This window comes from Nocardia sp. NBC_00565, assembly GCF_036345915.1.
Lineage (GTDB): Bacteria > Actinomycetota > Actinomycetes > Mycobacteriales > Mycobacteriaceae > Nocardia.
Genome location: NZ_CP107785.1, coordinates 1770359 through 1826526 on the forward strand (window position 1 = coordinate 1770359; position 56168 = coordinate 1826526).

Consider the following 56168-nt stretch of genomic DNA (forward strand, 5'->3'; position numbering starts at 1 on the left):
ACGGGACGCTCAGTTGTGCTGCCGCGCTTGACCGGTGCCGGCGTCGGCGAGCTGTGGACCCGGTTGTCGTATCGAAACCTGGTCTGAGCGTGCACTATTCGCCTGGCCGTGCCGCGGGGTCACGGCTGGGGCGAGTCCTTATACCTCGTTCTTCATTTGTGCGGTGATGATCTTCTGGTAGCCGGAGCCGAAGATTCGTGGCAGCAAATCGATGACGCGGGCGTCGGCGCCGATGAGGATCTTGGCCTTGTCTTTTCGGATGCCGCGCAGGATGGTCTTGGCGGCGGATTCGGGCGTGGTCTTCGCGAGCCTGTCGAAATTGGCGGCCAGGGCGTCGCGGTCGCGGTCGCCGCCCGCGCGGGCCTTCCAGGCGATATCGGTTTTGATCATGCCGGGATGAACGCTGCTGACGCCGACGGGATGGCCCGCGATCCGCATCTCCTGGCGCAGCGCGTCGGTGAAGCCGCGAATACCGAATTTGGTTGCGTTGTAGGCACTCTGGCTGGGGCAGGCGGCGAGCCCGAACATGCTGGAGACATTGGCGATATGCCCGGCACCGGAGGCGATGACCTGCGGCAGAAAGGCTTTCGTGCCATACATGACGCCCCAGAAGTTGATGCCGACGATCCATTCGAAATCGTCCCAGCTCAGCTCCTCGACCGTGGCGGTCAGCGAGACACCCGCGTTGTTGACCACGAGATTGGCCGGGCCGAAGTCGGATCGGACCTCGTCGGCGTGCGCGTAGACGGCCGCGCGATCGGTGACATCGAGCCGGTAGGCGCGAGCCTTGGCCCCCTCCTGCTCGCACAGCGCGGCGGTTTCGCTGACATTGGCCAGGTTTCGCCCGGACAACGCCAATCTCGCGCCGTGGCACGCCAACTCCAGCGCCAGGGCCCGGCCGATGCCGGCGCCCGCGCCGGTGATGACGACGACCTTGTCCTCAAAGTTCTTCACAGCAGGTGTCCTTGCTTATTTGGTGGTGTAGCCGCCGTCGGCGACGAATTCGGAGCCGGTGCAGAAACTGGCCTCGTCGGAGATGAGGAACAGCACGAGCCCGGCCAGCTCGCCCGGTGCGGCGGCGCGGGGGAGCGGCTGGTCGTGCACCATCGAGTGGGAGCGGTCGGAGTCGGCGGTCATCTCGGTGGCGACGACGCCGGGATGTACCGAGTTGACCCGGATTCCGTCGGCGCCGAACTCCTGGGCGGCGGCCTTGGTCATCCCGCGCACCGCCCATTTGGACGCGACGTAGCCGAGGATATTGCTGAAGGCGATGATGCCGCCGATCGAGGAGATATTGACGATCGAGCCGCCGCCCGCCCGGCGCATCGACGGCACAACGGTTTTCATGCCGAGGAACACCCCGACCTGGTTCACATCGATCACCCGTCGGTAGTCCGCTTCGGCGAGCTGCTCGATCGGGTCGACGTGCACGATGCCCGCGTTGTTGACCAGTCCGGAGACCGGACCGAAAATCCGCTCGGCCTCGGCGACCACTGTCTCCCACGATGATTCGTCGGTGACGTCGTGGGGGAGGAACACCGCATCGTCGCCGAGTTCGGCGGCAACCGCCTTGCCCTCGTCGATGAGCACATCCGCCACGACCACCGCCGCGCCCTCGGCGACCAGGCGACGGGCGAACGCCGCGCCCATTCCGCGCGCACCGCCGGATACGATCACGGTTTTGCCCTTGACTCTGTCCACGTCGTACTCCTCAGGAATGCTCGAGATCGGCGATGTGCTGGGCGGCGAGATAGCCGAAAACCATGGCTGGGCCGATGGTCGCGCCCGCACCGGCGTAGCTGTTGCCCATGACGGCGGCCGAATTATTGCCCGCCGCATACAATCCCGCGATCGGCGCACCGTCGGAGCGCAGCACGCGCGAGTGCTCGTCGGTCACCAGGCCGCCCTTGGTGCCCAGATCGCCCGGCACCATCTCGACCGCGTAGAAGGGACCCTGATCGATCGGGGCCAGGCAGGGATTCGGCGTGACGGTCGGGTCGCCGTAGTAGCGGTCGTAGGCCGATTCGCCGCGGTGAAAGTCCTCGTCGCGACCGGATTGCGCGAAACCGTTGAACCGGTTCACCGTCGCGGTGAGCGCGTCGGCCGGAACACCGATCTTCGTGGCGAGTTCGGCCAGCGAATCGGCCTTCTTGATGATGCCCGCGTCGAAATACTTCTGCGGGATGGCCTGTTTCGGGAAGGTGCCCAGGAACAGGTACCGGTCACGGAAGCGCTGATCCATGATGAAATGCGCGGGCACATGGCCGATGCCCTGCGCGTGCCGCTCGTACATGGTGTGCACCACATCGACGTAACTGGCCGATTCGTTGGTGAACCGCTCGCCCGCGTCGTTGACCATGATCGCGCCCGGCTGGGAGCGCTCGGCCAGGCAGAAGAACGGCGGTCCGTCGGGATTGCGCACCGAGGGGCCCCACCACGCGTCGTCCATCAGATCCAGCGCGGCGCCGAGCTTTTCACCGGCACGAATGCCGTCGCCGACGTTCTCGGTCGCGCCGACGGTCCAGTCGGTGCTGACCGGCCCGGTGAAGTATTGCTCGCGCATCGCCAGGTTGTGCTCGAAACCGCCGGCGGCGAGCACCACACCACGACGCGCGCTGATGGTGATCGGCGCACCATCGCGTTCGGCGCGCACCCCGACAACTACGCCGTCGGCGGTAATGAGTTCGGTGAGCGGCGTATTCAGCCACACCGGCACCCCAGCGTTGCGCAGTGCCAGCCACAGCCGAGCCACCAGGGCCTTACCCAGGCTCAGTGGGATTCGACCACGGATCCGGTTCAGCACGGCTTTCGCGCCGACTTTCATCGCCGTGCGCTTACCCTTCCAAGTGCGCGCGATCATATTCAGATCGTGGAAGTCGCTGACGGTGAACGCGATTCCCTTCGGCCCGGACATGGTGGGCCGGTTGATGAGCTCCAGGTCCTTGCCCAGCAGGCGGCCGTCGATGATGGCGGGTTCGATACTGCGGCCCTGTGCGAGCCCGCCCGGCAGTTCGGGGTGATAGTCGGAATAGCCACGGTCGTAGACGAATTGGAGATGGTTGGTGCGCGCGCCGAGGTAGGTCATCATGCGCGGGCCGTTGTCCAGGAACGCGTCCTGCTTTTCCTGCGGGACACGTTCGCCGACAACGGATTTCAGATAGACCCGGGCCAGGTCCGGACTGTCGGGCACGCCCTCGCGCACCAGCACCGGATTATTCGGAATCCATACGCCGCCGCCGGAGCGCGCGGTGGAGCCGCCGAAACTGCCGCTCTTTTCGATGAGCACCACCGACAGCCCGCGGTAGGCGGCGGTGAGCGCCGCGGTCATACCGGCGGCGCCCGAGCCGACGACCACGACGTCGTAGCTGTACTCCTGGGACATCTGGCTCTCTCTTCTCTCTAGTAGTGCTTCTTCGACGCTATGGGCGCGACGGTGGCACGAGCGGGGGCAGTCTCATCCACCGAGACACGTACCTGACCTCAACGAGAGCATCGGAAATATTTCTACTAGGCATAGTGAAATCGGGGATGGCAGCCGGCGGAGCCGGCGGGGTGGGAACAACACAGTGGAGGCAGTGCATGAAGTTCTCGATGATCTTCGAGGCGCAGATGACCAACCCGTCGGCCGATCACGAACGGCAGGTGTTGCGCGACTGTGTCGAGCAGGCGGTGCTGGCCGAGGAGATGGGTTTCGACACCGTCTGGGCGGTCGAGCATCACGGCTTGAAGTGGTACGCGCATATGAGCGCCCCGGAGATCTTCCTGACCTGGGTGGCCGCGCGCACCGAGCGGATCCGCATCGGCCACGGCGTGGTCTGCATGCCGTTCAACTTCAACCATCCGGTGCGCGCGGCCGAACGCGCGGCCATGCTCGACGTGCTCTCCAACGGCCGGGTGAACCTCGGCGCCGGCCGCGGCGCGACCCCGCAGGAAACCTCCATGTGCGGCGTCGACCCCGCGCGCACCTACCAGGAGGTCGAGGAGTCGCTGCGGATCATCGGCAAGGCCTGGCAGGATCCGGAGGGCGAATTCGAGTGGCACGGTGAGCTACTCGATATCGATCCGCATCCGATGCTGCCGCGCCCGGTGCAGCTACCGCACCCACCGCTGTTCATGGCGTGCACCAAGAAGGACACCCTCAAACTTGCTGCCGACTATGGAATCGGCGCGCTGGTACTGGGTTTCGCGGGCGTCGAGGAGATCGCCGAACTGCGCCGCACCTACGACGCGGCCATTGCCGAGCGCACCGGGGAAAAGTTCGTCTCCACCGTGGTCAACGACCACTTCGCGGCGCTGTGCCCGACGATCGTGCTCGACGACCGGGATAAGGCCCAGCAGATCGGCGCACGCGGACAGCGCTTCTTCGCCCAGTCCATCAAGCACTGGTACGGTGCCGGCCCGGTCCCGGACGAGGCCGTCGATCCGACCGTCGACGAGGTAGCCAAGATTCGCGCGGCCGCCGACGAGCATGTCGCCTACCTGCACGAGGCGAAGATCCCGGTACAGGCCGGAGCCACTTCGGTTTTCCATGCCGAGCACGCCTACGGCAGTCCGGAGGACGCCATCGCCTACGTCGAGCGGCTGCAGGCGGCGGGCGCCGACGAGATTCTGTGCCTGATCCAGATGGGCACGGTCCCACAGGAGGCGTGCCTGGAGACCATTCGGCACTGGGGCGAGAAGGTCATCCCGCATTTCCGCAACAGCTAGGCACAAGTGAATCAGCAAGGAGCAGAACATGATTGATCTGACCGGCAAGGTCGCGCTGATCACCGGTGCCGCCCGGGGCCAGGGTGCCGAGGAAGCTCGGCTGTTCGCCGCGGCGGGCGCGAGCGTGGTGCTCACCGATGTGCTCGAAACCGAGGGCAAGGCTGTCGCCGAATCCATCGGTGCCGCCGCGCGTTTCGTACGTCATGATGTGAGCAGCGCCGACGACTGGACCGCCGCGGTGCAGACTGCGGTGAGCGAATTCGGCAAGCTCGATGTCCTGGTGAACAACGCGGCGATCTACACCGCGAAAGCGCTCACCGATACCACCGTTGAAGAGCTGGAACGCATTCTGCGGATCAATCTGGTCGGCTCGTTCATCGGCATGCGTTCGGTTGTTGCCCCGATGGTGGCGGCAGGCGGCGGCTCGATCGTCAACATCTCGTCACAGGCCGGATTGCAAGGGCTGATGGGGCATTCGGCTTATGGTGCCTCGAAGTGGGCATTGCGAGGGCTGACCAAGACGGCGGCGCTGGAGTTCGGTCCCGCTGGGATCCGGGTCAATTCGGTGCATCCCGGTCCCATCGCCACCCCGATGATCGGCCATCTCGGACTCACCACCGGACCGGGCAGCTTCCCCGCGCTGCCGCTGGGGCGGGTCGGCCTGCCGTCCGAGGTGGCGGATCTGGTGGCCTTCCTGGCCTCCGACGCGTCGGCGTTCATCACCGGTGCGGAGTTGGCCATCGACGGCGGATTGTCCGCGGGACAGTTCGTTCCGCCGGGCTCGCTGCCGCCGGTCGGCGCCGCGGGCGAGGCATGAGGTACCGGCGATGCCGTTGAAACCCGAGGCCCGGGTGATCGTCGATCTGGCCGCCGCGTCGTTCCCCGCGCTGGGCACCGAGGTGCTCGATGCCGCCCAGGCGCGCCGCATTCTCGCCGCGCGCCCGGCGGCTCCCGTCGACCCGATTCCGGTCGAACGGGTCGAGGAGCGGTGGGTGCCGGGGCCGCCCGGAGCGCCGCAGGTGCGGGTGCGCGTCTATCGGCCCGCGGGCACCGAGCTGCCGGTAGTGGTGTTCTGTCACGGTGGCGGATTCGTGATCTGCGGTCTGGACAGTCACGATCAGCTGTGTCGAGCCATGAGCAACGGCGTCGGCGCGATCGTGGTGTCGGTGGACTATCGGCAGGCACCCGAACATCGGTTCCCGGCCGCGGCCGAGGATGCCTATGCGGTGTTGGAATGGGTCGCCGCCCAGGCGAGGACGTTCGGTGGGGATCCGGAACGGATTGCGGTGGCCGGGGACAGCTCCGGCGGGAATCTGGCCGCGGTGACGGCGCTGATGGCCCGAGATCGCAACGGGCCCGCCATTGTTCACCAACTGCTGGTCTATCCGATGCTGGATCCAGCGCGCGACACCGAGTCCTATCGGGACAATGCCAACGGATACTTCGTCACCGACGATCATTTGCGTTGGTACTGGGAGCAATACCTCGGATCCGACGGTGACGCGGCCAACCCGTACGCGGTACCGTCGCGCGCCACCGATCTGTCCGGGCTGCCGCCCGCGTATGTCATTACCGCCGAGTTCGATCCGCTGCGGGACGAGGGCGAGGAGTACGGCGCTCGGCTCCGTGCGGCGGGTGTGCAGACCGTGGTGGTCCGCTACGACGGCGAATTCCACGGATTCTTCAGCATGGCCGACCACCTGCCCGACGCGAAAGAAGCCACCGCTCAGGCCTTTTCCGCTCTTCGCCGCGCACTGGAGTTCCGATGAGTATCGAGCGACTCGGCGCAATCTTCCCCGCTGACAACCTGACTGCCGCGATCGATCTGCTCACCGCGGTATTGGGCACCACCGCGACCTTTGTCGACGGCGACCGCTGGGCGCAGTTCGACATCGGCCCCACCCGAGTCATGCTCGCTGGTGCCGACGAGCGCGACATGCCGTCCCTCGCGGTGAAAGTCGGCGACTTGGACGAGACCCTTGCCCGACTGCGTGCCGCCGGTTTTCCGGCCGCCGAACCGGTGACCGGACCACATGAACGGCGCACTTCGGTCCGACCGTCGCCTGAATCGCCCTGGGCGATAGTCCTGTACGAGCCGGTGCATCGGCCAACTGGATAGCCGTTCCCTGTGGCTCAGGTAACTCCGCCACCCACCTTCCATACGCTACCGTATGGGTGAGTTCCATACGGGACCGAATGGAGGTTGGGTCATGGTTCGAAACGTCCATCAGCGGGAGTACCCCGTACCCGTGGCGCAGGTCGGCGCGCTGGTCGCCCGGGTCGCCGAGCCGGACAGTCCGGTGTGGCCGCCCGGCTGGCCCCCGATGGTGCTGGACCGCCCGCTCGGTGTCGGTGCCGTCGGTGGGCACGGCCCCATCCGGTATCGGTGCACCGAGTGGGTGCCGGGTCGCCGCGCGCAGTTCACCCTCGCACCCGGATCACCCATCGAGGGCACGCACACCTTCGAGGTGTTGGACGGTCCTCGGCCGGACAGCAGCATCCTGCGACACGAGATAGCGGGCCGTCTGCGCGGTGTGGGCCGCATCCTGTGGCCCCTCGCCATCCGGTGGCTGCACGACGCCGTGCTCGAGGAACTCTTCGACCGAACCGCCGTCTCGCTGGGACATCCTCCGGTCACCCCGGCCCGTCGGTCCGCGTGGGTCACCTTGCTGCGCAAGCTCAGGTCGCGCCGCTCGAACGGCGCGCTCGTCGATTCGGCGGCGTAGTGCGGAGTCCGGTGAGCAGCAGGGCCAGCAGTCGGTCGGCCTGACCGGTCGGGTCCGGTGTGTCCTGGGCGGCCCAGGCGATGCCGCCGATCATGCGCAGCACATCGGTCGCGTCGGCGGTCGCGATGACGGTCCCGGCTTCCTGGGCGCGGTGCAGTAACGCGGTGCCGATCGCGAAAGTCTCGGCATGCCAAGCGGATACCAATTCGGCACCGCCGTCGATGGCGGAAGTCAGTATCGCCGCGGAGAGTCCGCGAAAGGTGAGTGCGTGGCCGATCGCCGCGCGGAGCCAGGTGGTGAGCGCCCGATAACTGTCCGGCTCATCCATCAGGTCGCGGCCGAGCTCGGTGAGTTCGGCGACGCGCTCACCGAGAACCGCTTCGATGAGGTCGAGGCGGGTGGGGAAGTGCCGGTAGAGGGTGCCGCTGGCGACACCGGCACGTCGGGCGATCTCGTCGAGGGAGGCGTCGACACCATATTCGGCGAAGGCGATTTGGGCCTGGTCGAGCAGACGCTCGTAGTTGCGCCGGGCATCGGCGCGCATCGGCCGCGTTGTGCCCGTGGATCTTTCGCGCGTCAGCGGGGTCTCCTCTTGCTAACCGGGGACGTAGTCCGTTACCGTTTCCGGATAACCGGACTATGCCTCATGTTATCCGAAGAATGGGGCGGCAGGAGGTCGTCCCATGGCGCTGTCGGTACAGGACCGAATCGAGATCGGCGATCTGATCGCGCTGCACGGTCACCTCATGGACGCGGGCGAACTGGACCGGATGGATGAGCTGTTCACCGCCGGAATCACCTACGACCTCAACGATTTCGGGCGGGGTGAGCTACGCGGGATCCTGGCGCTACGGGAGGCGGCGGTCGCACTCGGCGGCGGCAACCCGGTCGGGCATCACATCACCAATGTCGTCATCACCGAGACCGACGGCGCGGTCCGAGTGCGGTCGAAGGGTATTGGCATCCATGCCGACGGGACCAGCCGCAGCGTCGAATACGACGATTTGCTCGTGCGCGAGGCGGCAGGCTGGCGCATTTCCTACCGTAAGGTGATCCTGCATCAGACGCCGCTGGGTGGTCGAGTGACCAGGTCCGTCTAGTTCAAAACAGACTGCTGGTCGTTCTTTTGCTGGCTACATGCTTGTTAGCCGCATAGAAACGGTCGCGCGTTGCTATCGTCGCGCCATGTCGGACACACGGGACGCTCATCTCGAAGCCGAGCCTCCCGCCGACCATCAGGTGGCCGGGGCGGGCGATGCTGCGCCGTCCGGGCCGGATCCCGAGCACCGGGCCTTGCCCGACAAGATCGAGGTCGACGACGAGGAACGACCCGCGCGGGTGCTGCGCGGATGGCCCGAGCGGATCGTGACGACCGCCGCGTTCGCCGTCGCGATGCTGGTGCTGTGGCAGGTCTTTCGGCCGCTGGCGCAGGGCAGCCAGTACTACCTGGTGATCTTCCTGGCCGGGACGCTGCCGCTGGTGTTTCTGGCCTATCGGTCCGGTGTGCGGTGGCTCGATCGCGGCGAGGGGCCCGGTCCGCTCGATTGGTTGCTGGCCGCGGTCAGCCTGGTGGTGTGCCTGTATCCGGTGCTGCCGATGGTGATCGGGTCCGGCGGGGGCGGCTACAACGCGTTCCTGGACCGGCAGGGATTGCTCGATCCGGTCGATATCGCCATGGGCACGGTGCTGCTGATATTGGTGCTGGAGGCCAGTCGGCGCACCACCGGGTGGGTGTTGCCCGCGGTCTGCCTGGTGTTCCTCGCGTACGGCTATTACGGCGGACGACTGCCACAGCACTGGACCATCGCGCACGCCGGGCTCGACTTCGACCAGATCGTCGACGCGCTGTACAACTCGGGCAGCGGGTTCTACGGCACGCCGCTGGATGTCGCGGCCACCTACATCGTGCTGTTCACCCTCTACGGTGCGGTGCTCGAATTCTCCGGCGCGGCACAGTTCTTCGTCGATCTGTCGGTGGCGGCGTTCCGGCGCTCGCGCGGCGCGGCCGGACGCACCACGGTCGCCTCGGGATTCCTGCTCGGCACCGTCTCCGGCTCGGGCACCGCGACCGCGGTGACGGTCGGCGCGGTGACCTGGCCGATTCTGCGCCGCGCCGGGTATCCGCCGGAGCAGGCGGCGGGCGTACTCGCGGCGGCCGGTGTCGGCGCGATTCTCTCGCCGCCGACGCTGGGCGTCGCCGCGTTCATCGTCGCCGAGTACCTCGACGTCTCCTATGTGACGGTGCTGGGCTGGGCGATGATCCCGACCCTGCTGTACTACTTGGGAATTCTGCTCGCGGTGGAGATCGATGCGCGCCGGCTCGGCATCAGAGCGGTCGAGATCAGCGCCACCTCGGTATGGCGGCTGCTGCTGCGATTCGGTTATCACTTCCTGTCTTTGATCGTGATCGTGGTGCTGCTGCTGATCGGTGTGAGTGCCGCGCGCGCCGTCGTATACGCCACCGCACTGGCTTTCGTGCTCGCGTTCCTGGACTCGCGCGTGCGGGCCAGGGCACGCTCACCGCGCCGGATCTTCCACATGCTCGGCAGCGGTGTGCGTTCGGCGCTGCCGGTCGTCGCGGTGTGCACGTCGGCGGGGGTGATCACCGCGATCGCCACCAAAACCGGACTCGGCGCGCAACTGGCTTCGCTACTGGTGAGTGCGGGAAAGGCGTTATCGGACAACCACACTGTGGTGCTGGCCTGCACCGTGGTGCTCGCCGCGATCGCACTCGCGCTACTCGGGCTCGCGGTGCCGGTGACCGCGTCGTTCATCATCGGCTGGGCGATCATCGGTCCGGCCCTGCTCGCGCTGGACGTGTCCGCGCCCGCCTCGGCGATGTTCGTCTTCTACTATTCGGTGCTCTCCGAGGTGACGCCGCCGACCGCGCTGGCGGCCGTCGGCGCGGCGGCGATCACCGGAGCGCGTGCGGTGCCGACGATGTGGCAGGCGTTGAAGTACGCGCTGCCCGCCTTCCTGGTGCCGATTGTGTTCGTGCTCAGCGGCCCTGGCGAATATCTCCTCGGGCACGGGCCGGTGCTCGGCGTGCTGTGGACGACGATCGTGGCCGGCCTCGGCGTGGCGGCGCTGGCCGCGGCGACCGGCGGCTGGATTCTCGGCATCGGCCCGGCCGGTGTCCCGGCGCGACTGCTCGCCGCGGTGGCCGGTCTGGCCCTGCTGTACCTGGAGCCCGGCGCGCTCGTCGTCGGTCTGGCCGCGCTGACCGCGGCCGTCGGGGTCACTCTGCTCGCCCGAAGGAGGACGACTTGAGAAGAGTTGCAATAGGATTCGCTGTCGCCGTGGTTTCGGCCGGATTGCTGGCCGGCTGTGGGGGACGACGCGACACGCCGCAGACCGATGCGGGCGGCGCGGTCACCTGCCAGGTCGAGAACGAGACCAGGGTCGGCATCGCGACGGGCAATGCGACCGGTGTGTACTTCGCGCTCGGCAACGCCTATGCCGAACAGATTTCGCAGGCCACCGGCGGCAAGGTGAAGGCGACCGCGGCCGAAACCGGTGCGTCGGTGCAGAACATCCAGCAGGTGGTCGCGGGAACATATCAGGTCGCGTTCGCGCTCGCCGACACCGCCGCGGACGCCGTTATGGGCAACGCCGGCTTCGACGGCAAGAAGCAACCGGTGCAAGCGCTTGCCCGGCTCTACCCGAACTACACCCAGGTGATCGTGCGCACCGGCGCCGAGATCGGGTCCCTCTCCGACCTGCGTGGCAAGCGGGTCTCCACGGGATCGCCGAAGTCCGGCACCGAGGTGATCGCCCAACGCGTGCTGCAGGCGGCCGGACTGAATCCGGACACCGACATCTCGGCCCAGCGCCTGGACCTCACCAAAACGGTGGACGGTATGAAGGACGGCTCCATCGACGCCATGTTCTTCTCCGGCGGTCTGCCTACTCCCGGTGTCACCGACCTGTTCACCTCCGAGAAGGGCAAGGTGCGCTTCCTCGATATCGCCGATCTGACCGGCAGCATGCACGCGGTCAACCCGGTCTACGAGGAGGGCACCATCCCCGCCACGGCCTACGGCCTGGCCGAGGACGTGAAGACCATCGTGGTCCCGAACTTGCTGCTGGTCCGCGACGACCTCGACGCCAACCTGGCCTGCGTGCTCACCAAGACGCTCTTCGACCGCAAACCCCAACTGGAACAGGCCAATTCGTCCGCGAAAGGGATCAACCGCGATACCGCCACCATTACCGCACCGGTGCCGTTGCACCGCGGCGCGGCACATGCGTTGACGAAGTAGGAACTGGACGTCTACGGCGTCAGCGCACATGTGAGCGCGTGGGCGGTGTCGATCGTGGCGGTGCTGAAGTCGTCGCGCTCGGATTTGGTGGTCGATATGCGCAGCGGGCCGAGTTGGACCTCGTAGGCGGCCTGGCCGGCGGTGTCGAAGACCGGGGCGGCGAGGTAGCTCAGGGGGAGTTCGGCGTCGGAGTCCAATTCGGCCCTGGTGAACGGGCGGGAGGTGAGGAAGGCCAGGCGACGCAGGGCGCGGGTGCGCAGGTGAGGTTGTCCGAGTTCGGTGCGCATGGCGCCGAGTAGGTCGGCGAGGAGTTCGACGGTGCCCGCGTCGTCGGTGCGGGGCCGGAAGAGTGCGACGCCGCGATCGCGAACGAGAGTGAGCAGGGCGCTCGCGACGCGGCGGTCCGCATCGGGGGCGGTGGCGAGCCAGGCGTTCTGTTCGGCGGCCGAGCGCCAGGGCATGACGCTCGCGCCCGCCGGAAATTGCAGGGGAAAGCGGTGGCCGACGGGGAGGCCGGGGACGACGCGCTCGGGTCCGTGGCGGACATCCAGGACGGTCAGATGGTCGGGTTCGATGCGGCTCAGGGTGGTGCCGTAGCCGGTGCGGACGGTGAGTTCGGTGAGGATGTCGCCGAGGGTGGGCGGGAGTGCGGGGCCGTGCAGTCCCATGAGCGTGGGGCCGAGGCCGTAGCCGCGGCTCGGATCGCGCCGCACCCAGCCCGCCGAATCCAGTTCGGCCAGAATCGCGGTCGCGGTCGCGCGGGCGATATCGAGGCGGTCTGCGATGGCCGCGACGCTCATCGGCTCCGGCGTGGCGGCGAGCGCAGACACGATATCGATGACGCGGCGGGTCGGCGGGGACGGGGACCGGTCGGACATGGACAACCTCTTGTGCGGTTTGCTGGAATGGCTCTACGATGACGAATATTACTACATATGGCGTCGAATATTCGACAGTTGCGGAGCGCGCATGATCCTGGACAGATTCCGAATCGACGGACAGGTCGCTATCGTCACCGGCGCGGGCCGCGGCCTCGGCGCGGCGATCGCGGTGGCTTTCGCGGAGGCGGGCGCGGATGTCGTCATCGCATCCCGCACCAAGAGTCAGTTGGACGAGGTCGCCGAGAAGGTGGCGGCGGTGGGCCGCCAGGCGCATGTGGTACCCGCGGATCTCAGCGATCTCGAGACGAGCGCCGGGCTGGCCGCCGCGGCCGTCGAACGCTTCGGGCGGCTCGATATCGTGGTCAACAATGTCGGTGGCGCGCTGCCGTGTCCGTTGCTCGATACGACGCCGGACGCGCTGGCGCAGGCATTCAACTTCAATGTGACCAATGCGCACGCGCTGGTGCGCGCCGCCGTGCCGAAGATTCTCGAAACCGCCGGTGGTGGTTCGATTCTCAATATCACCTCGACCATGGGCCGCCTGCCCGGCCGCGCCTTCGCCGCCTACGGAACGGCGAAAGCCGCACTGGCGCACTACACGCGGCTGGCGGCGATGGATTTGAATCCGCGCATCCGGGTGAACGCCATCGCACCCGGCTCGATCCTGACCTCGGCGCTGGAGATCGTGGCGAGCAACGATACGATGCGCGCCGAGCTGGAGTCGAAGACACCGCTGCACCGCATCGGTGAGCCCGAGGATATCGCCGCCGCCGCACTGTATTTGGTGTCGCCGGCCGGAAAGTACGTAACGGGCAAGGTGCTCGAACCCGACGGCGGGCTGATCGCGCCGAACCTCGACCTCCCGCTGCCGGATCTGTCATGACCTATCGCGTAGTCCAATGGGGCACAGGCAATGTCGGCGCGCATGCGCTGGCGGGGGTGATCGCCAATCCGGATCTGGAACTGGTCGGGGTGTGGGTGTCGGGGTCGAAGAAGGACGGGCTCGACGCGGGAATCATTGCCGGACTGGATCATTCGGTCGGCGTGACCGCGACGACGGATACCGAGGCGATCCTCGCCGCGAAACCCGATTGCGTCGTGTACTGCTCGATGACCGACAACCGCCTGCTCGAGGCGGTCGAAGATCTGCGCAAGTTGCTCAGCGCCGGGATCAATGTGGTGGCGTGTGCGCCGGTGTTCTTCCAGTATCCCTACGGTGTGCTGCCGGATGAGCTGCTGAAGCCGATTCAAGAGGCCGCGGCGCAGGGCAATTCGTCGCTGTGGGTCAACGGCATCGATCCCGGTTTCGCCAATGATCTACTGCCGCTTGCCCTCGCGGGCACCTGTCTGCGCATCGATCAACTGCGGTGTCTGGAGATCGTCGATTACGCCAGCTACGACAACCGTGAGGTCATGTTCGACATCATGGGCTTCGGCAAACCGCTCGACGAGACCCCGATGCTGTTGCAGCCCGGCGTGTTGTCGCTGGCCTGGGGCGGCACCGTGCGCCAGTTGGCGGCGGGTATCGGCGTGACCCTCGACGCCGTCACCCAGACCTACGAACGCATTCCCGCGCCCGAGTCGTTCGATATCGCCACCGGGCATATCGCCGAAGGGACCGCGGCCGCACTGCGTTTCGAGGTGCGCGGCATGGTCGGGGATCAGGTGGTGACCGTGCTCGAGCACGTTACGCGGCTGCGCCCCGACCTGTGCCCGGACTGGCCGCAACCCGCGCACCGCGAAGGCTCCTACCGCGTCGAGATCACCGGCGAACCCAGCTACGCCATGGACCTGGTCACCTCGAGCCGCAACGGCGACCACAACCACGCGACGCTACTGGCCACCGCCATGCGCATCGTCAACGCGGTCCCCGCCGTCGTCCGAGCCCCAGCGGGAATCCGCACCGCACTGGACCTCCCACTGATCACCGCCCCCGCAACCCGCCCACCTCGGACGTCGTAAACGTCCCAACGGTGTCCGACGCTGCGCGCTCCATATCACCCTTCGCGCCCGGTGTCGGATTTCGTACCCGTTGTCGGCATCGAGGGACAAGCCCGATACAGGGTGCGGCAGTCGATCCCCGCAGTGCGTGTGCCGATGCTGTGCACTCACTGTGGGGGCTTCGCCATCTTGGTAGCACCCACAACGGGTGCGGAGTCAGCCAGCGAGTGCCCCTGTCAGCGGTCGGCGAGGACGGTCAGGGCGCGGTCGACGTCGGTGGTGCTGTTGTAGAGGTGGAACGCGAAGCGGAGGCCGCCGCCGCGCGCGGAGGCGATGACACCCGCCTCTGCCAGGCGGGGGGCGGCGTCGCCCGCGCCGGGGACTACGACGATGGCCGAATCATTCGGTAGCGGCTGGAAGCCCAACTCCGTCAATCCCGTTCGGAATTGGGCGGCGAGTTCGCGGTTGTGCGCGCCGATCTTGTCGACGGTCAATTCCTCGATCAGCGATAGACCCGCCACCGCGGCGATGACGCCGAGCCAGTCCGGCGTGGTGTCGAAGCGGCGGGCGGTGGTGGGCAGTGCGATCGGTTCGTACAACTCGGCCCACCGGTCGGCGGCGGCGTACCAGCCGGGGCCGAGCGGGCGCAGCTCGGCGGCGGCTTCGGGTGCGGCGGCGAAGAATGTGACGCTGCGCGCGCCGATCAGCCACTTGAAGGTGCTGCACACCCAGTAGTCCGCATCGGTGAAACGCAGCGGCAGCCAGCTGGCGGCCTGGGTGGCATCGACGAGGAGCCTGGCATCGTTGGCCAGGGTGGCCGCCCGCAACACCGGCAGATCGGTGATCCGCCCATCCTTGGATTGCACGACGCTCACCGCCACCAGCGCGGTCTCCGGCCGCACCTCCTCGGCCAGTCGTTCCAGTGGCACGAACCGCACCGCGAGATCGCCTCGGTACACGAACGGCATGGACACCGAGGAGAATTCCCCCTCGGCGAGCAGCACCTCGGCACCCGGCCGCAGCGCGGCGGCCACTGGCGCGATCATGGTCGAAGCGGTGGCGCCGAGCGCGATATCGTCGGCCGACGCACCCTCGAGCAGTCGGGCGTATCCGGCGCGCAACTCGGGCACCAGATGATCGTGCGCCATCGGCCCGCCGCGCCCCGACGCCCACTCCGCGTGCTGGGCTCGCAGCGCCGCCAGTGCCCGCGCGGACGGCAGCCCGTAGGACGCGGTATTGAGATAGGTCGTCTCGGTCGTGAACTCATCGGGCGCAAGCGAAGACATACTCCAACACTCCGCCGGCAACCGCCCCGCGTCGAGTACCACCCGGAAAATAGTGGCCCCAGATCCGGCGTTCAGTCCGAATGTCGTCGTTCGATGGTCGCTTTCATCACCTGTGCACCGCGCTCGACCCGCGGCCGCACCTGTTCGGCGGCGTCGTGGGGCAATACATCGGTGACCCAAACCAGCGTGCTGCGACCGTCTTCGGCATCGAGCACCTGGAAGGTGGCATGGTGGTGTGTGAGCGGCAATTGGAAGCCCTCGACAGCCGAGTAGGCCAGCCTGCGCGCATCGTCATCGATGGTGACGATGAGTTCGCGAATCACATTGCCGCCGGGCATGGTCAGGAATCTGGTGTCGCCATCGATACGGGTGTCGACGACATAGTCGGGCAGCAGACGTTCGTGCACGGCGCCGATATCGCGCAGGGCGGCCCACACGTGCTCCGGACCGACCTCGATCAGAATCTCATGCTGGATGGTGGCCATAACGGATCCACCGTATCGGGCGCCTATTTCGGGGTCTCGGCTGCCCACATGTTGGACAGCAGTTGGTAGCTGGGGGTGTCGGCGAGGGATTGCATGGATTCATAGATGCGCTGGTAGCTCGTCGCGGTGATGCGCCAGCGGCCGTCGACGTCGAGGCGATAGCTGTCGGTGTAGTAACCCGCGCCGCGGATCAGGACGCCGTATTCGGTGGCGATCACGGTGTCCTCGAAAGCCCAAGAGCCCGTTGCGGTCGCGCCGTCCACGGCGATCTCGGGATGGTTGGCGATATGGGTGGTGACGACGGCGGGGCCGAGGTTCTCGCGCATGAACGCGGTAACGGCGTCACGGCCGTCGAGGGTCAGCGGTTCGCCCATGGCGTGGGTGCCGTAGCGACCGGCGACGTCGACGGCGAGCGTATCCGCGAAGTCGTCCCACTGTTTGAGATCCAATGTCCGGAAGTAGCGGTATTTGAGCTGGCGGACGGCTTCGACGGCGGCGAGATCCATCCGTTCAGCTTGGCACTCGCGCAGTGGCAAAACAAGAACTTGTTCTAGCTGTCGGATGGGGTGGTCGGCTGTGCGGCGGTCGCCTGTGCGGCGAGGCCGTCCAGGACAGCGATGTGGGCCGGTGGCACCTCGATATTCATGCATACCGCGCCCGGTCCGGCGGGAGTGAATGTGAAGGTGAAGAAGGCGCAGCAGCTCGATTCGCGGGCCGCGAGATTTTGCGCGGTTGCCGTGGCCGCGGCGTCGAGCTCAAGTCGCAGCAGGGTCGGCGCCGGGCGCTCGATCTTGCACAGTGCCGTGGCGAACAGAAGTGCGAACTCGCCGACTCGCAACGGCTGTTGCTCGGTGGGCAGTGTGCACGCTTCCGGTGCCGCCCATATCAAATTCTCGCCGAGCATTCGGACCACCTCCACGAGGCTGTTGATATATGCCGCAAGGCTAGCGCGGAATTCACAATGGGACCAGATTGCCCGCGGAATGCGGGTGTTCGCGCGTGCACATCGGGTATCCGAATGGTGGACGCAGTAGCCGGAGCGCACGACTGCGCCCCACCGCATCACAAGCTCATCCTGACCAGGAGTCCGCAATGACTGAAGGTCGCACCCGAGGCCACCACCACGACCCGTCCATCGATCAAAAGCTGGCACTGCGCACCGCCGCGCGCCGATTGGAACGCGAATTCGACGACGTCCCCGATGAAACCGTCGACCAGTGCCTACATTCCGCCTACGACCACGTCGCGGGCCACGCCACCATCGACAACTTCCTCCCCTTGCTGGCCGAGCGCTACACCCGCGAATGGCTGCACGCGATGACCGAGGAGGAGCCGACTAACCGCAGCGCCCGGCTGCCCGCCGTAGTACCTGTTCGGCGTCGCCGCTGATCCGCCCCACGAGGTCGGCGGCCGACTCCAGGCCGTCGATGAGGCCGACGGCCTCACCGGCCCAGGTCGGCACGTAGTCGACATCGCCGCGCCCGGTCGCGTCGAGATATCGTTGCCGCGCAACCGAATCGGCCGCGAGTTCGGATTCGCGTCCGTGCCATTCATCGAGGAAACCGTTGCGCAGTGTGCGGGCGGTGTACTCGGCGGGCCATGCGGAATCGCGCGCGATATCGATGATCCGGTTGCGTTCGGTGTCACCGGCATCGGCGTCGACGATGGCCTTGGCCTGCGCGGCGGATATCAGAGCTTCGTGCGTGGCCTCGAAACGCGTCCCGATCAGCGCCCCGGCCGCACCGAGTACCAGTGCGGCGGCGAGCCCGCGACCATCGGCTATTCCACCCGCGGCCAGCACCGGCACCGGCCCGGCCAGGTCCACGACGGCGGGTACGAAGGGCAGCGTGCCGCGCGTGCCGCCGTGTCCGCCCGCCTCGCCGCCCTGTGCGACCAGAACGTGCGCGCCGGCGTCGAGGGCGCGGGCCGCCTCGTCGGTGGTGGTCACCTGCACGAGCAGGCGAATATCCGCCGCCAGCACGGCGTCCGCGTACGGCGTGGGATCGCCGAAGGACAGCATGATCGCCGCCGGGCGGCGCTCGATGATCCGCAGTACCGCATCGAGATCGGTCGCCCAGCTCAATAATCCGATGCCCCATGGCTTTTCGGTGCGATCCGCGAGTAACCCGCATTCGCGATCGAGCAGGTCCGGATCTCCGCCACCGGCGCCGATCAGGCCGAGTCCGCCGCCCTCGGATACCGCGGCGGCCAACTCACCACCCGCCACCCCGCCCATCGGCGCGAGCATGACGGGGTGCTCGATGCCGAACATCTCCGTGAGATCAGTACGCAATGCCATGACCAGCCCCTTCGCCGCATTCGACTGCCGTCCTCGACGATAGTCGCGCGGGTCACGGCAGCCGATCAGAGATCCGGACGGACCAGGATCTGCAGGTGATCGTCCGGGCGGCACAGTGCTGCGACGGCCTCGTGACTTCGCTCGGCCCGACCTGGACGGTGATGAACGCGCCGGCATCGATGGTGCCGTCGGGGATGCGGTGCAGGGAGTTCACGCCGGTGCCCAGGCGGATGCGCCGAGTCCGCTGGGGGGCGAGGAAGAATCAGCTTCGATCCCAGTCGTGGCCCCAGTAGCTGTCGGCCGTCATTTCCTCTGCGGTGTAGGTGTTTTCGTCGATGAGCACGCCCTCGGTGCCGAATTCGAGATCCCAGCCGCCGGGTGTGCGGACATAGAAGGAGATCATCTTGTCGTTGGTGTGTCTGCCGAGCGTCGAGGACACGTGATATCCGGCCTTGTGCACCCGATCGAGGGCCCGGCCGACATCGTCGAGGCGGTCCACCTCGACCATGATGTGCACCAGCCCGGGGCCCTCGTTGCCGCCGGAGGGGATCAGCGCGAGGCTGTGATGACGCTGGTTGACGCCGAGGAAGCGGATACGCACCGGGCCGTATTCGGGTGGGGCAGGCAGTCGGAACGCACCGCGCGGCAGGAAGCCGAGGACGTCGGTGTAGAAGTGGAACACGCCGTCGAGATCGGGAACCGGCAGCACCGCGTGGCCGAGCCCGAGGCCATCGGTGACGAAGCGATTGCCGAATTTGCCGACGACCGGGCTGTGGTCCAGGACGGGGCCGTGGAAGATCTCGACGGTGGTGCCGGACGGGTCGACGAAGCTGATGGCCGCCTCGACGCCGCGCTTGTCCGCCTCGGCGACCGTGAGCGCGGTGACGGCGATTCCAGCCTGCTCCACCGCTTCGAGGGCCTCGGCGAGTGCACGGTGATCGCGGACCTCCCAGCCGATGGCGCGCACCGTGTCGGTATCGCCCGGCACCAGGACCAGCCGCGCGACGTGCTCGTCCATGCGCAGATAGATGGCGTCCGGATTCGGACCGCTGCCCTCGGCGAAGCCGATCACGTCGAAGGCGAAGGTGCGCCAGGCATCCGGGTCGCTGACCGCGATCTCGACGTAGCCGAGCGAGCTGATGATTGCCATGTTCTCCTCATTCATAGGTGACCCGGACCGTGTCGGTGACCGGCACCGCCTGACAGGCCAGCACATAGCCGTCGGCCAGGTCTTCGCGTTCCAGTACTTCGTTGCGCAGCAGCTTCACTTCGCCGTCGACCACCCGGCAGACGCAGGCACTGCAGGCCCCCTCGCGGCAGGAGTACGGTGCCGCGACACCGCGCGCGAGCAGCACATCGAGTAGTACGCTGCTGCGCGGCCAGGCGAATTCGTGGGTGGCACCGTCGAGTTCGACCTCGACGCCGGCAGTGTCGCCAGTGTCCTCGACCTCGATGTCGGCGAAGGGATCACCGGCGAGCGACACGAACTTTTCGACGTGCACGCGGCCTCGGTCCATGTCGAGGGCGGCGGCCGCGTCGACGACCGCGTCCATGAAAGGTGTTGGGCCGCACATGAAAAGCTCGCGATCGGACCAGTTGGCGAGCAGCCCCGTGAGCGTCGGCAGCGACGGCAGACCCTGGACCGATTCGAGCCAGTGCACCACCACCAGTCGGTCCGGGTACGCGGTGGCGAGTTCGGTCAGTTCATCCGCGAAGATCACCGACTGCTCGTCCCGGTTGGCGTAGATCAGCGTGCAGCTCCCGCTGCCTTGCGCCAGTGCGGATTTCAGGATCGATATGACCGGGGTGATCCCGCTGCCCGCGGCGAGCAGCAGCAGATCGGTATCCAAGGAGCTGGGTGTAAAGATACCCGCGGGCGGCAAACTCTCGATGGTTGTGCCAGGACCGGCGTTGTCGCACAACCAGTTCGAGCCGTACCCGCCCGCGGTGCGTTTGACGGTCACCTTCAGTGGGCTGTCTTCGTGTGGCGCGCTCGACAGCGAATACGAGCGCGCGACCGATCCGGTGCGGTCGCTGGGTATCCGCAACGTCAGGAACTGCCCGGGCCGATAGGGCAGTGGCTGCCCGGATTCGGCCACCAGCTCGAGCGAGACGGCATCCGATGTTTCGGTGATGGCGCGGACCACGCGCAGTGCGATGGCGTTCACAGCAGATCCCGATCTCGCGTGCTGAGGCCGATAACGCCTGCGGTGACCGCCTTCTCGATGCTGTCGCGTAAGGCGGAACAACCCGGTACGGGACCGTTTCGACCGAGTTCCGCGCACCGGGCCCGCGCCGTCGCGGACCACTGCACGCTGGTGTGCGCGGCGCTGAATTTGACTACCGATACCCGGTTTTCACAGGACTGGCAGGTGACGGCGTCCATCGGCAGTCCGCTCAAGCGTCCGCGCGTTGGGCGGCCAAGTTCTCGGCGACTTCGGCCTCCCACGCGGTGACCGCGCGAGTGGTGTCGACCTCGAACTCGAAGCGGTCGGTCATCTTCGATTCCACCTCGGCGACATCGGTGTAGAACTGCTCGTACCAGCGCCGCAGCTGATAGACCGGTCCGTCCTCCTCACACAGCAGCGGATTGTCGATGCGGGTCTTGCGCAGCCAGATCGCCACGTCCTGCTCGAAGCCCTTGCCGAGGCTTTCGGCGAAACGCACCGCCATGGCCTCGGATTCCTCGGGCGTGCGATCGGCGGCCTTCTTGACGATCGCGCCGTATTGGAGCACGAATTTCGTGGGTGACACCGGGTAGTGACAGTTGATCAGCACTGCCTCCACACGCAGGTCGCCGGTGGTGCTGACCAGCTCGTCGATCATGTACGACGGACCGAAATAGTGTGCTTCCGACTGCAATTCGTTCTTGCCGCCGGTCGCGTACGCGGTCTCGCCCATGATGTCCTGACGCCCGATCGAGGTCATGTACTGACTGGCGATATGGCCCTCGAAGACATTCTTGAAATAGGTGGGGAAGGCATAGTGCACATAGAAGAAGTGCGCCATGTCGACGACATTGTCGATCACCTCCCGGCAGTTCGCGCCGTCGATGACGACCTGCTTCCAGGTCCAGTCGCTCCACTCATCGCTGAACGCGCCCTCGATGCGCGGGATGGTGATGTCCTCGGTCGGCGGATTGCCCTCCGGGTCGTGCCACACGAACAGCTGCCTGTTCTGCTCGAGGGTGAGCCATGCCTTGGTGCGGGCCAGTGGCGGCACACGCCGCGCGTATGGGATCGACGCACAACGGCCATTGCCCCGCCAGCGCCAGTCGTGGAACGGGCAGGCGATGGTGTCGCCCTTGATGGTGCCGTCGCCGAGGTTGCCGCCCATATGCCGGCAGTAGGCGTCGAGCACATTGAGGGTGCCGTCGGAGCTCGCGAACACCACCAACTCGGTGCCGAACGCGGTGACGGTATGCGGCTTGCCGTCGCGGAAGGTGTCGGCCAGGCCGAGGCAGTGCCAGCCACGTGCGTAGCGGGCGGGCGGGGTGCCGGTGTCGATCACGCGCACCTCGTCGTCGGTGTTCGCCGTGCTCATGATGTCGGATCCTCCACGTTCGTTGTCGCTGTCATATCGATGGTTCGACGCGGCATCAGTCGCCGAAAAGACCTGGTCCCACTGATCGGGAGGCCGGTCAGACGGTGGTGAGGCGCTCGAATCCGGACCGATAGAACAGCAGTGGATCGGCGTCGCGGCCCTCGCCCAGTGCGGTGACGCGGCCGATGACGATGGTGTGATCGCCGCCGTCCAGTTCGCCGCCGAGTTCGCAATCGATCCACGCGATCGACCCGTCCAGCAGCGGTGAACCGTTGGGGGACAGGCGCCAATCCAACCCGTCGAACTTGTCCGGACCGCTGCGGCCGAGCTGTTTGCACACCGCCTCCTGATCGGCGGCGAGCACGTTGACGCAGAACTTGCCGGCCGCCCGGATCCGGGGCCAAGTGGTGGAGGTCCGGGCCGGGAACAGGGTCACTGCGGGTGGCTCGAGGGACAGTGCGGAGAAGGACTGGCAGGCGAATCCGACGGGTTCGTCGCCGTCCAGGGCGGTGATCGCGGTGACTCCGGTGGCGAATCGGCCGAGGACGGCCTTGAAGTCGAGCACGACGGCCATGGCGCTCCTAGTTTCGATTAGAAATATTCCGTTTCGCCATGAAGGTAAGCGACGCGCTCGGTGGGCTGTCAATCACGGATTCCGGCTACCGAGAAGATCCGTAGCGATCTCCGTAGTTTCCGGGATTCCGGGTTGCCTGCGTGACGGCACTGTGATTGGGGACACAAGCTGGTATGTCGGAAACGGACATGCCTAATCGAAATACTTCTAAGCTGGACGAGCTACACAATGGAGGTGAGCCATGACGGTCGAGGTGCTGACCCACTCGGAACCCGAAGAGCTGTTGTCGGGTTCGGGTCGTACGACCGCCCGGCCCGCGCAGCCGCCGGTTTCCATGATCGAGCGGATGACGCTGATTCTAGATGCTTTCGACGGTTCGACGCCGACCCTGACGCTGCTCGGGCTGGCGGAACGGACCGGGCTACCCCGGTCCACCGTGCACCGCATCCTGGACCAGATGATCCGGCTGCGCTGGTTGGCCCACGCTCCCGGCGGCTACCGCCTCGGTATGCGTCCGCTGGAACTCGGCGGACTCGCCGCCGACCACAACGAGATTCGCGATGTGGTGAGTCCGCTGCTACACGATCTCTGTCAGCGGACCGGCATGGTCGGCCATCTCGGCGTACTCGACGGGCGCGAGGTGCTGTACCTGGACAAGGCCGGTGGCCGGTTCACCGCGAGCATCCCGACCCGCCTCGGCGGCCGGATGCCCGCGCACAGTACGGCTCTGGGCAAGGCGCTGCTGGCGTCGCTGGAGCCGAGCATCATCGAGACATCCTTCCGTGACCGGCTGCCGCAGCTGACGCCGCGCACCATTTGCGACCGGGCGGAACTGCACCGCGAGTTGACTCGGATCCGGCACCGGCAGGGGGTGGCCGTGGACAATGAGGAGTCGGTAACCGGCATCGCCTGTGTGGCCGTACCCATCCGCGGCCGCGGTGCCGCCGTCGGCGCACTGTCGCTGTCCGGCCAGATCGGCGGTGACCGAACAGCTTTGGACACCGCCCGCCTGGCGCGAGTGCTCGTCGAGGTCGCCCACGAGGCCGCCCGCGCACTCTTCCCCCGCCACACCCGCTGGCGGTAGCCCGCGCCCACCGCAGCGCTCCCAGGGATCACACAAAGGTATTGGTCGCCGCGCACAAGGTCTACGCCTAACCTTGTGCGCGGCGACCAATGGGTGTGCGCCAACCGTTCTATTTCTGATCCCGGATCAGTACGCGGTCCCACCGGTGGCAGGGACGCGACCGTGCCGCATGACCAGTGTGATCACCAGTGCGATCACCGATGCGCCTGCGGCGAACCAGAAGCCCATCTCGTAGCCGTGGTCGGCGAAGATCTGCGGGATGACCGAACCCTGTGCGGGTTGGCCCGCGACGCTGACCTGCGCGGTGATCGGGCTGGCATTCAGGTAGGCGGTGACGATGGCCAGGCCGATGGCGACGCCCATGGATTGCATGACACCGAGCATGCCTAGGCTGATGCCCTGCTGTTCCTGCGGTACGGCTTCGACCATCAGGATCGGCATCGAGGCGTAGTAGAAACCGAACCCGATGCCGAATGCCGCACTCACCCAGAGGAATACGACCCAGGTGTGCGGCAGGACGGCGTAGCCGACGCTCGCGCCGACGAACAGTATGAGCGCGAAGATCAACGGCAGCCGCGCCCCGATCTTGCGGGCCAGTGCACCGGCCAGCGCGCCGCAGATCATCGCGAGCACCGCCTGCAGCAGCGCCACCCGAACGGCGAATTGCAAAAGGGTGAAACCATTTCCATAGCTGTACCCGGGATCGAGCAGCACCTGCACCATCGCGGGCGGCATCGCCTGACCGGTCTGCTGCTGGATCTGCGCGAGCGTGGCCTGCTGAACACCGGCGGCGACCGTAGCCGAATCCGGAGTCTGGGTCATATAGCCCAGCGCGTAGGACTGCACGCCGATCAGGAACGAAGCGAACAGCGCACCACCGAGCACCAGCGTCACCCGCGGGTGGAGACCAGGAACATCCGCTTCTTGCCCCACACATCGCTCATCTTGCCGATGAGCGGCGAGGCGGCCGCGCCGATGAGACCGAAGACGATGATGGCCCAGTTGATATTCGCGCCGACACTCGGAAAGGTCGGCGCGATCTTCTGCAGCGCGGCCGCGACGATCGTGTACTGCATAGGAGCGACCTCGGTGAACAGCACGATGACCGTGAGGACAGTGAATATCCTGGCGGGCGATGCGCCGTCGAGTCGGCCGGTGTCAACGGATCTGATTGCGCCGCTGGGACTTTCGGCGGCTGGTGCATCTTTGGGAATGGTGGACATGAATCGGGCTCCGCTGTTCGGGAACTACCTGGCGGTGTTCAAACGTGAATGTTTGTGAAACCTGTCACAAGGTGCACCCGGTCGTATCTCGCGAATCTCACTGAACGAGATGTTTCACTCGAAATATGCCTAAGCGATATAGTCCTACTGTGACCGAAGCGAAGTCTGCGGCGGACGCCGCAGTCCCCGATCTGCCGACGACCAGTTGGGCCGTGCTCGGCATGCTCTCGCACGCCGACGAACTCTCCGGCTACGACCTGAAGAAATGGGCCGACTGGAGCCTCCAATTCTTCTATTGGAGCCCATCGTTCAGCCAGATCTACGCCGAGCTCAAACGCCTCGAGAAATACGGCTACGCCACCTCCCGCACCGTGCTGCAGGACGACGGGGTGCGCGGCAAGCGGATGTACGCCATCACCGACAGCGGCCGCGCGGCTGCGGCGCAGTGGGTGAATCACGCGCCGGTCGAGGCTCCGGTGCTCAAGCACAGCGTCATGCTGCGCGTCTGGCTCGGCCACCTCGCCGAACCGGATCGGCTGCGCGAAATCCTCACCGAGCACATCGGATACGCGGAGAAGATGCGCAAACTGGCGGAGGTCGACGCCGAGGGTGCCGACGAAAACCCGGACTGGTCTTACCCGGGCGCGGTATTGCGCTGGTGTGTGCGCCATTACGAGGCCGAGCGCGATTTCGCCAAGGAACTGCTGGCCGACGTGGATAAACTCGCGAGCCGGACCCAGCCCAAGAAGGCCGCGAAGGGCAAGGGCCGCCGCGCTTCCTGAGGTCCGCTGAGCGAGACCATCGCTTCCTATATCTAGTCGAACTATTTCTACTAGATATATTAGGAGGTGGTCATGCGCACCGATTTCGCACAGCAGCGCGCGCTGGATCCCATCGAGGCCGCGCTGGCCGCGGTCGCGGCGGGCGGCATGGTCGTCGTCGTGGACGACGAAGATCGGGAGAACGAGGGCGATCTGGTGCTGGCCGCCGCCCTGGCGACCCCGGAGTCCATCGCGTTCATGGTTCGTCACACCAGCGGCGTGCTCTGCGCGCCGCTGCCGGGTGCGGATCTGGACCGGCTCCGGCTGCCACCCATGACGCCGGTCAACGAGGATCCGAAGGGCACTGCGTACACGGTGTCGGTGGACGCGGCCGCCGGTACGACGACGGGGATCTCGGCCGCCGATCGCGCCGGCACCGTGCGCGCGCTGGCCGATCCGCGCACGAGGCCGGACGACCTGACGCGACCCGGTCACGTGTTCCCCCTGCGCGCACATCCCAGTGGCGTGCTCGGCCGCCCCGGCCACACCGAGGCCGCCGTCGACCTGACCCGACTGGCGGGGCTGCGACCGGCCGGTGTCATCGCCGAAATCGTGCGCGAGGACGGCTCGATGGCGCGCCTACCGCAGCTGCTCGAATTCGCTGAAACCCATGCACTGCCGATTATTTCGATCGCCGATCTGATCGAATACCGCCGCCGCGTCGAGCACACGCTGACCCGGGTCGCGCAGACCCGCCTGCCCACCCGATTCGGTGAGTTCCGCGTCGTCGGCTATCGCGATGAGATCTCCGGAACCGAAACGCTCGCCCTCGTTTTCGGCGAACCGGGGCGTGATTCGGTACTGACGCGGTTGCATTCGGAATGCCTCACCGGTGACGCCCTCGGCTCACTGCGCTGTGACTGCGGTGACCAGCTCGACGCCGCGCTGCGGGCGGTCGCCGCGGCGGGCAGCGGTGTGGTGATCTACCTGCGCGGGCAGGAGGGCCGCGGCATCGGATTGCTGAACAAATTGCGGGCGTATGAATTACAGGATCGCGGCGCGGATACCGTCGAAGCGAATGTGGCACTCGGGTTGCCGGTCGATGCCCGCAGGTATGCGGCGGGTGCGCAGGTGCTCACCGACCTCGGCATCCGGTCCGTGCGACTGCTCAGTAACAATCCGGCCAAACAGGCCGGCCTGGAAGAGTATGGGGTCACGGTGGTACGGCGGCTGCCGCTGCAGGCGCCGCCGACTGAACACAACATCCGCTACCTGCGTGCCAAGCGCGATCGGATGGGTCATCAACTCTCGGGTGTCGACGCCGAACCGGCAAGGGCCACCTCCTGGTAACGGATCTTTTCCGATGTCCGGGTAACGGACCACGTCGAATGCTGGCTATTTGCCATGGAATTGCCGACACACAAGTGTTTCACTACGGAGATTTTACGTTCGAGTCATGCGTAGGGAGTCGGCCTGCTTTCCTGTTGGGGTCAGGATCGAGAGTCCGCGAGTTGGGTGAGCCGGAAGTCGGGGACAGCGGTGCACCGGATACCGATCAAACAGCAGCACTTCCGCTCGGGTTGGCTGTGGTCGTCCGTTGGTGTGATGTTGGCCGTAGTCGCGGTGGTGATCTGGCATGCCAGACCTGAGAAACAGCTGGCCTGCGATGCCGCGCGAGCGGTTCCGGATATTGGCGCCGCCTCGCGAATGATGGTGGCTACCAGTAGTACTGGTGTCGCGAATCGGCATCCGGTGGATGCCTCACCGCCCACGAGACCGGGGGAGGCGCGGTATTACTCGTTCGGTCTCGGCGCGGCCTGCTCGTTCGCCGGACTGCCATTGGACGGGTTCTATGTCGGGGTCTCCACCGCGGAATACCGACGCGCCGACCTGTGCGGCGCCTACCTCGATGTGCACGGCCCGCTCGGCGACGTCCGGGTGCTCATCGCTGACCGGTGCCCGGGATGTGCTGCGGGACAACTGGATTTGAGCACGTCGGCGTTCGAGCAGATCGCGGACCGGTCCGACGGCGTCGCACGGATCCGCTATACGGTGGTCCGCGATCCGGTCCCGGCACCGGAGCTGATCTATGAACTGAAGCCGGATTCCTCGGCCGATTGGCTGGCCATGCTGGTATCCGGATCGGGAAATCCCATCCAGCGCATCGCTTTACGGTCCGCGCTCGGCGGGCCGTGGCGCGAGCTCAACCGCGGTATGGACAACTACTGGACGATCAGCGGCGCGGGACCCGGGCCGTTCGAGGCGCAGGTGAGCGATATTCACGGCCATCAGGCCAAAATATCCGGGATATTCCTGGAGCAGGGCCCGCGATACACCGGCGTGCGCCTGTATGCCGAGCCGACCCCGGAACCGTCGCCCGCGCCGACGACGCAGGTCACGACGATGCCCCAACCGCCGTCCGGCGTCGCCGCGACCGGCTGTACGAGCTAGCGATCAACCAAGTTTCGCCGCCAGTGCCCGACCGGCGGCGCGGCCGGAGAAGATGCAGCCACCGAGGAAGGTGCCCTCCAGCGCGTTGTAGCCGTGCACACCACCGCCGCCGAAACCCGCGACCTCGCCCGCGGCGTACAGGCCGGGCAGCGGTATGCCGTCCGGGCGCATCACCTGCGATTCCAGATTAGTCTGCAAACCGCCGAGGGTTTTGCGGGTCAAGATGTTGAGCCGCACCGCGATGAGCGGCCCATGCGCCGGATCGAGGATGCGGTGCGGTTTGGCGACCCGGCCCGCCTTGTCGCCGAAGTACTGGCGCGCGTTGGTGATCGCCATCAGCTGCGCGTCCTTGGAGTACTTGTTGGCGACATCGCGATCGCGGGCGATGATCTGGCGCTCCAGCTCGTCGAAGTCCAGCTGCGGGCCGCGCGCGATCTTGTTCATGCCATCGACCAACTCGCGCAACGTATCCGCGACGACGAAGTCGACGCCGTGCTGTTTGAACGCCTCGACCGGTCCGGGTGCGCCCTTGGCCACCCGGCTCTTGAGGGTGAGCTTGAGATCCTTGCCGGTGATATCCGGATTCTGTTCCGAGCCCGAGAGCGCGAACTCCTTCTCGATGATCGACTGGGTGAGCACGAACCAGGAGTAGTCGTAGCCGGTGGCCAGGATCTCCTTCATGGTCGAGTTGGTGTCGAAACCCGGGAAACACGGTGCGGGCAACCGCTTTCCGTTGGCGTCGAACCACAGCGAGGACGGGCCGGGAATGATCCGGATGGCGTGGTCGGGCCAGATCGGATTCCAGTTGATGATGCCCTCGGTGTAGTGCCACATGCGGTCGCGGTTCACGATGGTGCCGCCCGCCGCCTCGGAGATGCCGAGCATTCGCCCGTCGACATGGGCGGGGACACCGGAGATCATGGTCTCCGGCGCCGGGCCGAGCCGCTCGGTGGGCCAGTTGCGGCGGATGAGCTCGTGGTTGTGGCCGATGCCGCCGGAGGTGACGATCACCGCCTCGGCGCGGAATTCGAAGTCGCCGACCACATTTCGCGAGGACGCCTGGCCGCGCTCCAGCTCGGTCGGCTCGAGCACACTGCCGCGAACACCGACGACGGCGCCGTCTTCGACGATCAACTCATCCACCCGGTGCCGGAAGCTGAAGCCCACCAGACCGCGTCGCTCACCCTCGAGCACCGGCTCCTGGAAGATCCGCACCACCTCGGGACCGGTGCCCCAGGTCAGATGGAAGCGCGGCACCGAATTCCCGTGCCCGTCGGCGAACGCGCCGCCGCGTTCGGCCCAACCGACCAGCGGAGTGACCCGTAAACCCAACTCGTGCAGGTAATCCCGCTTCTCGGTGGCGGCGAAGCGCACATATTCCCGCGCCCACTGGCGAGCCCAATGGTCCTCGTCATCGCGATCGAAACCCGCCGAGCCGAGCCAATCCTGCAGGGCCAGTTCGTAGGAGTCCTTGATGCCGAGGCGGCGTTGCTCCGGACTGTCCACGAAGAACAGGCCACCCAGCGACCAGAACGCCTGGCCGCCGAGGTTATTGCGGTTCTCCTGGTCCAGCACGTGCACCTTGCGGCCCGCCTTGACCAGTTCGTGGGTCGCCACGAGCCCGGCCAGGCCCGCACCGACGACGATGACATCAGCCGTTTGCGTGAATTCGGGACTGGGGTCGGTCATGTTCATCCTTCGGTCGCGGTGCTGTAGGCCAGCACGATGTGGCAGAACAGGTCGGTGCGCCGCGTGCGCACCTTGCGGCTGCGCGGCTCCATCAGCACCTGCACGGAGGTGCCGTCGTGCACGGCGACCAGCGCCTGGCCGAGCGCGACGGGATCGGGGACGGTGCGGCCGATGCGGGTCAGAGCGGTGACGATGGTCGGCATCAGCGCCGCGACGATAGCCTCCTCGCGCGCGGCCATCACCTGCCGCAGCCCGGGGGTTCGCAGCGCGTGCGTGGTGAACTCGGCGGTGATCCGGTACCAGTCCTCGTCGATCGGCACCGCGCGGTCGAGGCGCTCGACCGCGGCGCGAATATCGACGACACCCTCGACCGAGAACGCGTCGAGCGTCGCCCGGACACCGGCGATCATGGCGGCCGAACGCTGTTCCCACATGGCCAGGAACAACTCGTCGAGGGAGGTGAAGTTGGAGTAGAAGGCACCTCGGGTGAAGCCCGCCCGGTCGCAGACCCGCTCCACCGTGGCACGGCCGAAGCCCTCCTCGGCGAAGACCTGGTAGGCGGCGCTGAGCAGGCGCTTGCGGGTCTCGGTGCGGCGGCGGGTCACCCGGCGCGCCGGGGCGTCCGCGGTCGAAGCCAACGCGCACCTCCTCGAGCGTCCGGTCCGTTCAATACAGCAATGTATCCGATACAGAAATGTATCAGAAGCTCGACTCACCTTCGATGGAACGGGTGGACCCGGGCGCTCGGCGTGGATAATCCGAAGAGATCGTCCCCCCGTCGGCGAGGAGTGATCGGTATGAATGCGAGTGCGGCGAGCACGGGCATGACCGGCTGGCGCGTGCGCCGGCCGGGTCCGATCGATGGCGGACCCCTGGATTTCGTTCGGGAGACGGTGCCCGAACCCGCTGCCGATGAACTTCTGGTCCGGGTGCTGGCCTGCGGGGTCTGCCGGACCGACCTGCATGTGACCGAGGGTGATCTACCGGTGCATCGACCCGGTGTGGTGCCCGGACACGAGGTCGTGGGGGAGGTGGTGGCGCTCGGGCCGACGGTCGTATCGGGTTCGCCTGGGGCGGTGGGTTCTTCGGCGAACGAGTTCGCGGTCGGTGATCGCGTCGGCATCGCCTGGCTGCGCCACACCTGTGGCGTCTGCCGATACTGCCTGCGCGGTGCGGAGAATCTCTGCCCGAATTCGGCGTACACGGGCTGGGACGCCGATGGCGGCTACGCCGAATACACCACTGTGCCAGCCGCTTACGCGTATCGGCTGCCCGCCGGATACACCGATGTGGAGACCGCGCCGCTACTGTGCGCCGGCATCATCGGCTACCGAGCGCTGCAGCGTGCCGACCTCCCGCGCGGTGGGCGGTTGGGGATCTACGGCTTCGGCGGCAGCGCGCATATCGCCGCGCAGGTCGCGCTGGCACGTGGCGCGGAGGTGCATGTGATGACCAGGGATGCCGCGGCGCGTGAGTTGGCCCGCGACCTCGGCGCGGCCTCGGTGCAGGGTGCGGCGGATCGGCCGCCCGCGCAACTGCATTCGGCGATCTTGTTCGCGCCCGTCGGCGAGCTGGTGCTGCCCGCGCTCGAGGCGCTGGATCGAGGTGGCGTGCTGGCCATCGCGGGCATCCATCTCAGCGATATTCCGGCGCTGAACTATCAGCGGCACCTGTTCCAGGAGCGCGAGATTCGCTCGGTGACTGCCAACACCCGCGCCGACGCGCGCGAATTCCTCGCGATGGCGGGCAAACACCGGATACATGTGACCGCAACGGGGTACTCCCTCGGTACGGCGGATCGCGCCCTCGCGGATCTCGCACACGGACGTTTCACCGGCGCGGCGGTTCTCATCCCATAGGCGCCGAAATCTCCGTGGGCGCAACAGGGTAGCCAGGACACGATTCAGTGCTGAATGGGTCTCGCTTCAGCTGAGTTGCTTGACGCAACTCGCCATCGTTCCTACTCTCGCAGATATAGCCAGGTGACACTTGTCTATGACAAGTGTCACCTGGCTGTCTCACAACGGCGTGAGAGGTGATCACGATGGAAAGCCGGAAGGTACATTTATTCGAAAAGTGGCGGCTGGCGCGGGTATTCGCTGTGCTATTGCTCGTGGCTGGAGCCGGTGCGGTGACCGGTATGGGCGCGAGAGCACATGCGGACTGCGCCGCGGTCGATGTGGTAGTCGCCAGAGGCACCGGGGAACCGGGGTGGCTCGGCTCGGTCGTCGGCGACCCACTCTACGAGACGCTACTGCAAGCACTTCCGGTGAGCAGCAGTGCTTACCGGGTGAACTATCCGGCGGATCTGCTCGATCCCACCTCGCTCAGCCGCGGCACCCAGGACATGACCGACCATGTCATTCGGCAGTCGCAAATGTGCCCGGATCAGCAGTTCATCCTGGTCGGCTACTCGCAGGGCGCGGCCGTCGTGCACGGCGTGGTCGGCACCGGCATCGTGACCCAACTGCCCGGGATCTACGTGCTCCCCGGCGATCTCGAATGGAAGGTGTCCGCGGTACTGCTGTTCGGGGATCCGCTCCGGCTGATCGGCTGGGGCGTCCCGGGCAACTACGCCTGGAAGACCGCCGACTACTGCACCGGTGGTGACCCGGTCTGCGGCGGCGGCTTCGACCCGAACCAGCACGGGAACTACGGCTGGGCCTTCTGGCCCGCCGCGGATTTCGCGGCCGGCCGGGTGTAATACACCGGGAAATCCATACGGCGGGGTCGATTTTCGAATCGGCCCCGCCGTTGGCGTGGTCACACCTTGCGGACCCAAGTGGCCATCAGGCCATTATGGCGCGATCACCAATGCAGGCCCGGGATCACGCGGGTGACGCGGGCGGCAGGACTCGGCAGTGTCATCAGCGGCAGCATGACCGGCGCGAGGTACGACAGTGCGCTGCGGCCGGACTCCTGGTCGGCATCGTCGGTCTGTGCACCCGGAACCACCGTCTGCTTCCCCTGCGCCGCATGCGATTCCCCGAACCAGCGGAAGCCCTGGTGCATGATCGTCCGCTTGACCGAAGGCATCAGCAGTTCGACCGCCTGCGCGAAGGTGCCGACCGGGGTGTCGATGCGGTGCGGGCGATCCTCCAACGCCCGCACCACGATGGCGGCGGCGCGTTCGGGATCCGGAACCGGCAGCGAGCGATAGAGATCGGTGGGCGCGATCATCGGGGTGCGCACCAAGGGCATGCGGACCGAGGTGAAAGTGATGTCCGCGTCCCGATTTTCGACGGCGGCGATTTCGCTGAAGTTGTCGAGCGCGGATTTGCTCGCCACATACGCGGCAAATCGCGGCACCTTCGTCTGTACGGCAATCGAGGAGATATTGACGATATGCCCGAACCGCCGCGTACGCATCGACGGCAGCAACGCGAGAATCAGCCGCACCGCGCCGAAGTAATTGACCGCCATGGTCCGCTCGAAATCATGCATGCGATCAGTGGAATTCACCACCGAGCGGCGAATCGAACGGCCCGCATTGTTCACCAGATAATCGACGTGACCGTGATCGGCGAGTACGCCCGCGACCAATTCCTCCACGCCGTCGGAATCGGTGATATCGCACGGATAGGCATGGGCGACACCACCATCGGCGCGCACCGCGGCCGCGGCGGCCGCCAGGTCCTCGACACCGCGCGCCACCATCACGACGGTCGCGCCGCGCTGGGCCACGGCATGTGCGGTGGCCAGGCCGATTCCGGAGGAGGCCCCGGTGATCAGGACGACGCGGCCGTCCAGCGGGTCACCGCTGTCGCCCGGCCGGTCCCGGTTCGGATCGAGGTGCTCGGCCCAGTACTGCCACAGCCGCTCGGCGTAGCTGTCGAAAGACGGTACCGTCAGACCGGTTCCGCGCAGCTGGGCCCGCGTGGAGTCGGAGACGAAATCCGCCGCGAACGAGGTGTGCGGTGCGACGGTGGCGGGAATTCCCAACTGCTCCAACAGGAAATCGCGCACCGTCGCGACGCCCGGAATGTGGGCGAGCCCGCTCAGCGCGAGTCCACTGCCCGGCACCGTACCGATTCCGGTCGGTGCGCCCGCCGCCGCGGCGAGCGCGCCGTAGATCTCGCCGAACGGCTGCGGCTCCGGGTTGACCAGGTGGAACGTGCGCCCGTCGAGCCCGCTGCGACGCACCAGTTCGACCATCGCACTCGCCACGTAGTCGACCGGCACGATATTGGTCGAGCCCAACTCGGGCAGCAGCATCGGCAGTTCGGTCGGTAGTGCGCCCAGGCGCGAGATGGCCGGGAAGAAGTAGTACGGACCGTCGATCTTGTCCATCTCGCCGGTGCGGGAGTCACCGACCACGATCGCGGGCCGGTACACCCGCCAGCGCACGCCCTCGGATTCGCGGACCAGCTTCTCCGCCGCGAACTTGGTGCGGTGGTACGGCGAGGTCAGCCGCTGGCCGAGATCGAAATCCTCCTCGAAGAACTTGCCCTTGTGATCACCGGCCACGGCCACCGAGGAAACGTGGTGCAGGACCGCGCCCAGCTCGCGGGCCAGCTCGAGCACCGAGCGGGTGCCCGCGACATTGGCCGCGTGCGCGGTCTGCTCATCGGCGGTCATGTCGTAAACCGCGCCGAGGTGGATCACGTGGTCGGCCCGCGGCGCATCCTCGATCAATCCGAGGCCATCGGCGGTCAGATCACCGAGCATCGGAAAGGCGCGTTCGCCGCCTTTCCAGCCCGCGGTGAGTTCGCCGAATTTCGCTACCGACGCGGTACGAACCAGCACATGCACAATGGCTTCGGAATCGGCCGCCAGCAGTTCCTGAACGACCCTCCGGCCCAAGAATCCGGTTCCGCCCGTCACGATGAAAGTAGTCATCGCACACCTCCTGCTGTCGCACTCGAATCGAGTTGTCACACAAGCGCGCCCGGCATGCAGCAGTGAATGCGGACATCATTGAATCGGCCTCCAGACAACAATGGTCGGGCCGGAGTAGGAACGTCTTTGCCCTTACTGATCAGTAACTTTAATCGGTGCAGCTAGCTCCGGGCAAGCGAGCAGCGGCCCAGTGTGATGTGTGAATGGTCACCACTGGGGAGACGCGAATATTGTGTGTTACAAGAGTTTTCAGTTAATGCGCGGCACGCGGTCGTTACCGAAACGAGACTGCCAGCACAACTCAGCGCTTCTCGGCGCGGGCGGGCGGGTTTTCCAGTGCCGGGCGGCCCTTCAGATAGGTCTCGAAGGCGTCGAGATCGATGGGGCCGACGGCCTTGTCGGTGCCCTCGGTGAAGACGGTGAAGCCGTCGCCGCCGGAGGCCAGGAAGCTGTTGGTGGTGATCCGGTAGGTGGCGACCGGATTGAGCGGCCGGCCACCGACGCGCACGCTGTCGGCGACGACCTTGCCGCCAGTGGGGCTCGATTCGACGTAGGTGTAGGTGAGCCCGGCGGGTGAGAGGACGGTCGGCTTGCCCGGGTTGCTCCATTGTTGTTCGAGCAGGCGCAGGATCTGACTGCCGGTGAGGGTGAGGGTGACGACCTGGTTGCCGAACGGCTGGACGGTGTAGATATCGCCGTAGGTGATCTGACCGGACTTCAAATCGGTGCGCACGCCGCCCGGGTTCATGAAGGCCGCGACCGCCGAGGCGGGCGCCGCCGCGGTGACCGAGAGCATCGAATCGGCGATGACGTCACCGAGCGGCGATTCGCCCGAGCCCGCCGGTTCGTGCGGCAGTGCCGCGGCCGCGATGCCGACCGGGCGATCCGCCCGCGGCTTGGCCTGCCCGGCATAGAAGTCGATCAGCGATGTGGTCGCCGCGTCCGGTGTGACCTCGCGGGTCACTACGCGGTTGACCGCCGACGCCTGCACGCCGTCGGCGCCGAAGCGTAGGGTGATATCGGTGATGAGTCGGCCGTAGGAGGCGGCCTGGGTGACCACCTTGCCGTCGATGGTGCAGACATATGGCTGATGCGAATGTCCGGTGATCAGCGCCCGCACCGCCGGATCGACGCCGGTGGCCATGGCGGTGACTTCGGATGAGATGTTCGCGCAGCCGTTGTAGTCGACCGCGACGTTCTGGGCGGTTTTCTGTACCCCACCGTCGTGCAGCAGTGCCACAACGGTTTCCGCGCCCGCCGCCTTCACCTCGGGAACGTACCGATTGATCGCCGCGACCTCGTCGCCGAAGCTGTATCCCCGAATGCCTTCGGGGAAAACGATACTCGCGGTCTCCTGGGTCACCGTGCCGATGACTCCGATCTTGTGACCGCCGACCTCGAGCATCGTCCACGGCCGCAGCGCGGGCGGCAGCTTGCCCTCGGCATTGGTCACGTTGGCGGCCAGATATGGGAACTTGGCCCCGGTGAACGGCGTACCGGGCGAGCACCCCGCCGGCGCACAGCCGCCCTGCTGCAGCCGCGCCAATTCGATGACGCCGTTATCGAATTCGTGATTGCCGACCGCGGAGGCGGCCAGCCCGATGGAGTTCAGAAATGTGATGGTCGGCTCGTCGTGGAAGAGTCCGGACACCAGCGGGCTGGCCCCGATATTGTCGCCCGCCGCCACTACGGCACTGGCCGGGTAGGCCTGCTTCAACCGCGCGAGATGCGTGGCAAGGTAGGCCGCGCCGCCCGCGTCGTAGCCAGCGATCTTGCCGGTCGAACCGGCGGGCGGCTGCAGGTTGCCGTGTAAATCGTTGAGCCCGAACAGATGCACCTCGTCCGGCTGCGCGCCGCGCAGATCGTCGGTCGAGATGAGTGGGACCACTCCTGGCACGGTCGAGGTGGTCTTGCCGCCGCTGTTGTCCGAGGCGGTCCCGCACCCCGCCGCCAGGGTGATGCTTACGAGTCCCGCGATGATCATGCGGATGCGACGATGCGCTGTCATGGCTCGACTTTCCCATGTCCGTCCCGGCGGTGCCATCGGTACGACGGTGTGCGCGTGGGCCATTCGACCCTGGTGTGGACGGCGAGTGTTTCGTATTCTGGCGAAGTCGACCCGCCGTATTGCCGCGGCGTAGCGGCGGTCCGATGCCGGTGCGGTAACGAATCCGGGACATGGACTGTCGAGCTCGTGGCAGGGCGACGGTCGTGAGAGTTCGTAGGATCAGTGTGGGGAAGTTCGATCAGTTGACCGATGAATTTCTATCGGCCCTCGAGTTTCTGACGAAGCGGTCGGCCGACGGCGGCGGCATCGCCGCTCTGTGCGGCGCCTGTGTGCGGGTGCTGCCGGTGCAGCGTGCCGCGATCCTGATTCACGAGCGCGAGGCCGGGCTGCAACCGTGGTGGGCCACCGATCCGATCGCGACGCGGGTGGAGGCCGTGCAGGCCACCGCGGGTCAGGGGCCCGCCGTGGACGCCGTTGCCGCGGGGGTGCCGGTGCTGGTCGCCGATCTGGCCGCGATCGGTGCACGGTGGCCGGGCTTCGCCGGTGAGCTGAATCGGGTCGATGCGGCCGGTTCGATGGTCGCGGTGCCGCTGCGGTTGGGTGTGGTGCGCTTCGGTGTGCTCGACCTGTATCGGGAACAGCCGGGACGGCCGGAACCGTCGGTGATTTCGGCGGGGTTGCATATCGCCGATCTCGTGATCGCGCAGTTGGTGGCCGGTTCGACGCGATCCGATCATGCCGCGACGCAGTGGTGGGATCAGCCGCTGACCAGCCGCACCATCCACCAGGCGGCCGGCATGGTGATCGCGCAGCTGGGTATCGACGCGTCGGACGCCTACGCGCGCCTACGCGCCCATGCCTTCGCACACGGTCTGTCGCTGGCCGAGGTGGCCCAGTTGGTGGTGGGCGACCGCATTCGCTTCGACGGTTGAATCCGGTCAGTCCTTCGCGTCGGCGGTGAGGTCGACACGACCTTCGATGATGTCACCGGCGATATCGGTGAGCCGTAGGCCGGTGGCGCGGGCATGACTGCGCATGAGTTCGAAGGCCAGATCCATATCCCGGCTGCCGCGCTCGGCCAGCACGCCTTTCGCCTGCTCGATCGTCACCCGGGTATTCAAAGCGGTGGGCAACTGCACGTGGATCGTCGCGGCGTGGGCGAGCACGATGTGATGCGCGACGCCGATGGCCGCGATATCGGCGAGTATCTGCCCGATGCGCAGACTCAGGTGCCCCAGCGCGGCGGCGGGCGCGGCGAAGATCGTGAGCGCGCCGATGCTGTCGTGGTGCAGCCGCAGCGGCACGGCGTAGGCCGAGCCGAACCCCGCGGCCAACGCGGCGGGTGCGAACTCCGGCCAGCGGTCGCCGGCGGTTCGCAGATCGGGGACGGTCGCCGGACTCTTGCTGCGGTACGCCAACTGGCCGGGGCCCTCGTGGTGCAGCAGTTCCAGCAGACGCGGCGCTTCGGTGGTGGAGGCGAGCACCTGCAGATCGCCGCGCTGATCGGCGAGCAGTAGTCCGGCATCGGCCGCGCCGGTCACTTCGGTGCAGGCCTCGAGCAACTGCTGACACAGCTCGACCACGTCGAAATCGCTGGCGAGGGCGTCTACCGCGCGGACAAGTATCCGCAATAGCTGCGTCGAATGCGGTAGTGGCTCGGTGCATCGGTCGCGGTGCCGATCGTCGGATGCGGGCCCCATTGCAGTCTCCCGGAATCGGTCGCGGTGAAATGCTGCTCGCCGCATTATCGACACATTTACGCGGAGAGAATTCAGCGAAAATAGCTCACCGGGCACGTCGTTGTGTACGGTGAGGTCAAGCCTCGTCCATGGTGGCATCCGGGTAGTGGTCATGTCGACCAGTGTTTGTGGTCATGTCAGTGGAATACAAAGAGTAGCTGGACATTTCATGGGCACGCGAGCAGATCGAATTTCCGGTGTGGCAGTTCGCTGGGCCATATCATGGATATGTCAGCAAGTGCGGCGCGGGACTTGATCGGGACGACCGATTTTTCGCGCGTGCGAGGTGATTCGGGTGTCTGATAACGAGGTGCTTGTTGTGGCCGCGGCGCGGCTCGCGGAATTGCTGCCCGTGCTCGGTAACACGTCAGAGATGGTGCGACAGCTGATGCACAGCGCCATCACCGCACTGGACTTGGCGGGTTGCACCGTCATGCTGATGCCGGACGAGACGCTCACCCCCGACGAGCAGTCGCGCTTCGCCGCGGCGGACCCGGAGGAATTCGTCGACATAGAACTCTGTCAGCACAGCAGTGCCCGCGGTCCGAGCATGGATGTGTTCCGTACCGGCGAGCCGATCGCGGTCGACGAGATCGGCCGGCGGCGCGACCGCTGGCCGGAGTTCTCGGCCGAGGCGGTCCGGCACGGGGTGTCCTCGCTGGCGGAGATCCCGATGCGGGTGGGCTCGACCACGGTGGGCGCGCTCGGCCTCTACGGCCCGGCGCCGCGGGCCTGGACCGACAGCGATCTCTCGGTAGGTGGACTGCTGGCCAGCATGGCGACCGGGCATATCTTGAACGCTCATGTCCTGCGCCGCCAACAGCGGGTGACCGAGCAGCTCCAGCACGCGCTGGATGCACGGATCGTCGTCGAACAGGCCAAGGGGGTGATCGCCAATGCCAGGCGAACCACGCCGGAGGCCGCGTACGAGCTGATTCGGCAGCATGCGCGCAAGAATCGGGTCGCGGTGCAGGCGGTGGCGAAGGGCGTCGTGGAACTCGGCCTGCGCATCTGATGCACCGCGCGGCCGATTCGGTGCCTTTGCGAAAATGTATGGGCACGCACACGCGGCGCGGTATTCTTGCTGATGGTGGATTCGCGGCCCCTGTCCCCGGCCGCACCCCATTCTCTGACGGTTCCGTCCATGCCCTCGACGGTCCGCTTCGACGCATCCTAGTTCGTCGAAGCGCTTCGCTTGTCGCATCATCTGTTTGTCTGGGGGCTCATCGTGATCATGCTCGCGCCACAACGGCCCGAACGAATTTCAACCAGTCGAGGACGCTTTTCGCGTCCGCACCGTGATTCGGTCGATACCGAATCCATCAATGTCGATCCCGAATTGGTACACCGCGTCGGCGGTGGCGATCAAGCGGCGTTCGCCGAGCTCTACCGGCGTACCCACGGCCTCGTCTACCGCCGCGTGCTCGCCATCGTCCGCGATCGCGGGTACGCCGAAGAGACCTGTCACGACGTCTACCTCGAGGTGTGGCGCTGCGCGGTCGCCTTCGACGAGCACCGCGGCTCGGTGCTGACCTGGCTGCGCATGCTGGCCCACCGCCAGGCCGTGGACCGGGTCCGGCACGAGCGCGCCGTCCTCGACCACAACCATTCCTGGGGCAGTCGTGACTACCAGCCGCCGACCGATGTGGTCGCCGAGGAGGCGCTACGGCGCGATGAACGAGCAGCGCTGCGCAAGAGTCTCACCAATCTGACCGCTCTGCAGCACGAATCCATCGCTCTCGCTTACTATTCCGGCCTCACCTATCCGCAGGTGGCCGCGCGCCTCGGCGTCGGCCTGCCCACCGTCAAATCCCGGATCCGGGCCGGACTCGAGCACCTGAAGACCGACCTCACCGATCATCGGGAGGCCGTTACGCCGTAGCTCAGGCCTTGGTCAGACTGCCGGTGCCGACGGTGAAGGCGTCATTGTGCTCGTCGGCGCCGATCATGATGGCGTCCTGGTGGTGACCGTCGGTGGCGATGGTCCAGGAGCGCAGGGTGATCGTGGTATCGCCGGGCCGCGGGCAGGTTTGCGCCGGTGGGTCGAGTTTCGCGGTGTTGCCGCGCGCGAGCAGGGTCCAGGTGCATCCGTCCGCCGTGCGGGCGGTGAGACGGTTGTCGTAGTCCGCGGTGATGGCGACGGCCCCCTGCTCCGGTGTGTCGGATAGCGACGTGCCGCCCTGGCCCATGGTTCGGGTCGAGCGGATATTGCGGCGGGTGACCGGATCGGCGGGGTCGTAGCGCCAGGTGCCCGTGAAGGCCGCGGTGGCCGCCGGATCGGATTCGGCGGTCCTGGTGCGTGCGCCCTTGTTCACACGATGATCGACCGGCTGGAGCGGGCCGGATTCGTTGCCCGTACGCGGGATCCGCATGATCGTCGCCGGGTGGTGGTCGAACTCCAGATCGACCGTGCCCGAAGCGATATCGCACCGATCTTCGTGCCGCTGATCAAGTCGTGGCGGACCGGGCTGGCCGACCACGACGAACGCGACCTACAGGTGATCGCCGACTTCCTGGCCGCCGTGGAGCAAGCCTTCGAATACGAGGTGGATCGTCCGCGCGATGCCGATTGACCGAGTTCGGCGGTTACGTGGAGCCGAGGGCGCTGGCGACGGTGTCGGCGATATTCGCTCGGAATACCTTGGAGGAGAAGGTCATTGCGTGGGCGCGGATGACCGCTGGATCGTAGGCGTCGGGGTCGAACTCGCGCATGGCCGTAGCCAAGCCCTCGATGACGTGCTCGTCGGTGCCGTGTTCGATGTACTCGCCGGTCACCCCGGGGCGCACGGTATCGCGGGCGCCGCCTTGATCGACGGCGAGAACCGGTGTGCCGCAGGCCATTGCCTCGACGGGGACGATGCCGAAGTCCTCGACGCCGGGCATGAGCAGGGCGCGGCAGCGGCGGTACCTGTCCAGCAGGGTCTGGAAGGAGGTGGCGCCGAGGAAGGTGGTTTCGGGGCCCGCGATGGCGTCGAGGTACGGGCGGAAGCGGCCGTCACCGAGGATGACCAGGCGTACGCCCGCCCGCTGGGCGGCGCGAATGGCCAGGTCGGGGCGCTTGTACGGGACCAGGCGGCCCGCGGCGAGGAAGAAGTCCTCGCGGGGGACGGCCGGATCGGGGGTGAAGTCGTCGACCTGGACCGGGGGATTGATGACGGTCGAGGGCAGATTCCACCAGTCGCGGATGCGATCGGCGACGGCGTGTGAGTTGGCGATGACGTGCGTGAGGTGTGGGGCGGCGCGCAGTTCGGCGCGGCGCGCGAGGTGACCGAGTGCGGTGAGTGCGAGTTGGCCCGCGCGCCCGCCCGCTTCCTGGGCTCGGAATTCGGGGTCCCAGGCCCAGCGCGCCGGGCTGTGCACGTACACGATCGTCGGTGCGTCCGTGGCGAATACGGCCTGGGTGGCGAAGGCGTGATGGCTGATGAGGACCGCGTCGAACTCGCCGCGCAACGGTAGCCGACGCAGCGCGCGCGGCACGAAGGGGAGCAGCGGAGCATGCGTGCGGGTCGCGGCGTGGGCCCGGCTCAGCCAGGTGTCGTGCACCGAGGTCAACGGTGGGCGCACGCCAGCGGGATCGACAATCGGGGCGAATACCCGTGCGCCGGGCCAGGTTTCGACGAATTCACCGACCACGGCCTCCGAACCGCCGAACTCGGTGAACCTTTCGTGCACGATCGCGATGCGCGGCTCGAACAGCGTCATTCGGGCACCGCGGCGATCTGTCGCGGCGCGGCCTTGCGCCGGATGGCGGGTGCCACCGGGCGTCCCTCCAACAGTCCGTCCACCGTGCCTTGCTCAATTGCCTTGCGGTACACCGTCGCCGACTCACCGCAGGCGGTAATGGTCTGGGCGATATCGGATTCGGTATGGGCGGCCGAGGTGACGAAGGACTGGCCGAGCACGCCGCGTTCCAGCAGTTCCTGCAGGAACAGCGTGCGGAACTCCTGCGAGGGTTGGCCTTCGGGATCGCGCGTGACGAAGATCAGGCAGGAGGGGCGACCGAGCACCTGCAGGTAGTCGGCGATGCCCAATTCGGCGGCGATGGCATTGACGCCGTCGGCGAGCAGTCGACCGGCGTGCTCCATCCGCGCGATCGGGTCGCCGGTGGTGTATTCGTGGGCGACGGCGCGAAACGCGGCGAGTGAGCCCGACTCCGGGCCGTGCGTGGTGGAGAGCAGGAAGACTCGATCGCGGTCGGTGCGCAGCCCGCCGAGCTCCATGAACTCGCGCTTACCAGCCAGTGCCGAGATCGGAAAGCCATTGCCCATGGCCTTGCCCCAACAGGACAGGTCGGGCGTGACGCCATAGATGGCCTGCGCCCCGCCCGCCGACCAGCGGAATCCGGTGATCATCTCGTCGAAGATGAGTAGCGTGCGGTGCCGATCGCAGAGTTCGCGCACTCCTTCAAGGAAGCCGGGCTCGGGTTCGTGCAGTGCGGTGGCCGCCTCCAGCACGACCGCGGCGACCGCGCCGGTGTCGAGCACGGCGGCCAGCGAGGGCAGGTCGTTGTACCCGAAGCCCACGGTCCCCGCGACGGCCTCGGTGGGGATACCGCTGTCCATCGGGGTGGTCCCGATGAACCAGTCGTCCACCGAGAAGAACGGTTGATCGCAGACCGCGATGACAGTGCGCCCGGTCGCGGCGCGAGCCAGCCGGACCGCGGCGGTGGTCGCGTCGGAGCCGTTCTTGGCGAATTTGACCATATCCGCGCCCGGCACCAGCGACAGGAAGTCCTGTGCCGCCAGCAGTTCGAGTTCGGTCGGGCGGCTGAAGCTGACACCGTCGGCGATGGCTTTGGTCACCGCCTCGACAACCGGGCGGTACGCGTGGCCGAGGGTGACCGAGCGCAGCCCCATGCCGTACTCGATATAGCAGTTGCCGTCGGCATCCCAGACTCGGCAGCCCTCGCCGCGCACCAGGATCGGTGCCATGAATTCCGGATATTGGTCGGGTCCGCGGGCGTAGGTGTGCGCGCCGCCGGGTACCAGGTCGTGCAACCGCGCTTGGAGTTCGTTGCTGCGCGCGAAGCGGTTGCGGCGGGCCGTAGGGCTGTCGCGGTCAACGTGGTCCATGGTGTGCTCCTGGGCAGTGATGACGCACGCAGTCGCAGAGCCCCCGACACGAATCGGCTTGCGCGCGATGTGTTCGCCCACCCGCCTCCCGGCCGCCGCCCCCCATCGAATCGCTGCGCGACGCTGTCTCGGATTCACTCTACGTCCGGTGCGTCGTCGTGTCCGCGCAACTGAGTCACGTCTGGTCGATAGGGGTGGTAACCGCCCACAGGTCGTAATCCGCGCGACGGCCGGTGGCGCCGACGAAGCAGTGCATCCGCCCCTCGCGGACCATGCCGACGCGGGCGGCGACATCGGCCGCATGCACGTCACCGGGTTCGATGGCGGTCGCCACCCGGCACAGGCCGAGCGTGGTGAACGCGTGGTCGAGTAGCAGCCGGGTGGCCGCGATCCGGACCCGTTCACCAGCTACGGCCGGATCGGTCCACACGAACATCCGCGCGTTGCGATCGAACATGTCCAGATCGAACAACCGGCATTCGCCCGCGTAGTCGCCGTCCACCGCGATGGCCAGCACCAGACCGCGCATGGAGCGCAAACCTGGTCGGGCGAAAAGGAATTCGCGCAACCAACGCCACCGGCCGTGCTGTCGCGCCCACGCCGCGCCCGGCGCCGTGAGATCGGGATCGAGTGCGTTTCGCGTACTGATCCGCGCCGCGCGCCAGGACGCCCAGTCGAGCAATCGGCGACTGCGCAGCACCACCGTCGGATCGCCGGAATCGGTGAGCCGGACGGAGGCCGGCGTGCGCAGCGGATCGAACCGATGCAAGGCCCGGCCCGCACAGTGCCTGGCGACGGAGACCAGCACCGTGGTCCGGCTCAGCGGAATATCGGCACTGGTGTCGGCCGCCGCTGGTGGTGTTATCTCCGGGTGCTGGACGGCGTGATTGTCGATCCAGTGCCGCGCGAAGCCGTTCGGCGGTATTGCCGCATTGGTGATCGCCCACAGTTCGTGGTCGCGTCGCGCCCCGCCGACATCGAAGTACCTGGTCATCATCGCTTCCCGTTGGAAGCCGAGCTGCGCCGCGCCGCGAGCGGTGGCGAGGTTGGCCGGGGAGATCGGCGCGGTGATGCGCTGCAGGCCGGCCGGTCCGAAACCGAAGTCCAGCGCCATGGACGAGGCCAGACCGCCGATACCGTGGCGCGCCACCTGCGCGTCCACCCAGAGCCCCATTTCGGCCGAGCCGGTGGCGGTCTCGATCGAGACGAGTTCGATCTGGCCCGCGAACCTGCCGTCGACCTCGATTACCAGTGACAGCCGATGACCCGCCCGCGCCTCCGCGCGCACGCTGAGACATTCACGGACCCAGAGCCTGCCGGTGTGCCGCGCGTTCCAATCCAGCGGCGAGCTGGACCAGAAGGGTTCGATATAGCGCTGATCGCGTAGCCGGATCCGCCGCCATTGCGCGAAATCGTCGACGCGCGGCGGGCGCAACACGATCGTCGCGCCGTGCAATGTCGTCGGTCCGAGCCGGATTCCGGACAACGAACTGCTGGACATGCTCACTCCCGGGGTCGTTGGCGGCCGAGCGAGGTCGTCTTCACCGCACCGTCGGTGCCGACCGACAGGCGCCAATAGCCGCCCGCCGCGTCCTTCAGCACGATCCCGCTCTCTGGATGATCGGAAAGCCATGTGCCGCTGGACAATACGGCCGAACGCACGGTGCCGTCGGCGGCCTGCGCCTGGAAGATATCCGCATCGCCGTGCCCGGCGCGCCCGACCATGGTGCCGCTGTACTGCGGTGCGTGCATGCCCTCGCGCCCCATGACCTGCCACTTGTCCGGGAACATACTGGGCGCGAGATCATCGGCGGCGCTGGAGATCAAGTTGATCGCGGTGCCCTCCGGGCAGCCTTTCGCATCGATGCGCAGCTCGATCGGCGGGTTGTCGGAATCCTTGTCGAATTGCACATTGGCCAGATACGGCTGACGGCAATAGATCAGGTCCAAACCGACTGTGCGGGCAGCGACCTTGCAGTTGATCATGCCGAACTGGGCGGGTCCGCCGCGATCGCGCTGGCCCACCGACAGCGCGGTGTCGGCGCCCTCGAACCAGACGTTGGTCAGCCACCAGTCGTTCGCGGCGCCGTCGATGCTGATGTGCCTATCGGTGGTTTTCGGATCCTCATCGGAGACGAATTCGACATTGGTGAGCGACAGGCCCGCGTTGTGGTCGTTGCCGGTGCCGAGCACGCCGATGTAGTTGCTGGTGAGTTTGGAGGAGGTTACGTAGTTCTGGATGCAGGAGGTGACGATGCCGTAGCCGAAGTTGTTGATATCGCAGTTGACGAAGGCGGTGCCGCCGGTGTTCTGGTCGAGCACGACGCCGCGCTGCTGCAGGAAGCGTGGATGGTTGTCGCTGAGGTGATTGCCGCGGATCACCACCCCGTCGAAGGAGCAGCGGAACGACTCCGACAGTTGCACGGCTGTCGAGCGGGGACCGGTCAGGAAGAAACCGATACGGGAGAACCGCACCCGGTTGCGCTTGCGCAGGGTGATGAGCGTGACATCGGCATCGCAGATGACCAGCGAGACGTCGCCGCCGTCGCCGAGAACCGTTGCATAGTCGGGTAAGTCGGGCCAGGAGCTGACCTTGTACCGGCCCGCGGGCAGATACAGCACCAGCGGTGCGTTCCCGACGGCGGCGGCCGAGTGGATGGCCGCGGTGTCGTCGGCGACGCCGTCCCCGACGGCCCCGAAGTCACGGACATTGCGCGCCGCGGGCGCGTCGGTGACATGCGGCGACCGGAATTGGATGTCGGTGGAGTCGGAGGAGGTGCAGGCCGCCAGTGGCAGCGCGGCTGCAGCACCGACTGATCCGGCCAGTAGTCGTCGACGACGGATAGCCTCTCCACTCATATACGCAGGCTCCCCGCCAGCCGCTGCAGGCCCGTGCCCAGCTTGCTGTACGCTACCGCGCCGGTGAGTTGGTTGTCCCCGAATGTGGCTAGCGCGCCGCGTATTTGCGATGCGGTGGTGCTGCCGAGCTCGACCACCGCGACGGTGTGCTCGCACAGCGGGGCGAGCGCGATCGCGTCGGCGGCGTGGGCGACCGGCGCGGCCTGGATCACCACATGTTCGTAGTCGGTACGCAGCTTCGCGACTACCGCCGCGAATCGGTCCGAGGCGAGCAGATCCGCGGTGTGCGCATCGGCCTCACCCAACGGCAGCACCGTCACACCGGCCTGCGGCCAGCCGGTCAGGGCATCGGAAACCGGTATCGATCCGGCCAGGACGGCGGCAAGTCCGGGTGTCGGGCCGATGACGATCTTCTGCGATCCACCCTGACCGGAGGTGTCGGCGTCGATATAGACGACATGGCGGCCGGTATCGGCGAACGACTTCGCCAGCGCCATCGCGATTTCCGGCTCGGACCGGGCGGTCAGGCTGGTCAGCAGTACCGTCGTCGCCTCGCCGTTGCGCTGCAAACGCGTACGCAGCCTGCGGGTTTCCTCGACCGCGCCCGGACGGCCGATATCGATGATGCCCAGGATCGGTACCGGTGCGGTGGCATGCGCAGACCCGGGGATCGGCGCGGCCAGTACCGCCTCGAGATCGTTGGAGGTGCGCAGCTTTCGGTCGGTGCGGTCGCGTACAAAGGCAGCGAGCCCGCCGAGCACGAGTCCGGCCAGCAGCCCGAGCGCGAGTAGGCGGGTGGATTGCGGACCGCTTGCACCCGACGGCAGTTCGGCGCGGTCCACCACCTCGGCCCGAGCGGCGGGCGCCGCGCCCTGCTCGATGGACTCGAGTTCGGCGATGAACTGACGGAACTGCGCGACCACGGTATTGGCGATATCGCGAGCGCGCTCGGCCGAACTGTCCTTGACCGATACCACGATCAAGGTGGTGGCGGGCGGGGAGGCCGCGGTGATCTTGCCGCGCAGTTCGTCGACAGACATCTTCAGGCTGAGATCATCGATGGTGCGTTTGGCCACATTGGCGCTGGTGACCAGATCGAGGTAGGAGCGCACGCGCTGCTGGGCGGCCAGACCGCCCTGGTACGAGTCGTTCACCGAGGTGCCGGTCGCCATCGAGACGTACACGCTGCTCGCGGCCACATAGTTGGTCGGTTGGCTGCGCGAGTAACCCACCGCCGCGAACAGGCAGAGGATCAGCACGCCGAGGATGAGCAGCCAGCGTCTGCGCGCGATATGCCAGTAATCGATCAATCCCATGGTCCGGATCCTCTTTTCCCGATGACGACTAATGGCTGGCCCAGCACCCCGCGCGCGATCGGCTGCGGCGGTGGCCGGCCATTTCGAGCGACCTGCAAGCTGTCGCTAGCGGTTGGTTTCGCGCAGCGCCGATACTCCTTGACCGCCAGATAGATCAGCGTCGCGAGCACCGCGGCCTGCAGGAATTTGCCCAGCGCCTCCATGCTGCCCAGGATGCCGCGCTCGAACAGCGACGAGGCGCCGGTCAGCGCGAGTGCGAGCACCACCATCGGGAAGTACCGGGAATACAGCGCTGTGGCCCAGGCGAGCAACAGCACGAAGGTGAAGCCGACACTGACCACGATGCCGGTGTAGCCGCCGATGACGTAGCCCTCGTTGACATTTCCCTCGGCGAGCGACACCTGGACCCGGGTCATATCCACCGACGCGCCGCGAATGTCGTTGGCCCATGCGGTGCCGGATTGGAACTTCGCGGTGCCCAGCAATTGGGTCGGGATCAGGCTGAGCGTGGCGTGCCGGAAGACCTCGTCGGGTGCGAGCCAGTAGCCGGTGCCATGATAGTAGGCGTCGGTCGCGGCCTCGAGTAGATCGAAGCGCCGCAGGATGGACAGGAACGGCCGCACGGTCGGCGGATAGGCCGAACTCACCATCGCCGCTTCGGCTTTGCCGACCTCGGTGGTCTTGAACGACTGCAGCCAGCCGAAACCGCCGATGCCGAGCACCGCGATGGCCAGCACGCCGACGACCTTGGCCTTGGTCCATCCGAGGATCGCGAACCGGACGGCCACGGCGAGCGCCGCCCCGAGGATGGGGGTCTTCGATTCGACGACCACGGTCCACATCAGCTCACCGGCCAGTAGTGCGCCGATCAACAGTGCGGCGGTGCGCGGCCGGGCCGGACGGATGAAGATGATCAGCCCGAGCGCGGCGACGGTCGCGAGAATACTGACGAAGTTGAGAATCGGATTGGCGCTGTCGACATCACCGGCGTGGCCGATGGATCCGGTGGCATAGGAAGCCCCGCGCCCGAGCAGGCCGATCACATAGATGGTGGCCAGGGCGGGCACGAAATCCGGGTTCGTACTCATCGCTGGTAGGCCCTGAACCGGATGGCGGCGCGACCAGATCGCATATCCCACAATGAGTATCGCGTACACCCATAGTCCGAATACGACGTGGTGCAGGACCAGCGCGATACCGCGGTCGTAGCCGAGTTCGGCCAGACGTGGGTCGGGCACATTGTCGCCGTAGTGCGGTTCGGGCTGCACCACCAGCAGCACCACGGGCCGGGCGACATAGGATAGCGACCAGAATGCGGCCTGCGCGATGATGAAAACCCTTGCGACACTTGGTACCCACGCCGCGGCGACCGCGAGCGTGGCCAAGGCGCAGGCGATCGCGATGATCTCGGCATAGGCACTCATGTCTTCGCCTCCCCGAGTGCGTCGAGGATCTCGCGTGCGCGATCGACGTACCGGTGCCCGCCCTCGGTGATCCGCCGGTACCCGGCCTCGGCGATGGCGTCGGCCTTGTCCGGATGCCGCGCGCACCAGTCCAGGATCTCGCGCAGTTCCGTGGGCCCGGTGAAGAGGAAGCATTCGACGGTGTCGCGCAACAGTTCCGCGTGCTCATCGGTGCGCTCGCCGACGAAAAGTCCACCCGCGGCCGGCACTTCGAAGGTGCGGCAGGTGTGGGTGTCGCGGTTGTCGGAATTGAGCAGCACGAGATTCGCGGTGATATCGGCGATCACGGCCGAATACTGTGGGCCATACACCGGACCGCCGACCGCGGCACCGGTGGTGCGCAGTTCCGGGATCCGCCGCCAGCCCGGTCCGCGCACCAGCATCCGGTCACCGTGATCGCGTGCGAGCGCGACCAGCTCGCCGCGCCGATCGGGGCGGCAGACGCCGATGAAGCCGACGAGGTATCGCGGTGTGCGCCGCCGCGCGGCGGCATAGTGCCACGCCGGGTCGTAGGCACTGCGGACGAAGGTCACCGCCTGCGCGCCCCGATCGAGCAGTTCGGGCACATTGTGCCGTTTCGTGGTGACGATCAGATCCCAATCGGGTTCGTGCGCAAGGTATTCCGGGCTGATGTTGTCGAGGTTGGCGACATCGTCCGGGCTGTAGTGCACGTGCAGCCGCGCGGGGATATCCAGCAACCTGCGCTGATCGAGATGGACGGCCTTGAAGGCGAAGACCATATCCGGCTGGAATTCCGCTGCGGCACGGTCGATTTCGCCGTGCAGGTCGGTGATCGTCCACGGAGCCCGGCGATGCGCGAACTTGGCATAGACCCACGGCGGTGACAGTCGCGCCGGCAGGGTGACCGGCGTGGAGTCGATGACGACCACGTCGTGTCCCGCCTGCCGGAAGCCGTCCGCGAGCGAGCGCGCGTTGCTGCCGACCCAATCGTCCCCGACGAACAGGATCTTCACCGCATACCCTCCTCGCGCATCAGCACGACAGCGGGACTCGTGGATATCGGCACGGTCCGTTCACGCACGATGAGGGTGCGGACCCGCACGAGATACCAGATGGCCGTGCTGAATTCGACGAGCACACTGCCGTAGACCAGCGTCCAGACCGAATGCGTGTGGAACGCGATGAACAGCGCGATACCCGCGACGCAGGTGCCCAGCACCGCGCCGATCAGCACACCGGTGGTGTCCTGGCGCACCGGCAACAGCGCCGTGGTGACGAACGAGGTGATCGTGGTCGCGGGCAACATGAAGATCTCGACCCGCAGCAACCCGACGGCCCCGGTGAATTCCTCGCCGAAGATGAGCCGGATCATCAGCGGCGCGGCGAGCCATACGGCGACCGCGGCGACGGTGGCGACACAGATACAGGCCGTCAGTGCCATCAGGGCGTGCCGCCAGAACCGGTGATCGGTACTGCGCCGCGCCATCCGGGGCAGTAGCGCGAAACCGATGGGATCCAGGGTGGATTGGATGGCGCGGACCAGTCGGTCGCCCGCCGAGTAGAGGCCCAGCGATACCGTGTCCAGGACCGCGGAGTACACCGCCGCCGCGCCCTGTCCGTAGCTGGTCACCAGCACCCGCGAGGTGAGAACCGGTGCGCCTGTGCGCAATACGCTCTTGAAATGCCGCGGCCGGGTCGGCAGACCGAAGGTGCGCAGCGAATCCCACCACGTCAGCACCACGGTTGGCACGGAGGAAATGAGCAGGCACAGCAGCGCGAGCTGTGCGCTCGGCATGCGGGGGAGTAGCGCGACGAGCAGGATCAGATAGCCGATCCGCCCGACGGCCTGGTAGGCGGTGGAGGCGCCGAATCGGCCCTGCCCGATCAGCAGCCAGTCCTCCGATACCGACCAGAATCCGCCCGCGAACAGGCCGAGCAGGATCATCTCGAGCTGTACCGGCGCACTCGCCGCCAGGCTGAGCAGCAGTGCGATCCCGATGGCGCCGAGGGTGGTCGACCGGATGGCCAGATAGTCGCCGCGCAACTGATTGATGGTGCGCAGCCGCTCGCTCTCGCCGTCGCGTTCCCGCGAATCGTGCACCCGGGCCGCGAGGAACGAGGTGATGCCGAGGTCGACCAGCAGTGAACCGATGAAGTACGCCGACATGCCGATCGCCAGCAACCCGAGTCCGTGGGTGCCGAGTACCCGCGCGATCAGCGGAACGGTGACGATGGTGATGACGTACTGCCCGTATTTACCGAAGGTGACGTAGCCGATATCGCGCAGGATGGCGCCGAGACCGTGCGTGCGATGTAGGCCGCCGCCGCGTTCATCGCTGCGGTGCGCGCCGCCGGGAGTGACGGGAGTTGGTGGGGTGGGCAGTGGCTGGCCTGCGGCATGTTTGGGCTCAGACATGCGGAGTCCGTTCTCGCGGATTCTGCTGTCCCGCAGCGCCATTGCGTCGGGTGATGGTCTCGAGGAAGGCGGCGACGGTGTGCGCCGACGCCGTGATGTCGAAGTCCTCGGCTCGGATGCGCGCCGCCGTTGCCAGACGGGTGCGCAGTGCCGGGTCGCCGATGAGTGTGTCCAAGGCTGCGGTGAGTTGCCGCTGGTCGCCGCCGTCGACGAGCAGTCCGTTGACACCCGGCTCGACGATTTCGGCCGGACCGCCCGGACCGGAGGCGATCACCGCACAGCCCGCGTGCATACCCTCCACCACGACCTGCCCGAACGGTTCGGGGAGTGTCGAGGAGTGCACCAGGATGTCGGCGTCGCGCAGATAGCGGCTCGGATCCGCCACATGTCCGGTGAAGGTCACCGGCAGTTCGAGTTCCCGCGCCAGGCGTTCGAGTTCGGCGTGGTAGGGCTCTTCGTCGAAGAAGGTGCCGCCGACGAGAAAGACTTGTCGCGGTGGCACTTTCGCGGCCGCGACGGCGCGGAGCAGGACGTCCTGCCCCTTCCATGGCGTCAGCCGGCCGACGGCGACGAGCACGGTGTCGGTGGGCGAGCGTTGTTCGGCGCGCTCGCAGCGGTCGTCGAGTTCCACACCCGGGTAGGCGACTACGGCGGGTCCGCGTCCGATCCGCAAGGTACGCAAGGTGGTTCGACTATTGGCGATGTAGCCGTGCGCCGTCAGTCTGCCGAGTAGCTGGATCACCATGGTCGGTAGTCGGCCGAAGTAGTCCACCGCGATCCGGTCGTGCACCTGCCAGATCAGCGGAATGCCCGCGCGCCGGGCCGCTACCGCCCCCATCACCAACGCTTTGGTGCTCTCGGCGACGAGTACATCGGCACCCAGTTCGCGCGCGGTGGCTCCCAGCGCCCAGCCGAGTCGCACCAGCGCAATGAATCCGGCCACCATACGCAGCGGCCCGGATCCGATGGTCATCGCACGGCTGTCGAACGCGCCACGCAGCACGCGGGTCTCGACCCCGCGCGCCCGCATGCGTTCGACCATCGGGCCGTCCTCCGTATAGATCTGAGCCACGTCGATGAGCCGTAGTTCGCGCAGCGCGGCCAGCAACCGCAGGGTCGCCAGTTCCGCACCGGACGGGGCTGCGGTGTGCGCGAGGAAGAGGGCCTTGGTCCTCGATGGGGTCATCGCTTTAATTCCTGATACATCGTCAGATGACGCTCCGCTGTGACATCCCACGAGAAAGTTTCTGCGTGCGAGCGACATTGCTCGGGTGTGGGCAGCTCGCCGTTGAGGGCGGACACAATGCGCGCGCCGAGTGTGTCGGCATCGCGAGCGGGCACGATCAGCGAAGAATCCAGTCCGCGTACCGAATCCGGCAGTCCACCGCAGTCGGTGACGATCGGCGCGCGGCCAGCGGCCAGAGATTCCAGGGCGATGAGGCCGAATCCTTCCAGGGCAGTCGTCGGGACAACAGTCAGTTCGGCCTGTTCGTACAGGTCGGTGAGCTGTTTGTCATCGACGTTGCCCGCGAACGTGATCGAATCGCCGAGCCCCGCGCCCGCGGCTTGGGCGCGCAATTCGCCTTCGGCGGTACCGGTTCCGACGAGGACCAGGCGGGCGTCCGGGTGTTCGGCGACTACCCCCGGCCAGCAGCGCAGCAAGGTGTCGATGCCCATGCGGCGTTCGAGTCTGCGCACGCACAGGACCGTTCGGTGCGCACCGGTCGGTATCGGCGTAGCGCGGAAACGGGTCAGATCGACGCCGGGCGGGATCACCTGGATCCGTTCGGCCGGTACCCGGTAGTCCGCGCTCAGCACCTCGCGGAAGTGGTTGGACAGCACCACGAATCGGTCCGCGCCCGCATATCTGACCCGCTCGATCAGATATTTCGCTCTCGTACCGAGCTCGCCCTGTCCGGTCAGCCGGCTCTCCGCGGCCCACGGTCCGTGGAAGTGCACGACCAACGGCACCCGGCCGTCCCGCGCGAACGCCGCCGGACCGTATAGGGCGAAATGCCGATCCAGCACATCCGCGCGGCGCAGGTCGGCCCGCTCCAGAAATGCGGAGCGGGCCCGGTCGATGGTCGAACCGCCGGTTCGCCCCCAGGAACGCGCGCCGGGCGGATCGTCGGGGGAGACCGCACCGAACGCGGCCGCCGAGACCGTCACCCCCGGTTGCCGCGCGAGTGCGTGGAACAGTTCGGTGAAGTACCGATTGAGTCCGCCGGGGGCCGATGCGAACCACTCCGAACCCGTCATATGCACACGCAATGCCCCGGCCACTGCCGTCACCGCGCCCCCTACTCCTGGCGATGCTGGGGCGAGTTTGCTGCCCGAACCCGCTTCCCGCGCAACAGTCTATGTGAGTTGCGGTGTTCCGGCGGGGGTCGAGATCAACTGTGATCAGGGCGAACGACCAGTTCGCTACGCGGTCGCTGCTGACCATTTCGAGTGACCTGCAAGCAGTCACTGCTGACCATTTCGAGTGACCTGCAAGCAGTCACTACGGTAGATCGAACAGATTCGGCTGCCCGGACCGATATCGCGCGGCATCCATCTGCCGGAACGGCTCGAACGCCGGAATCGAATCGCGAGTGAACAGCTGAGCGCGTGCGGCATTGGAGCCGGACGCGCCCAGCAGCGCGTTCACCGCGGTCCGACCCGCCTCGTTCGCCCCCTCCATCGTGGTACTGGCCACTTCGCCGGAGCGTCGTTGCGCGCGGTCTACGGTGGCCAGATATCCAAGCGGCCAACGGATTAGCGTTGCGCGGCCGGTCTCGACAGCTCCGATTCGGACATTCGCGACGTGGTGTTCGGCCAGGTGGCCGACGGCACCCGGGTGGGGTAAATTTCACATCGAGTTCGTGCCCGGCACGGACCGACCCGCGGGGGACCGGCGGGAGGACTGAGGGACTGTGGGGACCGAGGGCTCGGTAGCCGAACGTATCGCCGTCGACGAGCGCGAGATCCGAGTGCTCGTCGAGAACGGCGAGTACTGGCTGCGCAACCGTGGTGATATCGCGATGATGGTCGTCACCGTCGATCGGATCCGGGCGCGCTGGCCCCGGGCGCGCATCGGTGTACTGACCCATCAGCCCAGCGTATTGCGGGGTTTGTTACCGGAGGCGGAGCCGATCAGCGGACCCGATTGGAGCTGGGGCGCCGAAGGCTGGCACGGGCTGCTGACGCGGACCGCGGGCACGAAAGTGGTCGGACCGGCGGCGTTGTGGTGGCGGGCGACCACGGACGGACCGAAGGATCGGCTGCGCGCGATCCGCACGCGCGCTCGCGGCGATACCGACACCACCGAGCAGTGCGTGGTCGCACCGGAACTCGAGTTTCCGGTGGAGATCCCGGCGGCGGTCGAACAGGCCTCGCTGGTGCTCGCGAACGGCGGCGGCTATATGACCGATGTCGACCGCTACCAGGCGCACCGCACCCTCAACCTGCTCGAACATGCCTGCGCGCTCGGCATTCCGACCGCCCTGATCGGTCAGGGCATGGGCCCCATGCGCGACCCGTACTTGTTACGCCGGGCCGCCGAGGTGCTGCCGAAGGTCGATTTCGTGGCGCTGCGCGAGGGGCGGCGCGGCCCGGAGTTGCTCGGTACGTTCGGCGTCACATCCGATCGAGTCCTGGTCACCGGCGACGACGCGGTCGAATTCGCCTATCGCAGCCGCGATGCCAGGATCGGCGCCGATATCGGCGTGTGTCTGCGCGTCGCGGACTACGCGCAGGTCAGCGCGGAAGCGCAGGCGATTGTCGGAGAGGTTGTCCGCACCCGCGCCGCGGAATTGGACGCCGGGCTGGTGCCGCTGATCATCTCCGAATACGCCTCCGAGGATCGGCTCTCGACGTTGCCGCTGCTGGCGGGTGCGATCAAGCCGCAGCCGCCGGTCGGTCGTGGCGGCACCGCGCAGGAGGTGGCCCGCCAGGTCGGGCAGTGCCGGGTGCTGGTGACCAGCGCCTACCATCTGGCCGTCTTCGCACTCGCGCAGGGTATTCCGGCCGTCGGCATCACCGCCTCGGAGTACTACGACGATAAATTCCACGGACTGGCGCAGATGTTCGGGGCGGGTCTGCGGGTGGTGCATCTGAACGATCCCAAACTGGAACAAGAACTGACCATGGCGGTCGACGAGCTGTGGGACGATGCACCTGCGCTCCGAGATCCGCTGCAACAGCGCGCCGTCGAACAGATCGACGCCGGCCGTAGTGGACTGGAACGAGTGTTCGGATTGGTGGAAAGTGGACCGGTTCGGCCGGTCCCTCGATCAGGGGGTTAACGCTTCTCTCGCCTGAAGGCGGGAGATTTCACGCTCGGACCGCAACCGGACCAGCCACCCGAGGGAGGTGATCGGATTGTCTGACGTCGTCAACACGTGTGTGGCCGCGCTCTGCCACAGCCAGAATCACTCTGGCGGCGTTCTGATCCCGACAGGCGGTAAACCCGCAGCCGTGGCACCGGAAGATTCGTTCGGCGAGTCCGAGGGGCTGCTTGGCTCTCGCGAAACACCTCGAACACGTCATCGTCGTATAAGCGGGCCGCACCAACACCACCCTCCGGCCGGCCCGCATACCAC

At 66.8% G+C, this 56168-nt stretch carries 57 protein-coding genes and 1 pseudogene (2 of these 58 running past the window's edge); 23 read left to right on the forward strand and 35 right to left on the reverse strand.

Features of this window, described 5'->3' with window-relative positions; translation table 11 throughout:
- Window positions 1-87 carry the final stretch of a maleylpyruvate isomerase family mycothiol-dependent enzyme gene (locus tag OG874_RS08565; protein ID WP_330254577.1) on the forward strand. Its footprint begins 561 nt before the window's first position, so only the last 87 of its 648 coding nucleotides appear in the window; the start codon falls outside the window, past its left edge; it ends in the stop codon at window positions 85-87.
- 51 nt (window positions 88-138) lie between these two features.
- Here the strand turns inward: OG874_RS08565 and OG874_RS08570 are convergent, their stop codons facing one another.
- The 3 genes and pseudogenes from OG874_RS08570 to kstD form a co-directional block, all read right to left on the reverse strand.
- Window positions 139-954, reverse strand: a complete 816-nt coding sequence (locus OG874_RS08570) for an SDR family NAD(P)-dependent oxidoreductase (protein ID WP_330254578.1) — start codon at window positions 952-954, stop codon at window positions 139-141.
- Between the two features lie 15 nt (window positions 955-969).
- Window positions 970-1701 carry a glucose 1-dehydrogenase gene (locus OG874_RS08575; protein WP_330254579.1) on the reverse strand — a complete coding sequence of 244 codons (732 nt, stop codon included), beginning with the start codon at window positions 1699-1701 and terminating at the stop codon, window positions 970-972.
- 10 nt (window positions 1702-1711) lie between these two features.
- Window positions 1712-3397 (reverse strand): annotated as a pseudogene (gene kstD, locus OG874_RS08580) (3-oxosteroid 1-dehydrogenase); the annotation flags it as partial.
- A gap of 182 nt (window positions 3398-3579) precedes the next feature.
- Between kstD and OG874_RS08585 the strand changes: the two are divergent.
- The 5 genes from OG874_RS08585 (at window position 3580) to OG874_RS08605 (ending at window position 7433) form a co-directional block, all read left to right on the forward strand.
- The gene (locus tag OG874_RS08585; protein ID WP_330254580.1) at window positions 3580-4707 is read left to right on the forward strand and encodes an LLM class flavin-dependent oxidoreductase; all 1128 of its coding nucleotides are present in this window, start codon (window positions 3580-3582) and stop codon (window positions 4705-4707) included.
- Window positions 4708-4735: 28 nt separating this feature from the next.
- The gene (locus tag OG874_RS08590) at window positions 4736-5524 is read left to right on the forward strand and encodes a glucose 1-dehydrogenase (protein WP_330254581.1); all 789 of its coding nucleotides are present in this window, start codon (window positions 4736-4738) and stop codon (window positions 5522-5524) included.
- A 10-nt stretch (window positions 5525-5534) separates the two neighbouring features.
- Window positions 5535-6476, forward strand: coding sequence for an alpha/beta hydrolase (locus tag OG874_RS08595; protein WP_330254582.1), 942 nt, complete (start codon window positions 5535-5537; stop codon window positions 6474-6476).
- A complete protein-coding gene (locus tag OG874_RS08600) occupies window positions 6473-6826 on the forward strand; it encodes a VOC family protein (RefSeq protein WP_330254583.1) in 354 nt (117 codons plus the stop codon). Before OG874_RS08595 ends, OG874_RS08600 begins: the two co-directional genes overlap by 4 nt.
- A 91-nt stretch (window positions 6827-6917) precedes the next feature.
- Window positions 6918-7433: a hypothetical protein gene (locus OG874_RS08605; RefSeq protein WP_330254584.1), complete on the forward strand. Its 516-nt coding sequence runs from the start codon at window positions 6918-6920 to the stop codon at window positions 7431-7433.
- Here the strand turns inward: OG874_RS08605 and OG874_RS08610 are convergent.
- Complete coding sequence (locus OG874_RS08610) at window positions 7387-7977, reverse strand: TetR/AcrR family transcriptional regulator (protein WP_330254585.1); 591 nt, start codon at window positions 7975-7977, stop codon at window positions 7387-7389. The genes OG874_RS08605 and OG874_RS08610 overlap by 47 nt on opposite strands.
- A 139-nt stretch (window positions 7978-8116) precedes the next feature.
- On the opposite strand from OG874_RS08610, the gene OG874_RS08615 reads away from it, so the two are divergent.
- The 3 genes from OG874_RS08615 to OG874_RS08625 all read left to right on the forward strand — a co-directional run bounded on the left by OG874_RS08615 (window position 8117) and on the right by OG874_RS08625 (window position 11695).
- Window positions 8117-8533: a nuclear transport factor 2 family protein gene (locus tag OG874_RS08615; RefSeq protein ID WP_330254586.1), complete on the forward strand. Its 417-nt coding sequence runs from the start codon at window positions 8117-8119 to the stop codon at window positions 8531-8533.
- An 85-nt stretch (window positions 8534-8618) separates the two neighbouring features.
- Window positions 8619-10703, forward strand: a complete 2085-nt coding sequence (locus OG874_RS08620; protein ID WP_330254587.1) for a TRAP transporter permease — start codon at window positions 8619-8621, stop codon at window positions 10701-10703.
- Window positions 10700-11695 (forward strand): TAXI family TRAP transporter solute-binding subunit, encoded by a 996-nt coding sequence (locus OG874_RS08625; RefSeq protein WP_330254588.1) that lies wholly within the window; start codon window positions 10700-10702, stop codon window positions 11693-11695. The genes OG874_RS08620 and OG874_RS08625 overlap by 4 nt, the downstream gene beginning before the upstream one ends.
- 11 nt (window positions 11696-11706) lie before the next feature.
- On the opposite strand, the gene OG874_RS08630 is transcribed toward OG874_RS08625, so the two are convergent.
- Complete coding sequence (locus OG874_RS08630) at window positions 11707-12573, reverse strand: helix-turn-helix domain-containing protein (protein ID WP_330254589.1); 867 nt, start codon at window positions 12571-12573, stop codon at window positions 11707-11709.
- Between the two features lie 91 nt (window positions 12574-12664).
- Between OG874_RS08630 and OG874_RS08635 the strand changes: the two genes are divergently transcribed.
- Both OG874_RS08635 and OG874_RS08640 read left to right on the forward strand, forming a co-directional pair.
- Window positions 12665-13459 (forward strand): SDR family oxidoreductase, encoded by a 795-nt coding sequence (locus tag OG874_RS08635; RefSeq protein ID WP_330254590.1) that lies wholly within the window; start codon window positions 12665-12667, stop codon window positions 13457-13459.
- Window positions 13456-14538 carry an NAD(P)H-dependent amine dehydrogenase family protein gene (locus OG874_RS08640; protein ID WP_330254591.1) on the forward strand — a complete coding sequence of 361 codons (1083 nt, stop codon included), beginning with the start codon at window positions 13456-13458 and terminating at the stop codon, window positions 14536-14538. Before OG874_RS08635 ends, OG874_RS08640 begins: the two co-directional genes overlap by 4 nt.
- Before the next feature lie 215 nt (window positions 14539-14753).
- On the opposite strand, the gene OG874_RS08645 is transcribed toward OG874_RS08640, so the two are convergent.
- The 4 genes from OG874_RS08645 to OG874_RS08660 form a co-directional block, all read right to left on the reverse strand.
- Window positions 14754-15803: an aminotransferase class V-fold PLP-dependent enzyme gene (locus OG874_RS08645; RefSeq protein ID WP_330254592.1), complete on the reverse strand. Its 1050-nt coding sequence runs from the start codon at window positions 15801-15803 to the stop codon at window positions 14754-14756.
- A 71-nt stretch (window positions 15804-15874) separates the two neighbouring features.
- Window positions 15875-16288 (reverse strand): SRPBCC family protein, encoded by a 414-nt coding sequence (locus OG874_RS08650; RefSeq protein WP_330254593.1) that lies wholly within the window; start codon window positions 16286-16288, stop codon window positions 15875-15877.
- A gap of 23 nt (window positions 16289-16311) precedes the next feature.
- Window positions 16312-16794, reverse strand: coding sequence for a nuclear transport factor 2 family protein (locus OG874_RS08655; protein WP_330254594.1), 483 nt, complete (start codon window positions 16792-16794; stop codon window positions 16312-16314).
- Window positions 16795-16838: 44 nt separating this feature from the next.
- Entirely contained in the window at window positions 16839-17192 is a 354-nt protein-coding gene (locus tag OG874_RS08660) for a hypothetical protein (RefSeq protein ID WP_330254595.1), read from the reverse strand.
- Window positions 17193-17380: 188 nt separating this feature from the next.
- Between OG874_RS08660 and OG874_RS08665 the strand changes: the two genes are divergently transcribed.
- On the forward strand, window positions 17381-17677 hold the full coding sequence (locus tag OG874_RS08665) for a three-helix bundle dimerization domain-containing protein (protein WP_330254596.1): 297 nt from the start codon (window positions 17381-17383) through the stop codon (window positions 17675-17677).
- On the opposite strand, the gene OG874_RS08670 is transcribed toward OG874_RS08665, so the two are convergent.
- The 6 genes from OG874_RS08670 to OG874_RS08695 all read right to left on the reverse strand — a co-directional run bounded on the left by OG874_RS08670 (window position 17625) and on the right by OG874_RS08695 (window position 22704).
- On the reverse strand, window positions 17625-18587 hold the full coding sequence (locus OG874_RS08670) for an NAD(P)H-dependent flavin oxidoreductase (protein ID WP_330254597.1): 963 nt from the start codon (window positions 18585-18587) through the stop codon (window positions 17625-17627). The genes OG874_RS08665 and OG874_RS08670 overlap by 53 nt on opposite strands.
- A 262-nt stretch (window positions 18588-18849) precedes the next feature.
- A complete protein-coding gene (locus tag OG874_RS08675) occupies window positions 18850-19737 on the reverse strand; it encodes a VOC family protein (protein WP_330254598.1) in 888 nt (295 codons plus the stop codon).
- 7 nt (window positions 19738-19744) lie between these two features.
- Complete coding sequence (locus tag OG874_RS08680) at window positions 19745-20755, reverse strand: ferredoxin--NADP reductase (protein WP_330254599.1); 1011 nt, start codon at window positions 20753-20755, stop codon at window positions 19745-19747.
- Window positions 20752-20973: a hypothetical protein gene (locus OG874_RS08685; RefSeq protein WP_330254600.1), complete on the reverse strand. Its 222-nt coding sequence runs from the start codon at window positions 20971-20973 to the stop codon at window positions 20752-20754. The genes OG874_RS08680 and OG874_RS08685 overlap by 4 nt, the downstream gene beginning before the upstream one ends.
- Before the next feature lie 11 nt (window positions 20974-20984).
- A complete protein-coding gene (locus OG874_RS08690; protein ID WP_330254601.1) occupies window positions 20985-22130 on the reverse strand; it encodes a Rieske 2Fe-2S domain-containing protein in 1146 nt (381 codons plus the stop codon).
- Between the two features lie 97 nt (window positions 22131-22227).
- A complete protein-coding gene (locus OG874_RS08695; RefSeq protein ID WP_330254602.1) occupies window positions 22228-22704 on the reverse strand; it encodes a flavin reductase family protein in 477 nt (158 codons plus the stop codon).
- 241 nt (window positions 22705-22945) lie between these two features.
- Here OG874_RS08695 and OG874_RS08700 point away from each other — a divergent pair, with 241 nt between their 5' ends.
- Complete coding sequence (locus OG874_RS08700) at window positions 22946-23788, forward strand: IclR family transcriptional regulator (RefSeq protein ID WP_330254603.1); 843 nt, start codon at window positions 22946-22948, stop codon at window positions 23786-23788.
- Between the two features lie 126 nt (window positions 23789-23914).
- Here the strand turns inward: OG874_RS08700 and OG874_RS08705 are convergent, their stop codons facing one another.
- Both OG874_RS08705 and OG874_RS08710 read right to left on the reverse strand, forming a co-directional pair.
- Window positions 23915-24721, reverse strand: coding sequence for an MFS transporter (locus OG874_RS08705; RefSeq protein WP_330254604.1), 807 nt, complete (start codon window positions 24719-24721; stop codon window positions 23915-23917).
- Window positions 24679-25011 carry a hypothetical protein gene (locus OG874_RS08710; RefSeq protein ID WP_330254605.1) on the reverse strand — a complete coding sequence of 111 codons (333 nt, stop codon included), beginning with the start codon at window positions 25009-25011 and terminating at the stop codon, window positions 24679-24681. Before OG874_RS08710 ends, OG874_RS08705 begins: the two co-directional genes overlap by 43 nt.
- A 149-nt stretch (window positions 25012-25160) precedes the next feature.
- On the opposite strand from OG874_RS08710, the gene OG874_RS08715 reads away from it, so the two are divergent.
- The 3 genes from OG874_RS08715 to OG874_RS08725 all read left to right on the forward strand — a co-directional run bounded on the left by OG874_RS08715 (window position 25161) and on the right by OG874_RS08725 (window position 28223).
- Entirely contained in the window at window positions 25161-25793 is a 633-nt protein-coding gene (locus OG874_RS08715; protein ID WP_330254606.1) for a PadR family transcriptional regulator, read from the forward strand.
- A 72-nt stretch (window positions 25794-25865) separates the two neighbouring features.
- Window positions 25866-27122 carry a bifunctional 3,4-dihydroxy-2-butanone-4-phosphate synthase/GTP cyclohydrolase II gene (locus tag OG874_RS08720; protein WP_330254607.1) on the forward strand — a complete coding sequence of 419 codons (1257 nt, stop codon included), beginning with the start codon at window positions 25866-25868 and terminating at the stop codon, window positions 27120-27122.
- Window positions 27123-27287: 165 nt separating this feature from the next.
- The gene (locus OG874_RS08725; RefSeq protein ID WP_330254608.1) at window positions 27288-28223 is read left to right on the forward strand and encodes an expansin EXLX1 family cellulose-binding protein; all 936 of its coding nucleotides are present in this window, start codon (window positions 27288-27290) and stop codon (window positions 28221-28223) included.
- A gap of 3 nt (window positions 28224-28226) precedes the next feature.
- On the opposite strand, the gene OG874_RS08730 is transcribed toward OG874_RS08725, so the two are convergent.
- Both OG874_RS08730 and OG874_RS08735 read right to left on the reverse strand, forming a co-directional pair.
- A complete protein-coding gene (locus OG874_RS08730; RefSeq protein ID WP_330254609.1) occupies window positions 28227-29918 on the reverse strand; it encodes an FAD-binding dehydrogenase in 1692 nt (563 codons plus the stop codon).
- Complete coding sequence (locus OG874_RS08735) at window positions 29915-30550, reverse strand: TetR/AcrR family transcriptional regulator (protein WP_330254610.1); 636 nt, start codon at window positions 30548-30550, stop codon at window positions 29915-29917. The genes OG874_RS08730 and OG874_RS08735 overlap by 4 nt, the downstream gene beginning before the upstream one ends.
- Window positions 30551-30736: 186 nt before the next feature.
- Between OG874_RS08735 and OG874_RS08740 the strand changes: the two genes are divergently transcribed.
- Both OG874_RS08740 and OG874_RS08745 read left to right on the forward strand, forming a co-directional pair.
- The gene (locus tag OG874_RS08740) at window positions 30737-31771 is read left to right on the forward strand and encodes a zinc-binding alcohol dehydrogenase family protein (RefSeq protein ID WP_442943387.1); all 1035 of its coding nucleotides are present in this window, start codon (window positions 30737-30739) and stop codon (window positions 31769-31771) included.
- Between the two features lie 185 nt (window positions 31772-31956).
- Window positions 31957-32616, forward strand: a complete 660-nt coding sequence (locus OG874_RS08745; RefSeq protein WP_330254612.1) for a cutinase family protein — start codon at window positions 31957-31959, stop codon at window positions 32614-32616.
- Between the two features lie 104 nt (window positions 32617-32720).
- Here OG874_RS08745 and OG874_RS08750 read toward each other — a convergent pair whose 3' ends face one another.
- Window positions 32721-34751 carry an SDR family oxidoreductase gene (locus OG874_RS08750; protein ID WP_330254613.1) on the reverse strand — a complete coding sequence of 677 codons (2031 nt, stop codon included), beginning with the start codon at window positions 34749-34751 and terminating at the stop codon, window positions 32721-32723.
- A gap of 301 nt (window positions 34752-35052) precedes the next feature.
- Window positions 35053-36759 carry a bifunctional metallophosphatase/5'-nucleotidase gene (locus tag OG874_RS08755; RefSeq protein WP_330254614.1) on the reverse strand — a complete coding sequence of 569 codons (1707 nt, stop codon included), beginning with the start codon at window positions 36757-36759 and terminating at the stop codon, window positions 35053-35055.
- A 224-nt stretch (window positions 36760-36983) separates the two neighbouring features.
- Here OG874_RS08755 and OG874_RS08760 point away from each other — a divergent pair, with 224 nt between their 5' ends.
- Window positions 36984-37691, forward strand: coding sequence for a GAF and ANTAR domain-containing protein (locus OG874_RS08760; protein WP_330254615.1), 708 nt, complete (start codon window positions 36984-36986; stop codon window positions 37689-37691).
- Window positions 37692-37697: 6 nt separating this feature from the next.
- Here the strand turns inward: OG874_RS08760 and OG874_RS08765 are convergent, their stop codons facing one another.
- On the reverse strand, window positions 37698-38459 hold the full coding sequence (locus OG874_RS08765) for a GAF and ANTAR domain-containing protein (protein WP_330254616.1): 762 nt from the start codon (window positions 38457-38459) through the stop codon (window positions 37698-37700).
- A gap of 334 nt (window positions 38460-38793) precedes the next feature.
- On the opposite strand from OG874_RS08765, the gene OG874_RS08770 reads away from it, so the two are divergent.
- Both OG874_RS08770 and OG874_RS08775 read left to right on the forward strand, forming a co-directional pair.
- Window positions 38794-39513 carry a GAF and ANTAR domain-containing protein gene (locus OG874_RS08770; RefSeq protein ID WP_330254617.1) on the forward strand — a complete coding sequence of 240 codons (720 nt, stop codon included), beginning with the start codon at window positions 38794-38796 and terminating at the stop codon, window positions 39511-39513.
- A 180-nt stretch (window positions 39514-39693) separates the two neighbouring features.
- On the forward strand, window positions 39694-40380 hold the full coding sequence (locus OG874_RS08775) for a sigma-70 family RNA polymerase sigma factor (RefSeq protein WP_330254618.1): 687 nt from the start codon (window positions 39694-39696) through the stop codon (window positions 40378-40380).
- 1 nt (window position 40381) lies between these two features.
- On the opposite strand, the gene OG874_RS08780 is transcribed toward OG874_RS08775, so the two are convergent.
- The gene (locus OG874_RS08780; RefSeq protein ID WP_330254619.1) at window positions 40382-40813 is read right to left on the reverse strand and encodes a hypothetical protein; all 432 of its coding nucleotides are present in this window, start codon (window positions 40811-40813) and stop codon (window positions 40382-40384) included.
- A 3-nt stretch (window positions 40814-40816) separates the two neighbouring features.
- Here OG874_RS08780 and OG874_RS08785 point away from each other — a divergent pair, with 3 nt between their 5' ends.
- Window positions 40817-41071 (forward strand): MarR family transcriptional regulator, encoded by a 255-nt coding sequence (locus OG874_RS08785; protein WP_330254620.1) that lies wholly within the window; start codon window positions 40817-40819, stop codon window positions 41069-41071.
- Between the two features lie 13 nt (window positions 41072-41084).
- Here OG874_RS08785 and OG874_RS08790 read toward each other — a convergent pair whose 3' ends face one another.
- The 11 genes from OG874_RS08790 to OG874_RS08840 form a co-directional block, all read right to left on the reverse strand.
- Entirely contained in the window at window positions 41085-42194 is a 1110-nt protein-coding gene (locus OG874_RS08790; RefSeq protein WP_330257225.1) for a glycosyltransferase, read from the reverse strand.
- Window positions 42195-42196: 2 nt separating this feature from the next.
- Complete coding sequence (locus OG874_RS08795) at window positions 42197-43570, reverse strand: glutamate-1-semialdehyde 2,1-aminomutase (protein ID WP_330254621.1); 1374 nt, start codon at window positions 43568-43570, stop codon at window positions 42197-42199.
- A gap of 175 nt (window positions 43571-43745) precedes the next feature.
- The gene (locus OG874_RS08800) at window positions 43746-45071 is read right to left on the reverse strand and encodes a GNAT family N-acetyltransferase (RefSeq protein WP_330254622.1); all 1326 of its coding nucleotides are present in this window, start codon (window positions 45069-45071) and stop codon (window positions 43746-43748) included.
- Window positions 45072-45073: 2 nt separating this feature from the next.
- Window positions 45074-46429, reverse strand: a complete 1356-nt coding sequence (locus OG874_RS08805; protein ID WP_330254623.1) for a glycosyl hydrolase family 28-related protein — start codon at window positions 46427-46429, stop codon at window positions 45074-45076.
- Window positions 46426-47745 (reverse strand): Wzz/FepE/Etk N-terminal domain-containing protein, encoded by a 1320-nt coding sequence (locus tag OG874_RS08810; protein WP_330254624.1) that lies wholly within the window; start codon window positions 47743-47745, stop codon window positions 46426-46428. Before OG874_RS08810 ends, OG874_RS08805 begins: the two co-directional genes overlap by 4 nt.
- Window positions 47736-49169, reverse strand: coding sequence for a hypothetical protein (locus OG874_RS08815; protein WP_330254625.1), 1434 nt, complete (start codon window positions 49167-49169; stop codon window positions 47736-47738). Before OG874_RS08815 ends, OG874_RS08810 begins: the two co-directional genes overlap by 10 nt.
- On the reverse strand, window positions 49166-50182 hold the full coding sequence (locus OG874_RS08820; protein WP_330254626.1) for a CgeB family protein: 1017 nt from the start codon (window positions 50180-50182) through the stop codon (window positions 49166-49168). Before OG874_RS08820 ends, OG874_RS08815 begins: the two co-directional genes overlap by 4 nt.
- On the reverse strand, window positions 50179-51585 hold the full coding sequence (locus tag OG874_RS08825) for a lipopolysaccharide biosynthesis protein (protein ID WP_330254627.1): 1407 nt from the start codon (window positions 51583-51585) through the stop codon (window positions 50179-50181). Before OG874_RS08825 ends, OG874_RS08820 begins: the two co-directional genes overlap by 4 nt.
- On the reverse strand, window positions 51578-52771 hold the full coding sequence (locus OG874_RS08830) for a glycosyltransferase family 4 protein (RefSeq protein WP_330254628.1): 1194 nt from the start codon (window positions 52769-52771) through the stop codon (window positions 51578-51580). The genes OG874_RS08825 and OG874_RS08830 overlap by 8 nt, the downstream gene beginning before the upstream one ends.
- A complete protein-coding gene (locus tag OG874_RS08835) occupies window positions 52768-53844 on the reverse strand; it encodes a glycosyltransferase family 4 protein (protein ID WP_330257226.1) in 1077 nt (358 codons plus the stop codon). The genes OG874_RS08830 and OG874_RS08835 overlap by 4 nt, the downstream gene beginning before the upstream one ends.
- A 244-nt stretch (window positions 53845-54088) precedes the next feature.
- Window positions 54089-54283 (reverse strand): hypothetical protein, encoded by a 195-nt coding sequence (locus tag OG874_RS08840; RefSeq protein ID WP_330254629.1) that lies wholly within the window; start codon window positions 54281-54283, stop codon window positions 54089-54091.
- 217 nt (window positions 54284-54500) lie between these two features.
- Between OG874_RS08840 and OG874_RS08845 the strand changes: the two genes are divergently transcribed.
- Window positions 54501-55871 (forward strand): polysaccharide pyruvyl transferase family protein, encoded by a 1371-nt coding sequence (locus OG874_RS08845; protein WP_330254630.1) that lies wholly within the window; start codon window positions 54501-54503, stop codon window positions 55869-55871.
- A gap of 28 nt (window positions 55872-55899) precedes the next feature.
- On the opposite strand, the gene OG874_RS08850 is transcribed toward OG874_RS08845, so the two are convergent.
- Window positions 55900-56168, reverse strand: partial view of an RNA-guided endonuclease InsQ/TnpB family protein gene (locus OG874_RS08850; protein ID WP_330254631.1) — the 3' portion only. The gene runs 892 nt beyond the window's last position; the window shows 269 of its 1161 coding nt (coding positions 893-1161); the start codon falls outside the window, past its right edge; it ends in the stop codon at window positions 55900-55902.

Excerpts from the sequence above, each read along its gene's own strand:
- OG874_RS08730 (WP_330254609.1), bottom strand. The coding sequence starts at position 29,918 with ATGAACATGACCGACCCCAGTCCCGAATTCACGCAAACGGCTGATGTC.
- OG874_RS08765 (WP_330254616.1), bottom strand. The coding sequence starts at position 38,459 with ATGGGGCCCGCATCCGACGATCGGCACCGCGACCGATGCACCGAGCCA.
- OG874_RS08810 (WP_330254624.1), bottom strand. The coding sequence starts at position 47,745 with ATGGGATTGATCGATTACTGGCATATCGCGCGCAGACGCTGGCTGCTC.
- OG874_RS08670 (WP_330254597.1), bottom strand. The coding sequence starts at position 18,587 with ATGGCATTGCGTACTGATCTCACGGAGATGTTCGGCATCGAGCACCCC.
- OG874_RS08615 (WP_330254586.1), top strand. The coding sequence starts at position 8,117 with ATGGCGCTGTCGGTACAGGACCGAATCGAGATCGGCGATCTGATCGCG.
- OG874_RS08635 (WP_330254590.1), top strand. The coding sequence starts at position 12,665 with ATGATCCTGGACAGATTCCGAATCGACGGACAGGTCGCTATCGTCACC.
- OG874_RS08600 (WP_330254583.1), top strand. The coding sequence starts at position 6,473 with ATGAGTATCGAGCGACTCGGCGCAATCTTCCCCGCTGACAACCTGACT.
- OG874_RS08645 (WP_330254592.1), bottom strand. The coding sequence starts at position 15,803 with ATGTCTTCGCTTGCGCCCGATGAGTTCACGACCGAGACGACCTATCTC.
- OG874_RS08665 (WP_330254596.1), top strand. The coding sequence starts at position 17,381 with ATGACTGAAGGTCGCACCCGAGGCCACCACCACGACCCGTCCATCGAT.
- OG874_RS08815 (WP_330254625.1), bottom strand. The coding sequence starts at position 49,169 with ATGAGTGCCTATGCCGAGATCATCGCGATCGCCTGCGCCTTGGCCACG.
- OG874_RS08650 (WP_330254593.1), bottom strand. The coding sequence starts at position 16,288 with ATGGCCACCATCCAGCATGAGATTCTGATCGAGGTCGGTCCGGAGCAC.
- OG874_RS08700 (WP_330254603.1), top strand. The coding sequence starts at position 22,946 with ATGACGGTCGAGGTGCTGACCCACTCGGAACCCGAAGAGCTGTTGTCG.
- OG874_RS08690 (WP_330254601.1), bottom strand. The coding sequence starts at position 22,130 with ATGAGCACGGCGAACACCGACGACGAGGTGCGCGTGATCGACACCGGC.
- OG874_RS08675 (WP_330254598.1), bottom strand. The coding sequence starts at position 19,737 with ATGGCAATCATCAGCTCGCTCGGCTACGTCGAGATCGCGGTCAGCGAC.
- OG874_RS08800 (WP_330254622.1), bottom strand. The coding sequence starts at position 45,071 with ATGTCCAGCAGTTCGTTGTCCGGAATCCGGCTCGGACCGACGACATTG.
- OG874_RS08595 (WP_330254582.1), top strand. The coding sequence starts at position 5,535 with ATGCCGTTGAAACCCGAGGCCCGGGTGATCGTCGATCTGGCCGCCGCG.
- OG874_RS08640 (WP_330254591.1), top strand. The coding sequence starts at position 13,456 with ATGACCTATCGCGTAGTCCAATGGGGCACAGGCAATGTCGGCGCGCAT.
- OG874_RS08710 (WP_330254605.1), bottom strand. The coding sequence starts at position 25,011 with ATGTCCACCATTCCCAAAGATGCACCAGCCGCCGAAAGTCCCAGCGGC.
- OG874_RS08745 (WP_330254612.1), top strand. The coding sequence starts at position 31,957 with ATGGAAAGCCGGAAGGTACATTTATTCGAAAAGTGGCGGCTGGCGCGG.
- OG874_RS08750 (WP_330254613.1), bottom strand. The coding sequence starts at position 34,751 with ATGACTACTTTCATCGTGACGGGCGGAACCGGATTCTTGGGCCGGAGG.
- OG874_RS08610 (WP_330254585.1), bottom strand. The coding sequence starts at position 7,977 with ATGCGCGCCGATGCCCGGCGCAACTACGAGCGTCTGCTCGACCAGGCC.
- OG874_RS08835 (WP_330257226.1), bottom strand. The coding sequence starts at position 53,844 with ATGACGGGTTCGGAGTGGTTCGCATCGGCCCCCGGCGGACTCAATCGG.
- OG874_RS08630 (WP_330254589.1), bottom strand. The coding sequence starts at position 12,573 with ATGTCCGACCGGTCCCCGTCCCCGCCGACCCGCCGCGTCATCGATATC.
- OG874_RS08620 (WP_330254587.1), top strand. The coding sequence starts at position 8,619 with ATGTCGGACACACGGGACGCTCATCTCGAAGCCGAGCCTCCCGCCGAC.
- OG874_RS08585 (WP_330254580.1), top strand. The coding sequence starts at position 3,580 with ATGAAGTTCTCGATGATCTTCGAGGCGCAGATGACCAACCCGTCGGCC.
- OG874_RS08830 (WP_330254628.1), bottom strand. The coding sequence starts at position 52,771 with ATGACCCCATCGAGGACCAAGGCCCTCTTCCTCGCGCACACCGCAGCC.
- OG874_RS08660 (WP_330254595.1), bottom strand. The coding sequence starts at position 17,192 with ATGCTCGGCGAGAATTTGATATGGGCGGCACCGGAAGCGTGCACACTG.
- OG874_RS08695 (WP_330254602.1), bottom strand. The coding sequence starts at position 22,704 with ATGGCCGTCGTGCTCGACTTCAAGGCCGTCCTCGGCCGATTCGCCACC.
- OG874_RS08685 (WP_330254600.1), bottom strand. The coding sequence starts at position 20,973 with ATGGACGCCGTCACCTGCCAGTCCTGTGAAAACCGGGTATCGGTAGTC.
- OG874_RS08825 (WP_330254627.1), bottom strand. The coding sequence starts at position 51,585 with ATGTCTGAGCCCAAACATGCCGCAGGCCAGCCACTGCCCACCCCACCA.
- OG874_RS08795 (WP_330254621.1), bottom strand. The coding sequence starts at position 43,570 with ATGGACCACGTTGACCGCGACAGCCCTACGGCCCGCCGCAACCGCTTC.
- OG874_RS08655 (WP_330254594.1), bottom strand. The coding sequence starts at position 16,794 with ATGGATCTCGCCGCCGTCGAAGCCGTCCGCCAGCTCAAATACCGCTAC.
- OG874_RS08720 (WP_330254607.1), top strand. The coding sequence starts at position 25,866 with ATGCGCACCGATTTCGCACAGCAGCGCGCGCTGGATCCCATCGAGGCC.
- OG874_RS08785 (WP_330254620.1), top strand. The coding sequence starts at position 40,817 with ATGATCGACCGGCTGGAGCGGGCCGGATTCGTTGCCCGTACGCGGGAT.
- OG874_RS08805 (WP_330254623.1), bottom strand. The coding sequence starts at position 46,429 with ATGAGTGGAGAGGCTATCCGTCGTCGACGACTACTGGCCGGATCAGTC.
- OG874_RS08740 (WP_442943387.1), top strand. The coding sequence starts at position 30,737 with ATGACCGGCTGGCGCGTGCGCCGGCCGGGTCCGATCGATGGCGGACCC.
- OG874_RS08755 (WP_330254614.1), bottom strand. The coding sequence starts at position 36,759 with ATGACAGCGCATCGTCGCATCCGCATGATCATCGCGGGACTCGTAAGC.
- OG874_RS08590 (WP_330254581.1), top strand. The coding sequence starts at position 4,736 with ATGATTGATCTGACCGGCAAGGTCGCGCTGATCACCGGTGCCGCCCGG.
- OG874_RS08605 (WP_330254584.1), top strand. The coding sequence starts at position 6,918 with ATGGTTCGAAACGTCCATCAGCGGGAGTACCCCGTACCCGTGGCGCAG.